The sequence below is a fragment of the Rhodococcus sp. D-46 genome (assembly GCF_011290655.1).
GTDB classification, from domain to species: Bacteria; Actinomycetota; Actinomycetes; order Mycobacteriales; family Mycobacteriaceae; genus Rhodococcus_F; species Rhodococcus_F qingshengii.
Genome location: NZ_JAANTF010000004.1, coordinates 345055 through 402581, shown reverse-complemented (window position 1 = coordinate 402581; position 57527 = coordinate 345055). Strand labels below are relative to the sequence as shown.

The 57527-nt window shown below is 61.3% G+C and carries 55 protein-coding genes, 1 tRNA gene and 1 other RNA gene (1 of these 57 running past the window's edge); 24 read left to right on the top strand and 33 right to left on the bottom strand.

Annotated features, from left to right (window positions below):
- Together G9U53_RS12615 and G9U53_RS12610 are read right to left on the bottom strand one after the other, a co-directional pair.
- Positions 1-867, bottom strand: partial view of a TauD/TfdA family dioxygenase gene (locus tag G9U53_RS12615; protein WP_054780791.1) — the 5' portion only. Its footprint begins 33 nt before the window's first position; only the first 867 of its 900 coding nucleotides appear in the window; its start codon is at positions 865-867; its stop codon lies beyond the left edge, outside the window.
- A 30-nt stretch (positions 868-897) separates the two neighbouring features.
- Entirely contained in the window at positions 898-1872 is a 975-nt protein-coding gene (locus G9U53_RS12610; protein WP_054780790.1) for a quinone oxidoreductase, read from the bottom strand.
- Positions 1873-2072: 200 nt separating this feature from the next.
- Here G9U53_RS12610 and G9U53_RS12605 point away from each other — a divergent pair, with 200 nt between their 5' ends.
- The gene (locus G9U53_RS12605) at positions 2073-3077 is read left to right on the top strand and encodes an AraC family transcriptional regulator (protein WP_007731570.1); all 1005 of its coding nucleotides are present in this window, start codon (positions 2073-2075) and stop codon (positions 3075-3077) included.
- Here the strand turns inward: G9U53_RS12605 and G9U53_RS12600 are convergent.
- Positions 3070-4116, bottom strand: a complete 1047-nt coding sequence (locus tag G9U53_RS12600; RefSeq protein WP_081557240.1) for a putative sulfate exporter family transporter — start codon at positions 4114-4116, stop codon at positions 3070-3072. The two genes, G9U53_RS12605 and G9U53_RS12600, sit on opposite strands and share 8 nt — an antisense overlap.
- Positions 4117-4217: 101 nt before the next feature.
- Here G9U53_RS12600 and G9U53_RS12595 point away from each other — a divergent pair, with 101 nt between their 5' ends.
- Positions 4218-5126, top strand: a complete 909-nt coding sequence (locus G9U53_RS12595) for a LysR family transcriptional regulator (protein WP_165638737.1) — start codon at positions 4218-4220, stop codon at positions 5124-5126.
- Positions 5127-5133: 7 nt separating this feature from the next.
- On the opposite strand, the gene G9U53_RS12590 is transcribed toward G9U53_RS12595, so the two are convergent.
- The 4 genes from G9U53_RS12590 to ffs form a co-directional block, all read right to left on the bottom strand.
- The gene (locus G9U53_RS12590; RefSeq protein ID WP_003943868.1) at positions 5134-5715 is read right to left on the bottom strand and encodes an HhH-GPD-type base excision DNA repair protein; all 582 of its coding nucleotides are present in this window, start codon (positions 5713-5715) and stop codon (positions 5134-5136) included.
- Positions 5716-5733: 18 nt separating this feature from the next.
- Positions 5734-7089, bottom strand: coding sequence for a glycosyltransferase 87 family protein (locus G9U53_RS12585; RefSeq protein WP_165638736.1), 1356 nt, complete (start codon positions 7087-7089; stop codon positions 5734-5736).
- Positions 7090-7187: 98 nt separating this feature from the next.
- Positions 7188-8480 (bottom strand): aminotransferase class I/II-fold pyridoxal phosphate-dependent enzyme, encoded by a 1293-nt coding sequence (locus tag G9U53_RS12580; RefSeq protein WP_003943985.1) that lies wholly within the window; start codon positions 8478-8480, stop codon positions 7188-7190.
- 41 nt (positions 8481-8521) lie between these two features.
- Positions 8522-8621, bottom strand: an RNA gene (gene ffs / locus G9U53_RS12575) — signal recognition particle sRNA small type.
- A 136-nt stretch (positions 8622-8757) separates the two neighbouring features.
- On the opposite strand from ffs, the gene G9U53_RS12570 reads away from it, so the two are divergent.
- From G9U53_RS12570 to G9U53_RS12555, 4 genes are all read left to right on the top strand, one after another.
- Positions 8758-8845: transfer RNA gene (locus G9U53_RS12570), tRNA-Ser, on the top strand.
- A 532-nt stretch (positions 8846-9377) separates the two neighbouring features.
- Positions 9378-10469 (top strand): Fic family protein, encoded by a 1092-nt coding sequence (locus tag G9U53_RS12565; RefSeq protein WP_242692527.1) that lies wholly within the window; start codon positions 9378-9380, stop codon positions 10467-10469.
- 26 nt (positions 10470-10495) lie between these two features.
- Positions 10496-10768, top strand: coding sequence for a hypothetical protein (locus G9U53_RS12560; protein ID WP_054800548.1), 273 nt, complete (start codon positions 10496-10498; stop codon positions 10766-10768).
- A gap of 56 nt (positions 10769-10824) precedes the next feature.
- Positions 10825-11643, top strand: coding sequence for a pentapeptide repeat-containing protein (locus G9U53_RS12555; RefSeq protein WP_064073548.1), 819 nt, complete (start codon positions 10825-10827; stop codon positions 11641-11643).
- A gap of 61 nt (positions 11644-11704) precedes the next feature.
- Here the strand turns inward: G9U53_RS12555 and G9U53_RS12550 are convergent, their stop codons facing one another.
- Positions 11705-12013: a DUF6191 domain-containing protein gene (locus tag G9U53_RS12550; protein WP_007731580.1), complete on the bottom strand. Its 309-nt coding sequence runs from the start codon at positions 12011-12013 to the stop codon at positions 11705-11707.
- A 134-nt stretch (positions 12014-12147) separates the two neighbouring features.
- Here G9U53_RS12550 and G9U53_RS12545 point away from each other — a divergent pair, with 134 nt between their 5' ends.
- A complete protein-coding gene (locus G9U53_RS12545; RefSeq protein WP_064073549.1) occupies positions 12148-12819 on the top strand; it encodes a response regulator transcription factor in 672 nt (223 codons plus the stop codon).
- 39 nt (positions 12820-12858) lie between these two features.
- On the top strand, positions 12859-13638 hold the full coding sequence (locus G9U53_RS12540) for a helix-turn-helix domain-containing protein (protein ID WP_003943809.1): 780 nt from the start codon (positions 12859-12861) through the stop codon (positions 13636-13638).
- Between the two features lie 22 nt (positions 13639-13660).
- Here the strand turns inward: G9U53_RS12540 and G9U53_RS12535 are convergent, their stop codons facing one another.
- On the bottom strand, positions 13661-14950 hold the full coding sequence (locus G9U53_RS12535; RefSeq protein ID WP_064073550.1) for an MFS transporter: 1290 nt from the start codon (positions 14948-14950) through the stop codon (positions 13661-13663).
- 26 nt (positions 14951-14976) lie between these two features.
- The gene (argE, locus tag G9U53_RS12530) at positions 14977-16164 is read right to left on the bottom strand and encodes an acetylornithine deacetylase (RefSeq protein ID WP_064073551.1); all 1188 of its coding nucleotides are present in this window, start codon (positions 16162-16164) and stop codon (positions 14977-14979) included.
- 111 nt (positions 16165-16275) lie between these two features.
- Here argE and G9U53_RS12525 point away from each other — a divergent pair, with 111 nt between their 5' ends.
- The 5 genes from G9U53_RS12525 (at position 16276) to G9U53_RS12505 (ending at position 20509) form a co-directional block, all read left to right on the top strand.
- The gene (locus G9U53_RS12525) at positions 16276-17343 is read left to right on the top strand and encodes an Lrp/AsnC family transcriptional regulator (protein WP_064073653.1); all 1068 of its coding nucleotides are present in this window, start codon (positions 16276-16278) and stop codon (positions 17341-17343) included.
- Positions 17344-17394: 51 nt separating this feature from the next.
- Entirely contained in the window at positions 17395-17955 is a 561-nt protein-coding gene (locus G9U53_RS12520) for a TIGR03086 family metal-binding protein (RefSeq protein ID WP_050656464.1), read from the top strand.
- 51 nt (positions 17956-18006) lie between these two features.
- The gene (locus G9U53_RS12515; RefSeq protein ID WP_019746515.1) at positions 18007-18615 is read left to right on the top strand and encodes a TetR/AcrR family transcriptional regulator; all 609 of its coding nucleotides are present in this window, start codon (positions 18007-18009) and stop codon (positions 18613-18615) included.
- A gap of 1 nt (position 18616) precedes the next feature.
- Positions 18617-19513 carry a tRNA glutamyl-Q(34) synthetase GluQRS gene (gluQRS, locus tag G9U53_RS12510; RefSeq protein WP_042447725.1) on the top strand — a complete coding sequence of 299 codons (897 nt, stop codon included), beginning with the start codon at positions 18617-18619 and terminating at the stop codon, positions 19511-19513.
- Between the two features lie 255 nt (positions 19514-19768).
- Positions 19769-20509, top strand: coding sequence for an EAL domain-containing protein (locus G9U53_RS12505; RefSeq protein WP_003943863.1), 741 nt, complete (start codon positions 19769-19771; stop codon positions 20507-20509).
- A gap of 28 nt (positions 20510-20537) precedes the next feature.
- Here G9U53_RS12505 and G9U53_RS12500 read toward each other — a convergent pair whose 3' ends face one another.
- Entirely contained in the window at positions 20538-21191 is a 654-nt protein-coding gene (locus G9U53_RS12500; protein ID WP_030535740.1) for a DUF4190 domain-containing protein, read from the bottom strand.
- Positions 21192-21321: 130 nt separating this feature from the next.
- Between G9U53_RS12500 and G9U53_RS34170 the strand changes: the two genes are divergently transcribed.
- The 3 genes from G9U53_RS34170 to G9U53_RS12485 all read left to right on the top strand — a co-directional run bounded on the left by G9U53_RS34170 (position 21322) and on the right by G9U53_RS12485 (position 23867).
- Positions 21322-22041 (top strand): RDD family protein, encoded by a 720-nt coding sequence (locus G9U53_RS34170; protein WP_047271549.1) that lies wholly within the window; start codon positions 21322-21324, stop codon positions 22039-22041.
- 8 nt (positions 22042-22049) lie between these two features.
- The gene (locus G9U53_RS33310; protein ID WP_207624207.1) at positions 22050-23015 is read left to right on the top strand and encodes a hypothetical protein; all 966 of its coding nucleotides are present in this window, start codon (positions 22050-22052) and stop codon (positions 23013-23015) included.
- A gap of 117 nt (positions 23016-23132) precedes the next feature.
- The gene (locus G9U53_RS12485) at positions 23133-23867 is read left to right on the top strand and encodes a queuosine precursor transporter (RefSeq protein ID WP_030535741.1); all 735 of its coding nucleotides are present in this window, start codon (positions 23133-23135) and stop codon (positions 23865-23867) included.
- Here the strand turns inward: G9U53_RS12485 and tgt are convergent.
- Positions 23858-25147: a tRNA guanosine(34) transglycosylase Tgt gene (gene tgt, locus G9U53_RS12480; protein WP_054188626.1), complete on the bottom strand. Its 1290-nt coding sequence runs from the start codon at positions 25145-25147 to the stop codon at positions 23858-23860. The genes G9U53_RS12485 and tgt overlap by 10 nt on opposite strands.
- A gap of 192 nt (positions 25148-25339) precedes the next feature.
- On the opposite strand from tgt, the gene G9U53_RS12475 reads away from it, so the two are divergent.
- The 5 genes from G9U53_RS12475 to G9U53_RS12455 all read left to right on the top strand — a co-directional run bounded on the left by G9U53_RS12475 (position 25340) and on the right by G9U53_RS12455 (position 32122).
- The gene (locus G9U53_RS12475; RefSeq protein WP_058038209.1) at positions 25340-26131 is read left to right on the top strand and encodes an enoyl-CoA hydratase-related protein; all 792 of its coding nucleotides are present in this window, start codon (positions 25340-25342) and stop codon (positions 26129-26131) included.
- 26 nt (positions 26132-26157) lie between these two features.
- Complete coding sequence (locus G9U53_RS12470) at positions 26158-27129, top strand: ABC transporter substrate-binding protein (protein WP_007731596.1); 972 nt, start codon at positions 26158-26160, stop codon at positions 27127-27129.
- A 119-nt stretch (positions 27130-27248) separates the two neighbouring features.
- Positions 27249-29585, top strand: a complete 2337-nt coding sequence (locus G9U53_RS34165; RefSeq protein WP_228232382.1) for a CoA transferase — start codon at positions 27249-27251, stop codon at positions 29583-29585.
- Positions 29586-29635: 50 nt separating this feature from the next.
- On the top strand, positions 29636-30583 hold the full coding sequence (locus tag G9U53_RS12460; protein ID WP_007731598.1) for a zinc-binding alcohol dehydrogenase family protein: 948 nt from the start codon (positions 29636-29638) through the stop codon (positions 30581-30583).
- A 15-nt stretch (positions 30584-30598) separates the two neighbouring features.
- Positions 30599-32122, top strand: coding sequence for an AMP-binding protein (locus tag G9U53_RS12455; protein WP_007731600.1), 1524 nt, complete (start codon positions 30599-30601; stop codon positions 32120-32122).
- Positions 32123-32133: 11 nt separating this feature from the next.
- Here the strand turns inward: G9U53_RS12455 and G9U53_RS12450 are convergent, their stop codons facing one another.
- The 15 genes from G9U53_RS12450 to G9U53_RS12380 all read right to left on the bottom strand — a co-directional run bounded on the left by G9U53_RS12450 (position 32134) and on the right by G9U53_RS12380 (position 45835).
- Positions 32134-33036: an IclR family transcriptional regulator gene (locus G9U53_RS12450; RefSeq protein WP_007731601.1), complete on the bottom strand. Its 903-nt coding sequence runs from the start codon at positions 33034-33036 to the stop codon at positions 32134-32136.
- Positions 33037-33203: 167 nt separating this feature from the next.
- Positions 33204-34028 (bottom strand): alpha/beta hydrolase, encoded by an 825-nt coding sequence (locus G9U53_RS12445; protein WP_058038207.1) that lies wholly within the window; start codon positions 34026-34028, stop codon positions 33204-33206.
- Entirely contained in the window at positions 34028-34348 is a 321-nt protein-coding gene (locus G9U53_RS12440) for a ferredoxin family protein (protein ID WP_007731605.1), read from the bottom strand. Before G9U53_RS12440 ends, G9U53_RS12445 begins: the two co-directional genes overlap by 1 nt.
- 3 nt (positions 34349-34351) lie before the next feature.
- On the bottom strand, positions 34352-35362 hold the full coding sequence (locus G9U53_RS12435; protein WP_050655582.1) for an NAD(P)/FAD-dependent oxidoreductase: 1011 nt from the start codon (positions 35360-35362) through the stop codon (positions 34352-34354).
- A 150-nt stretch (positions 35363-35512) separates the two neighbouring features.
- Complete coding sequence (locus tag G9U53_RS12430; RefSeq protein WP_054188628.1) at positions 35513-36298, bottom strand: class II aldolase/adducin family protein; 786 nt, start codon at positions 36296-36298, stop codon at positions 35513-35515.
- A 13-nt stretch (positions 36299-36311) separates the two neighbouring features.
- Positions 36312-37148 carry an ABC transporter permease gene (locus G9U53_RS33515; RefSeq protein ID WP_019746502.1) on the bottom strand — a complete coding sequence of 279 codons (837 nt, stop codon included), beginning with the start codon at positions 37146-37148 and terminating at the stop codon, positions 36312-36314.
- Positions 37145-38008 carry an ABC transporter ATP-binding protein gene (locus G9U53_RS12420; RefSeq protein WP_007731623.1) on the bottom strand — a complete coding sequence of 288 codons (864 nt, stop codon included), beginning with the start codon at positions 38006-38008 and terminating at the stop codon, positions 37145-37147. Before G9U53_RS12420 ends, G9U53_RS33515 begins: the two co-directional genes overlap by 4 nt.
- The gene (locus G9U53_RS12415) at positions 38005-38988 is read right to left on the bottom strand and encodes an ABC transporter substrate-binding protein (RefSeq protein WP_007731624.1); all 984 of its coding nucleotides are present in this window, start codon (positions 38986-38988) and stop codon (positions 38005-38007) included. The genes G9U53_RS12420 and G9U53_RS12415 overlap by 4 nt, the downstream gene beginning before the upstream one ends.
- Positions 38989-39192: 204 nt before the next feature.
- Positions 39193-40149, bottom strand: a complete 957-nt coding sequence (locus tag G9U53_RS12410; RefSeq protein ID WP_019746501.1) for an NAD(P)-dependent oxidoreductase — start codon at positions 40147-40149, stop codon at positions 39193-39195.
- 109 nt (positions 40150-40258) lie between these two features.
- Entirely contained in the window at positions 40259-41131 is an 873-nt protein-coding gene (locus tag G9U53_RS12405; RefSeq protein WP_019746500.1) for an alpha/beta hydrolase, read from the bottom strand.
- A gap of 30 nt (positions 41132-41161) precedes the next feature.
- Complete coding sequence (locus G9U53_RS12400) at positions 41162-42118, bottom strand: 3-(2,3-dihydroxyphenyl)propionate dioxygenase (protein ID WP_007731630.1); 957 nt, start codon at positions 42116-42118, stop codon at positions 41162-41164.
- Positions 42118-43461 carry a peptidase dimerization domain-containing protein gene (locus G9U53_RS12395; protein WP_007731632.1) on the bottom strand — a complete coding sequence of 448 codons (1344 nt, stop codon included), beginning with the start codon at positions 43459-43461 and terminating at the stop codon, positions 42118-42120. The genes G9U53_RS12400 and G9U53_RS12395 overlap by 1 nt, the downstream gene beginning before the upstream one ends.
- A 122-nt stretch (positions 43462-43583) precedes the next feature.
- Positions 43584-44873, bottom strand: a complete 1290-nt coding sequence (locus tag G9U53_RS12390; protein ID WP_007731634.1) for an aromatic ring-hydroxylating dioxygenase subunit alpha — start codon at positions 44871-44873, stop codon at positions 43584-43586.
- Positions 44874-44954: 81 nt separating this feature from the next.
- Complete coding sequence (locus tag G9U53_RS12385; protein WP_021332874.1) at positions 44955-45353, bottom strand: hypothetical protein; 399 nt, start codon at positions 45351-45353, stop codon at positions 44955-44957.
- Positions 45350-45835 (bottom strand): MaoC family dehydratase N-terminal domain-containing protein, encoded by a 486-nt coding sequence (locus G9U53_RS12380; RefSeq protein ID WP_165638735.1) that lies wholly within the window; start codon positions 45833-45835, stop codon positions 45350-45352. The genes G9U53_RS12385 and G9U53_RS12380 overlap by 4 nt, the downstream gene beginning before the upstream one ends.
- Positions 45836-45936: 101 nt before the next feature.
- Here G9U53_RS12380 and G9U53_RS12375 point away from each other — a divergent pair, with 101 nt between their 5' ends.
- Both G9U53_RS12375 and G9U53_RS12370 read left to right on the top strand, forming a co-directional pair.
- Positions 45937-46788 (top strand): alpha/beta hydrolase, encoded by an 852-nt coding sequence (locus G9U53_RS12375; protein WP_007731641.1) that lies wholly within the window; start codon positions 45937-45939, stop codon positions 46786-46788.
- A 7-nt stretch (positions 46789-46795) separates the two neighbouring features.
- Positions 46796-47977 carry a multidrug effflux MFS transporter gene (locus G9U53_RS12370; RefSeq protein ID WP_165638771.1) on the top strand — a complete coding sequence of 394 codons (1182 nt, stop codon included), beginning with the start codon at positions 46796-46798 and terminating at the stop codon, positions 47975-47977.
- A 5-nt stretch (positions 47978-47982) separates the two neighbouring features.
- Here G9U53_RS12370 and G9U53_RS12365 read toward each other — a convergent pair whose 3' ends face one another.
- The 5 genes from G9U53_RS12365 to G9U53_RS12345 all read right to left on the bottom strand — a co-directional run bounded on the left by G9U53_RS12365 (position 47983) and on the right by G9U53_RS12345 (position 55628).
- A complete protein-coding gene (locus G9U53_RS12365; protein WP_007731643.1) occupies positions 47983-48726 on the bottom strand; it encodes an IclR family transcriptional regulator in 744 nt (247 codons plus the stop codon).
- A gap of 70 nt (positions 48727-48796) precedes the next feature.
- The gene (locus tag G9U53_RS12360; RefSeq protein ID WP_165638734.1) at positions 48797-50728 is read right to left on the bottom strand and encodes an ABC transporter ATP-binding protein; all 1932 of its coding nucleotides are present in this window, start codon (positions 50726-50728) and stop codon (positions 48797-48799) included.
- Positions 50725-52458 (bottom strand): ABC transporter ATP-binding protein, encoded by a 1734-nt coding sequence (locus G9U53_RS12355; protein WP_054188631.1) that lies wholly within the window; start codon positions 52456-52458, stop codon positions 50725-50727. Before G9U53_RS12355 ends, G9U53_RS12360 begins: the two co-directional genes overlap by 4 nt.
- 114 nt (positions 52459-52572) lie before the next feature.
- Positions 52573-54927, bottom strand: a complete 2355-nt coding sequence (locus tag G9U53_RS12350) for an MMPL family transporter (protein WP_058038202.1) — start codon at positions 54925-54927, stop codon at positions 52573-52575.
- Positions 54928-54998: 71 nt separating this feature from the next.
- Entirely contained in the window at positions 54999-55628 is a 630-nt protein-coding gene (locus tag G9U53_RS12345; RefSeq protein WP_007731646.1) for a TetR/AcrR family transcriptional regulator, read from the bottom strand.
- Between the two features lie 250 nt (positions 55629-55878).
- On the opposite strand from G9U53_RS12345, the gene G9U53_RS12340 reads away from it, so the two are divergent.
- Complete coding sequence (locus G9U53_RS12340; protein WP_003943790.1) at positions 55879-56988, top strand: GGDEF domain-containing protein; 1110 nt, start codon at positions 55879-55881, stop codon at positions 56986-56988.
- Positions 56989-57000: 12 nt separating this feature from the next.
- Here the strand turns inward: G9U53_RS12340 and G9U53_RS12335 are convergent, their stop codons facing one another.
- Positions 57001-57456, bottom strand: coding sequence for an Rrf2 family transcriptional regulator (locus tag G9U53_RS12335; RefSeq protein WP_003943908.1), 456 nt, complete (start codon positions 57454-57456; stop codon positions 57001-57003).
- Between the last annotated feature and the right edge of the window lie 71 nt (positions 57457-57527).

The window sequence follows — 57527 nt, the reverse complement described above, 5'->3', positions numbered from 1 at the left end:
CTCCATCTTTCGAACTGCGGGCCAGTAGTCCTGCACCGCGTAATGCTGTGTCGAACGGTTGTCCCAGATCGCGACGCTGTTCTCGGTCCAGCGCCACCGAACCTGATACTCGGGAATCTGGGCCTGACTGGCCAGGTAGGTGAGCAGGTTTCCGGCGCCGGGGGCGTAATCGATTCCGTAGCGGACATTCTCGGGCGTGTGATAGTTCACGAGGTGCGTGGCAAACGAGTTGACGAAAAGAATCTTCTCGCCGGTCTCCGGATGTGTTCGTACCACGGGATGTTCGGCGTCGGGAAAGCGTTCCCTCAGTTGGTGGCGCTGTTCGATCGGCATCCGAGCGCCGAAGGTCGACTCGATACTGTGCCTGGCACGCAGGTCCTTGATCTGCTCCTTGACCCGCGCCGGCAGATTCTCGTAGGCGAGTGCCATGTTCACCCAAATCGTGTCGCCGCCGACAGGAGGTGTTTCCACACAACGCAATACACATCCCATGGGCGGGTTGACGCGCCAGGTGGCGTCGCAGTGATACGCATTCTCGAAGTGCTCCGGCGGGCTGTCCAGGTCTTTGTAGATGCGGACCAGGCCCGGATGGTCGGGATCACTGCCCAGAGCTGGATGATCCTCCAGTTCACCGAATCGCTGGGCAAGTTCTACGTGCTCGGCTTTGGAGAAGTTCTGGTCGCGAAAAAACAGGACCTTGTGCTCGAGTAACAATGCCTTGATTTCGGCGAAGAGTGCATCGTCTCGCGCGACCTCTCCGAGATCCACCCCGGACAACTCTGCCCCGATCGAACAGGTCAATTTCTCGACGTGGATCGTGCTGGTCGACGGGAGCAGGTTTTCTGTCAGCGTTGCAGTATTGGTCATGACAATTCCTCTGGGAAGTGCTGTTTCGGTTCAGACGGAGAAGACGGAGGAACCGATACTGCGACCGGACTCCATGTCGTGGTGCGCGCGCACCGCATCTTCGAGGGGATATCGCTGGTTGATCTCGATCTTGATTCGCCCGGACTCGACGTGTGAGAACAGTTCGCCCGCCAATTCGGCACGTTCTGCGGGATCCGCGATGTAGTCAGCAAGTGCCGGACGGGTGACGAAGAGAGATCCCTTGACTGCCAACTGCATTGCCTGAATCGGCGGAGTCGGTCCGGACGCCGTTCCGAAGCACACCAGCAGCCCGCGCCTGGCAAGGCAATCGAGTGAGATGTCGAAGGTGGACTGCCCGATGCTGTCGTACACAACCGGCACGCCGACGCCCCCGGTGATCTCCTTGACACGCGCGACGACGTCCTCGCGGGTGTAGATGACGACTTCATCGCAACCGTGAGCTCGGGCAACGCTCGCCTTCTCGTCGCTCGACACCGTTCCGATCACTTTGATTCCCAACAGTTTTGCCCACTGGGTGAAGATCAGTCCAACCCCGCCCGCCGCAGCATGTAGCAACACGGTGTCTCCCGCTTTCAACGGGTAGATGCGACGCAGAAGGTAGGCGGCAGTCAGTCCTCGCATGGTCATGGCGGCCGCGGTGTCGAAGGCGATGCCGTCGGGTAGCGCGATCAGGTCGGACGACGCCATGATCCGCTCGGTGGCGTACGCACCCAGCGGACTGCCGGTGTAGGTCACACGGTCCCCCACTGCAAAATCGACTACTCCCTCGCCGATCTCTTCGACCACACCGGCGCCCTCGACGCCCATCCCGGCAGGCAATTGCGCAGGATAGAGGCCACTTCGAAAGTAGGTGTCGGCGAAGTTCAACCCCACCGCTTCATGACGAACCCGAACCTCTCCGGCGCCTGGTCGTCCTACCTCGATCTCTTCCCAACGCATGACGGACGGTGTGCCGATCTCGTGGAACCGAATGGCGTTTGCCATCAATGCTCTCCAATTCTGTGGGCGGGCTCGACTCGATTACGGTCGAGCTGTATTCGTACGCAACAACTTCCAGAAGTCGGTGCTCGGCTTCCTGGTCGTGCCGAACTGATGTGAACAAAACTATGTGAGATCCGGCTCACATGCTTAACTTGACGAGACACACAACACAACATTTCGGGACATCGAGTAAAGGGGGCCCCATGAAGCCACTCGCCCGCTACGCGTCACTGAACCGATACGTCGACCTGTGCCGAACAGTGGACGTGGACGCTGTGGCCCTCATGAGAAGTGTCGGCCTGAGCCCGGCAAGCCTGGCGAACCCCGACCAATGGGTACCGGCCGCCTCCATCGCATCGCTCCTGGAGCGATCGGCAGCGGAGTCCGGACACGAAGACTTCGGGCTTCTACTCGCCGGCCTGCGTCGACTGTCCAATCTCGGTCCCCTCAGCTTGGTCATCAGGGAAGAACCAGACGTCAGGAGCGCACTCGACGTGTTGATGCGATACGAGCACACGTACAACGAGTCATTACGCATTCGATTGAACGAGGTCAACGGACTCGCCACCCTGCGAATCTCGCTCGAGGTCGGCGAACCGGTCGACACCAGACAGAGCGTCGAACTCGCAGTCGGCGCGACACTGCAGATCCTGCGGAGTTTCCTAGGTTCTCGATGGCAACCGGTCAGCGTGGGATTCACGCACAATGCCCCGAAAGACACGAGCACGCATCGGCGAATCCTCGGCGAGACGGTGGAATTCGATCACGAGTTCACCGGTATCGTTTTCTTCGCCGCCGACCTGGATGCGGCTAACCAACTTTCCGACGAGTTACTCCGGCCGTACGCTCGCCAGTTCCTCGACTCGCTTCCCGCCTCGGAAACCTCCGATACCCTCAGCCGCACCAAGGAATTGATCGAAGTTCTGCTTCCGACCGGCCGCTGCTCTGTCGAGCAGGTGGCACGCAGTCTCGGATTCGACCGGCGGACACTGCACCGTCATCTCGCCGAATCCGGAGATACGTTCACGGCCGTTCTCAATTCGGTTCGAAGCTCCCTCGCGGAACGATTTGTCTCCAACCCTCGCTATTCGTTGACCGAAGTGGCTGTGCACCTCGGGTTTTCGACGCAGGGTAGTTTCTCGCGCTGGTTTCGCACTCAGTTCTCGATGAGCCCGAGCGCGTGGCGGACTCAGCGCTCGATCAGCTGACCAGCACGACTCCGACGTAGGCGATCGTTGCCACCCACACAGTGGAAATCGCGGCCAGCACGAATGGCCGGGCGCCAACTCCACGAATGACGCTCAACCGCACCCCCAGCCCGAGTGCGAACATCGCGGCCGCCAACAGCGCCGTCTGCACCGTCTTCGCCAGCCCCAGAAGCTCATCCGGCAAGATGCCCGTGGAGCGCAAGCCCATGCAGCAGATGAATGCCACGACGAACAACGGAATCAGCGGGGGACGCTTGGCGGCAGTGCTGTCGACCATCCTGCGTTGCCGGATACTCAGAAACGCCATGACCGGCGCCAACATCAACACGCGCGCAAGTTTCACCACGGTCGCGACACCCAACGCGGTGGCGCCGAGAGCGCTGCCGGCAGCCACCACTTGCGCCACTTCGTGGATCGACCCACCGGCCCACATGCCTGCACCGACCTCGTTCATACCGAAAGCGTTGGCCAACAGTGGGATTGTCGGAATCATCAGAGTTCCGAAGATCACCACCAACGCAACAGCGGTGAGCAACTCTTCCTCTCGCGCATTCACCACACCGTCCGCAGCAGCCACGGCGGCAGCGCCACAGATCGAGAAGCCGCAGGCAATCAGAATTCTCTGCGACCAACCCAATCCGAGAAGTTTTCCGGCATACATGGTCCCGGCGATACCGAGGAACACAATCGCAACCACAACGGCGATCACTCCCCAGCCCAAACCGACGATGTCGGAGAACATCAATTGCAGCCCGAGCAGAGCGATACCCACCCGAAGTAGCCGTTTCGCCGAGAATGCCAGGCCAGGTTGGAATTTCGCCGGCAAAGAGACGGTATTCGCCAACACCGCACCCGCCACGATCGCAATCAGCAACGGACTCACGGCGGAGGTGAACCGACCGGCTATCAGCGCGACCGTGGCCCCCAAGGCGCACAACGCAACTCCGGGCACCAATGCAGCCACACTGGACCACCGTCGTACTTCTGACGAAGGGGCGACTGCGGGTTTCTCGGCCACGGACTTCACATCACGGTTCACTCATCCAGCGTCCTTGAGCCACCATCGCTCCGGTAGGGCGATTTCTACCATCACGGCATATCAAATCGATATGAACGTGAAGTTCGGTATAGCCTGTTTGCATGACCAGACGGTGGCCCGACCTCACCACTCTCGAGCTACTCATCGGCATCGATGATCACGGAAGTCTCAGTGCGGCAAGCCGTTCAGCAGACATTGCGCAGCCGAATGCCAGCCGCGCCGTCAAAGCACTCGAGCGGCAGCTCGGGATGCCACTCATACACCGAAGGTCGACGGGGGCGGCTTTGACTCCGCAGGGGACCGTAATCGTCCACTGGGCGCGCCGCGTCCTCGCCAACTCGAGGCAGCTTCTCGACGTCGCCGAAGGGATGCGGACCGAACGATCCGCGGAATTGACCGTGTGTGCCAGCATGACCGTCGCCGAACATCTGATTCCGGCCTGGCTCGGTATCTTTCGGTCACTACATCCTGGTGTCACCGTCCACCTTCAGGTCTACAACTCGACCCGCGTCCTCGAGGCTGTCGAGGTGGGAATGTGCGACCTCGGATTCGTCGAGTCACCGACCGTTCCGAAGAGCCTGTCCAGCGTCACCGTCGCGCGTGACTCGCTGGTCGTGGTCGTTCATCCGGATCATCCATGGGCGCGTCGACGAAAGCCGCTGACCGTCGCCGAACTGGCAGCGACGCCGCTGCTGGTGCGCGAGCCCGGATCGGGAACCAGAACGACTCTCGACCTGGCGTTACACGAATACGAGCGCGGTGCACCGTTGTTGGAACTGGGTAGTTCGGCCGCGATTCGAACCAGCGTGCTCGGTGGCGTCGGCCCGGCGGTACTGAGCACGCTGGCCGTCGAGGACCAGGTGAAGCAGGGAGAACTTCGGGTCGTAGCCGTCGAAGGCTTGGAACTCGACCGATCCCTGCGTGCAGTGTGGCGCCCGCCGCGTCAGCTCGAGGGCCCCGCAGGCGACCTGATGAAAGTAGTGCGTGCCAGCGGGTCCCGGAAGTCCTGAAAGCGGCTTACTTCTTGTCGGCCTTCGCTGCTGCCTTTGCGGCCTTCTTGAACTCGCGGACCTCGAGCAAAGACTGTTCGTCGACCACGTCTGCAATCGAGCGCCTCGAACCTTCGAGCCCGTAGTCGCCGGCCGCTTGGCGCCAACCTTTCGGCTCGACGCCGATCTGTTTTCCGAGCAACGCCAGGAAGATCCGGGCTTTCTGATCCCCGTAACCGGGTAGGGCTTTGAGCCGCTTCAGCACTTCCTTGCCGTCGGGATTTCCCGAAGTCCAGATCGCCGCGGTGTCGCCGTCGTAGTTCTCGACGATGAACTGGCACATGAGCTGGATACGCTCACCCATCGACTTGGGGAATCGGTGCACAGCCGGAGGCTCGGCACAGACGGCGATGAACTCGTCGGTGTCCATGTCGGCGATACGCCTGACGTCGATACCGCTGAGCCGATCCGCCAGCTTCTTCGGACCGAGGAAGGCCGTTTCCATCGGAACCTGTTGATCGAGAAGCATTCCGATCAACAACGCCAACGGGTCCTCGGCGAGGAGAGCATCAGCTTCGGGGTCACCGACAAGGTTCAGTTGAAGTGCCATGAGTCCGATACTGCCACGTCAGACGGCAGTTGTGACCGGCGCCGACGCATCCGGGGCCGGAATCTTCCACTTCTTCCAGCCGAACAGAACCAACGTCGAGACCGCGGCAAGCGTGAAGACCCAGAGGTAGACGCCGACGGTCGGAATCCGCAGATACTCGGGCGGCACGAACATGAACAAGCCCATTCCGATGAAGCGATCCGTACCCGGAATGACCGACGGGTCCCACCAGGTGTGAGACCAGTTCAAGACCGGGAGCAGGAAAACGAACGGCGCCACCCACGCCCAGCGCTTCTTCGACACCATCGCGTAGTGCGCGGCGAGGACGACCAGCGGAACGAACCACACCCAGTGATGGCCCCACGAGAACGGCGAGACAGTGGTCGCAGTCAACCCCGTCATGGTGAGGCCGAGCAATTTCTGGCCGTGGCGGTGAGCAATCCACGCGGCACCGAGTCCGAGGCATACCGCTAGCGCACTGAAGACTAGGACCAGGACCCGCGACGGCGTCGGAGTGTGAGTGAGCTGAGCGATCAGACCGGACACGGACTGGTTGCTCGGAGCATCCGTCGGTCCGACGCGTTCGCTGTCGACAAGAGTGCCGGTCCAGTACTTGTACGCATCGTTGTAGATCACGACGAAGCCGATCGCAACGGTCGCAGCGAACGTCACGACGGCCGTCACCAACGCACGCCATTGACGAGTGATGAAAAGGTACGCCCAGAAGAAGGCCGGAGTGAGCTTCACGCCGGCGGCGATGCCTGCCCCGATTCCTCGGAGCCGACTCTTCTCGTCCCGACCGAGGTCCCACACGATCAAGAGCAGCAGGAAGATGTTGATCTGCCCGAGCCAGAGCGTCGTACGTATCGGTTCCATGAACAGAAAGATCGTGGTGGCCAACGCACTGACGGCGTACGCCTTCACGTCGAGCCGATAACCGAGATACTTCCAGCACAACACGATCACTGCGAACAACGCAGCGATGTTCAAACCCGTCCACACGACAATCGCCTGTTTGAACGAGAGCACCGCCCACACCGTGAACAGCAAAGCCGCAAACGGGGTGTACGTGAACATCATCCCGTCCAGGACTGGCCCGTCGTACAACGGAAGGCCCTGAACCACAACGCTGCCGCCGTGGCGGTAGACGTCGAGATCGAGGAAATTTTCGAAGATCCCCCAGTACCGCGTATTCATCGGCACGGCGAAAAGAACCATCAGCACGGACGCGACTGCCAGAACACCGAGCAAAGAGAATCCGAGAACACCGACACGGAGCGTGCGTCGCGGTATGTCAGCTTCGATGACCGCCTCTGATTTCGCGGTGTGCGCCTCGAAAGAAGGCCCATCCGAAGCGTTGATCGCGCCCGTCACTACAACCTCCGGGATTTACACCCTATGTCGGGAATTGATGCTCCGAACGGTACAAGACGAGACCGAAAAGTACCGACCGGGCACGCCGCTTCGAGAACTCAGATCTCGGAGAGACGCGATTCGGTGGCTGCGAGCAGGACACACGTAGCCACGCCGTCCATGGCAACTTCGAGTTCAGCCTTGGACGGGAAGCTCGGGGCCAACCGGATGTTCCGGTCATCCGGATCCGTGCTGTACGGGAAAGCCGATCCGGCAGCGGTGAGCGCGATACCCGCGTTCTTCGCCAGTTCGATGACCCGCTTGGCCGTGCCGTCGACCACGTCGAGGCTGATGAAGTATCCGCCCTTCGGCTCGGTCCAAGACGCGACCTTCGATGCACCGAGACGATCCTCGAGGATCCGCAGTACGAGCTCGAACTTGGGCGCGAGGAACGCGCGATGCTTCTCCATGTGCGCACGAACGCCGTCGGCATTGCCGAAGAAACGCAGGTGGCGAAGCTGATTGACCTTGTCCGGTCCGATGCTCTTCTTGCCCAGGAACTTCTGGTACCAGGCAAGGTTTTCCGCAGAGCTACCGAAGAAGCTCACACCGGCGCCGGCGAAAGTGATCTTGGACGTCGACGCGAACACGAGCGGACGGTTGGGGTGTCCGGCCTCCGCTGCCATCGAGAGAATGTCGTAGGAAGGCGCAGTCTCGCCGACAAGCGGATGTACGGCGTACGCGTTGTCCCAGTACAGGCGGAAGTCGGGCGCGGCCGTCGGCATCGACGCGAGCGTACGGACAATTTCTTCGGAGTACACGGCACCGGTGGGGTTCGCGTAAACCGGAACCGCCCACATGCCCTTGATCTGCGGATCTGACGCAACAAGTTCGGCGATCTTGACGACATCCGGGCCGTCGTGGTTCATCGGCACCGCGATCATCTCGATGCCGAGGGACTCGGTGATCGCGAAGTGGCGGTCGTAGCCCGGTGCGGGGCAGAGAAACTTGATCTTCTCTTCCTGTGCCCACGGCCGGGCCGAATCCGGAGTGCCGTGGAGCAGTGAGAACACGACGTTGTCGTGCATGATCTCGAGGCTCGCGTTGTTTCCGGCGAGAAGGTTCGCAACGGGGATACCCAGCAGCTCACCGAAGATGGCGCGCAGTTCCGGCAGACCGGTGAGTCCGCCGTAGTTACGGCAGTCGGTGCCGCTTCCGTCACGGAAATCACCGTCGCCGGGCAGCGTCAACAGCTCTGCGGAAAGGTCGAGTTGTTCCGGGGAAGGCTTACCGCGGGTCAGATCGAGTGCGAGCTTCTGCGCCTGGAGCTGCGTGTACTTCGCGCTCTGGCTCTCATGCTCGGAGGTGAGTTCTTCATGGCTCATCAACCCGATCTGGGTTTGGATAGGCATCCGGAGCGGCCTTTCACCGACGAGGCGGGGTCGGGTATGTGAAAAAATAGAGGACCCCGCGCACCCGGCAGAGCCCGTTGACCCTTGCTGCCTTCCGGCCCTGGGGGAGTTCACAGGATGCGCGCCGCGCGGGATCCAATGAACAGTGTAGACGGCTTTCGCCGGCCGCTGCACACCACCTACCGGGGCCGAGATGCAAACATCGAGTTCCACCGGTTCTTCGCAGGTCAGGTACCCGTTTAACGCTTCGCGCCCGCAATTGGGTATGCTGCTCCACGGAGGATTCGCCTAGTGGCCTATGGCGCTCGCCTGGAACGCGGGTTGGGTTAACGCCCTCAGGGGTTCAAATCCCCTATCCTCCGCCAAAGGAACCCCTGTGAACTGCTGAGAAGCGGTTCACAGGGGTTCTTTTCTGTCCTCATGCAACGAGTAAAGCAACAGGGTCTCGGTTCAGCTCGATGTTCTGCGAGCTCAGACGGTCTGCCGACTCGTGGTGGTTTCGATCCCGCAGCGCGCCGAATCGGAATGCTGCTGCGTGATTTCGAGTGGCCCGCCGATGGCCCGAACCCGATTCGGGAAGCTATGGCCACATCTGCTCCTGCAGCCCGCGTTGGTCATGAAATGACACCCGCGCCGCAAGTCTTATTTATCCAGATCCCATTCTGGATAAGATAGGCATGGAAAGCAAGGCGGCAATATAGCGTGGATACGGGGAGAGACCAGATGGCGTACAGGACGTTGAAATCGATCTTTCACCAACGAGATCGTGCTGGTGCCGATGCTGAGGAGCGAGCGCGACGCGATTCTCCCGCCGCCGTCCACTGGGACCTACTGATCGGCGAACACTCGACGTTCGCACTGATGACACCCGAAGTCGCAGCGCTGATCGAACGGATCATGAGCTTCGAGCCGAAGATCCGGGCTGAGTGGAACGGGCTGCCGGCCCTCGCGCGCACCCACTACCTGCATCGCATGGTGATCGACGAGATCCAGGCAACGAACGAGATCGAACAGGTCCGCTCAACCCGGAAGGAGATCAGCGAGGCAATCGAGATGGTGTGGGCGGAGCAACCCCTCGCGAACAAGCGGTTCGCCGAGATGGTGCGGCTCTATCTCAATATCGGCAACGACCAGGCCGAGAGTCCGCAGACGCTCGACGACATCCGAGACGTCTACGACGCGGTAACTCGGGGCGAGATTCGCGACGAGGACGCCCCCGATGGGAAGCGGTTCCGGCAAGGGCCAGTATCGATCACGTCAGGAATCAAGGTCGTGCACACCGGTGTGGTACCCGAGTCAGCGATCGACGACGCGCTGACCCTCATGCTGAGACAGGGGGGCGACGACTCGATTCCACGACTGATCAGGGCAGTGGTCGCGCACTTCATCTTCGAGTACACGCACCCGTTCTACGACGGCAACGGCCGAACCGGACGCTACCTTCTCGCGCTGGACCTTCGACAGGTGTTGGCTCCGTATGCGAGCCTGGCATTGTCGGCGACCGTCGCCGACAACAAGGATCGTTACTACAAAGCATTCTCTGACGCGGAGAATCCATTGAACCGCGGAGATCTGACGCCCTACCTGATCGATATGCTGGAGATCATCGCCGAGGCGCAACATCGACTGCTGCTCGACCTCTCCGAGAGGCGGCATAAGATCGACACACTCGAGGCGCGTATCCGCGTTCTGGTGGAGGATGAGGAATTTCCGCTGAACTTGGGACTCGATCGCGAGTCGACGCCGCCGGTTGATAGCAACCACATCGGCGCAGTCCTGTTCACCCTGGGTCAGACCCACTGCTTCGAGGCGAACCGCGCCATCAAGTTGAACACCCTGGTCGAGGTGGTGGGTCGATCCAGCCAGTTCGCCCGCCCGCGACTTCAGCGCCTGGACGATGCCGGGATCATTGAGACGGTTACGAAGAGACCGCTGCGCTTCCGGCTCACGGCACGGGGGGTATCGCTCCTCGATCTGGATGGGGAGTGATTTTCGCCAGGTCGCAGATGGGCTAGGTGGCGATTGGGCGCACGATCGACGTTTCCATTCCCACTCGCGAATGGAGTGCAGAGGCCGCAACATTTGTGGTCTTCGTCGGCGCACTGGTTCTGCCGCCGGGTACCGCACGGCGATTGGTTGCAGCGAGCTGGGCCGTCCACCCGATTTTCGACCTACTTCACGAGCGTGGTCCAGAATCACGTCTGCCGGATTGGTACCCCGCAATTTGCGCGGGATACGACCTCGGAACCGCTGGACTTCTTGCTGCCGAACCACGCAATTTCGTTTGACAGACTCACAAACCCGAGGACAGACTTTCCGTCCAACCCAACCATCGGGAGTACGCGTGATTGCCGGCCAGACCAATCTGCTCGCAGATTGCAGCAGTTGCTTCGGTCTGTGCTGCGTCGCACTCCCCTTTTCCAAGTCCTCCGACTTCGCGACCAACAAGAATGCCGGCGACCCCTGCAAGAACCTGCAGCAGGATTTCCGTTGCGGCATTCACACCGGATTGCGAAAGAAGGGCTTCACCGGTTGCACCGTCTACGACTGTTTCGGTGCGGGACAGAAGGTTTCACAGCAGACCTACGACGGCGTCAGCTGGCGTGATGCCCCGGAGACCGCGTCAGACATGTTCGAAACCTTCCCTGTCATACGCCAGTTGCACGAACTGCTCTGGTATCTCGCCGAAGCCCGCTCGCTGAAGCAAACCCACTCGATACGAAAGGAACTCGACGCTGCACTCGCAGAGACGGAAAGCCTGACCAACGGCACACCTTCGCAGATTCGAGCCGTCGACGTCTCAGCACACCGAGCGGCAGTCAACACACTGCTCTTGCAGACGAGTAACCTTGTGCGCTCACCGATCTCAACCAAGAAGGGTCGAAAACTCGACCACCGCGGCGCAGACCTCATCGGCGCCAAATTTCGTGGTTCCGATCTACGTGGGGCCAACTTTCGCGGGAGTTACCTGATCGGTGCAGACCTCCGCGACTGCGAACTCGATCGAGCCGATCTGATCGGTGCAGACTTACGCGGCACCGACATTCGCGGCACAAAACTCCGCGGCAGTATCTTTCTCACTCAGTTCCAGATCAACGGGGCGATCGGCGATTCGGCTACCACACTTCCCGATTCACTGACCCGCCCCAGCCACTGGGCCTGAACCCGACTGTCAACTCCGTCGTCTGTCGGCGACTGTCAACTCCGTCGACTGTTGACGACTGTCAACTCCGTCGACGGAGAACGACCTTGTTAGCTTCCGGATCGACAGACACCCACGGCGGGTCACCGTCCGTTCCGTCCTCACGATGCATCAATGCGCTCTGACGCTGTTCGAATTCATGATGCTTGGACCCCTGAAACAGGGCAGCAACCTCTTCGAAGCCCGCGGCCGAGACCGGACGAGTCGTACGTCCCCGAGTCCACGGCAGTGCCCGGCCGCCGGTGAGCCGGTTCCAGAGAGTCTCGGCGAAAGCGAACAGGACCAGCAGCACGAGCAAGCCTGGCAGCGTCAACGCGAACAGAGTGCCCATGAAAGAAGTCTAGCGACGAACGCCCCCGGTTCCCTCGACTTCCGATCGGCCGCCCTATGTCTGGTCCCGCGGTCGATGATCTGCCAGAATGCAAGCTGTTACGACTAGTAACACCTTCGGGGGGAGGATTTCACGTGAGCTTGATACTTGCAGCTACCGACCGTTCGGAGCTTGCCCAGACACTCGGTACCGAATTAATACATTTCGGGCACCAGATACAGCTCGTCCGCACCGGGCGCCGCCTACTCGATGACCTGGACACCGACAGTTTCGATATCGCCGTGATCGATCTCCTTCTGCCGGACATCGACGGCTACGAGATCGCACGGCAGATCCGCTTGCGCAGTTCGATGCCGATCATGATGCTGGTGGATACCTACGAGGACATCGACGAAGCACCACATCGCGCTGTCTCGGACTTTGTGCTGAACCCGATCGATTCTCACGCGCTCGATCTTCGGGTCACCGCAATCCTTCGTGAAACCGCACATCCCGCCCCCGGCAAACACCAACGTCACGGTGACCTGCTCCTCGATCGACGTGCGATGACGGCGACGATGGGCGGAAAGCTGCTGGTCCTCAGCCGGACAGAATGGCGGGTGCTCCTGGAGCTGTCGACCGAGCCTGGGCGCGTGTTCTCACGTGATCACCTGATCCGAAACGTGTGGGGTTCCGACCACGAAAGGACGCGTGTAGTCGACGCAACCATTCTCAGCCTGCGGTCCAAACTCGAATCCGATCCCGCGAAACCGAAGTACATCAAAACCATCAGGGGATTCGGATACCGCTTCGGCCCGGTCGACTGAAGTCGCCTTCGTGTCGGTGCCGCTCGATAAGCTCTTGTCATGGGTTGGTACACACCACAATCGGTCGCCCCGGATCTCTCCGACATCCTGGTGTGTGGCTGGACGGCGTGCGCAGAAGGAGAACACCTCCTCGTGCCCGATGCTTGCATGGACGTGCTGTGGATACGCGGCGTCGGCATACGCGTCTGTGGCCCCGAAACCGCTGCATGGTCATTCACTCTTCCGCCCGGAACACGCTCCGTGGGTGTTCGATTCCGCCCTGGATCGGCATCGCCGATGTTGCGAACCTCGGCGTCCGAGCTTCGGGATTCTCGCGCCGATCTCAGCGATGTAACCGACGCACGCACGGAACGAATACTGTTGAACCGCTTGGAAAATTCCGAAGACCACGAACAGGTCTCCATCCTCGAAAGCGCTGTTCGGAGTTGGGTAAGTTCGAGTTTCCGTCACGATCCGGTGATCAACCACGTTCGCACCGCACTGTCCGAACATTCGTGGAATGTCAGCTCTCTCGCCGACGCGGCGGCACTGACTTCGCGCCAACTCCAACGTCGATGCAACGACGCCTTCGGATACGGCCCGGCAACGCTGCGCTCGATCCTGCGCCTCCAGCGCTTCATGGCGCTCGCTCGCAGTCGACCCGCGCTGGGACTCGCTGAATCCGCAGCGCACTGCGGATTCAGCGATCAGGCCCATTTGACTCGTGAATGCCGCCGAATCTCGTCACTGACCCCGGCAGCTCTACTCCGAACTCAAGCCCCCGACTGGCACGGGTCGGATACCGTCGTCGCGCTAGCAGAGGGAGACGCGGTCGCGTAATCCCGACCGCGCTCCCCCGCCGTCACTTCTGCCTGAAAAGCGTTCTTGCCGACCACAGCCCGCCGAGGGAGAGCACTGCGACGGTCATGTAGTAGTAGCTCGGGGCGTCGAGCGAGCCTGTTGTACTGATCAACCAGGTCAAGACCAACGGCGCGATTCCGCCGAGCAAGGTCACTCCGAGGTTGTACGACAATGACATGCCGGTAGCCCGGATCTCTGCCGGGAACAGCGAACTCATCAAGGCAGGCAAGGGACCGAAGGCAAACGCCATGATGACACCCAGGACCGAAACAACCAGGACGAGGGTCAGAGTCGACGGGTGATCGACCATCAATTTGAAGAGCGGCCAGGCCAAGACGATTGCCGCAACGGCGGCCCAGGTCATAACTCTCGCCGGTCCGACCCGGTCTGCAAGATGCCCGATCAACGGCACGGTGATCAAGGTGACCAGTCCGGCGACGATGCCGCCGAGATAGCCGGCAGAGGCGGAAACTCCGAGGTTCTTCACGGCAAACGTCGGCATGTACAAGATGAGATAGATCGAGATCGTCGCGACGCCCACTACTGCGGCACCGGTCAGCACCCGGCCGAGATGCCTGGTCAGCGTCGTCTTCAGCGGAGCCTTTTCCGGAACACTCGTCTTGAAATCGTCCGTTTCGTCAAGCTTGGCACGGATGTAGAGTCCGACCGGCCCGACGATGATGCCGAAGAAGAACGGAACGCGCCAGCCCCACGAGTAGAGCGCTTCATGCGAAAGGTGAGTGTTGAGCACGTATCCGAACAGCGATGCCAGGAAAACCGAGGCACCTTGGCTGGCAACTTGCCAGGAAGAGTAGAACGCCTTCTTGTGTGGCGCAGTCTCCACGAGGAAGGTTGTAGCAGTACCGAATTCACCGCCGGCGGAGAATCCTTGAATGAGACGCGAAACAAGGATGACGACGCCCGCCCACGGTCCGATCATCGAGGTCGTCGGCGCCACGGCCATGATGAGCGTGCCGATCATCATCAGCATCATCGTCAACGTCAAGGCGTTCTTGCGCCCGCGACGGTCGGCATAGCTTCCGAGAACCATCCCGCCAAGCGGCCGGATGACGTACGAGATCGCGAACGTCGCGAACGTCAGTATCAAACCGAGCGTGTTGTCGCCGCCGGGAAAGAAATTATGGGCGATCACCACTGCGAATGATGCGTAGACGATGACGTCGAACCATTCGAGCGCAGCGCCGAGCGAACTGCTGATCACCGCCTTGCGAGCAGCGGCCAGGCGTTCCGGGGTGACTGTTCCGGAGGTTGGCGTAGTTGCCGTGGACATGGTTTTCCTTAGGGGGTCAGGGTGGGTCAGGCGCGGGCGTGAGCGATGACGTTCCGAACGAACTGCTCGCACTGTGCCAATTGGTCAAGTGTCACGTACTCGTCAGGTGCATGCGCCTGAGTGATGCTTCCCGGCCCACACACGACAGTGGGGATACCGATACTCGCGAACATCCCGGCCTCGGTGGCGTACGCGACCTTTTCGTCCGAGGCCCGACCACCCCATTGTTCGACCAGTGCGGCCGCCGAAGCATTCGCATCCGTCTCCAGGGGAGGAACCGAGGCCGACACGTGCATCGTCACGGAGGCTGACGGGTTTTCTTCCTGCATCAGGTTTTCGATCCGATTCGCCTCGGCGGCAAAGCGTTCGAGCAAATCTGCGGCGCCAGCTGAGCTGATGCTCCTGAATTCGAAAGTGATGGAGCAATCCTCGGGGACAGTGTTCACTGCGATCCCGCCGGATACGAGATTGACCGAACACGTCGTCCAGGCCACGTCGAATGCGTCGTCGTACGGGCCGGACGCACGGAGCTCGTCGGCCGCGCTTCTGACGAATCGAATCAACTCCGCGCCGTATTCGATCGCGTTGACTCCTTGCGGAGTGAGCGACGAGTGCGCCGAAACACCATGCAGATCAACACGTATGACGTTCATCGACTTGTGTGCGCGAATGACCCGCATCTCTGACGGCTCTCCGACGACGCACACATCAGGGCACAGGTTCCGGGAAACAACCTCCTCGACCAACCCGGCCGCACCGATGCAGCCGACTTCCTCGTCGTAGGAGAATGCAAAGTGAATAGGCTTCGCCAGCGGCCGAGCAACGATGTCGGGGATCGCAGCGACGACGATCCCGATGAACGACTTCATGTCGCACGTGCCACGTCCGTACAGGCTTCCGTCGCGAACGTCGGGCGCGAAAGGGTCGCTACTCCAGTCTTGATCGTCGACCGGCACTACGTCTGTATGGCCGGAGAACATCACACCGCCGGCAGTACTTCCGTCAGGAGGAGTGAACGTTGCCAACAAGTTGAGCTTCGTTCCCTCGTCATCGGCAACAAGTACCGGCTCGACCCCATGGCGACGTAGTTCCGCCGCAATGAGATCGATCAACGGTCGATTGCTCACGGCACTCGTCGTATCGATTCCGATGAGGCGTTGCACCCACTCGAAGCTTCTCTCTGTCGGAACAGCGGGCAACGTGGTCGATGACATCTGGTTTCTCCTTTCACAGCATGAACGCGGTGGGCACTCGCCACCGCGTTCTGCCCTTCGAGCATGAATGAAGTGATCCCAGACACAGTGGAGATGCACGATACTTGCACCATGATCGAAGAAACGCAGGATTCCGCCGTACTGGACGACGTCGACCTCGCCCTGATCAATTGCCTGCAACTCGACCCGCGAGCGTCGTGGCGCACGGTTGGCGACGCGCTCAAAGTGGATCCGGTTACCGTGGCTCGCCGCTGGCAGCGGTTACAGGATTCCGGCACCGCCTGGGTCTCTGCCAGGGCAACCGGCCATGGCCGTCCGGAGTCGTGTCTGGCTTTTGTCGAAGTCGACTGCACGACTTCGAACGCGTTGACGATTGCAGAACGACTTGCCCGCTGGCCGCACGTACTGAGCGTCGAACACACAAGCGGCCCAGGCGACTTGACACTTCTCGTCGAGGTCAGAGACATGGCTTTCCTGTCGCGCTTCCTGCTTCGGTCGCTCGCGTCGGTACCCGGGATCGTCAGTTCGCGTGCACACCTCGTCACCGAGGTCTTCGCGATCGGAGACGACTGGAAATTGCAGGTACTCGATGCCGCGCAGCGAGCGACGATGACAGACCGGCCTGTGCGATACAAATACGCGCCGACGGATCAGCGCCATCACGGGAAGACGTTCGACGCGGTCGATCGCCAATTGATATTGAAGCTGGGCGAGGACGGTCGATCCTCGATTGCCGAGCTCACGGTCGGTACCGGCCTCAGCGAAAGTACGGTCAGGCGGCGACTTGCCGAATTGACGTCGCGCAACCAGATCGTGTTCCGCTGCGACGTGTCTCTACCGCTGTCCGGCTGGCCCCTCGTGACCTGGGTGTGGGGATATGTCGATCCCACGGACCGGTCGACGATTCGTGCCCTGGTGGAGCGAGTGCCGGGAACGCGGGTGTGCATGCGGATATCCGGTGGACGCGCCAACACACTGCTCGCGATCGCCGCACACTCCCTTCGCGAAACTCCCATTACCGAAGTACAACTCGCACAAGAGGCACCGGGCCTGGTGGTGCTGAACAGGTCAGTGGTGCTGCGATCGATGAAGAGGGTGGGCCGACTTCTCGACGACGAGGGCAAGAGTGCCGGGGTCGTACCGATGGACATCTGGGCGGAAGCCCCGGAGATCGAGTGAATGTCCGAAATAATCAATCACGATGCGCTGTGGCGGTGAAGGATTGTTGTCATGACTTCAACAGAGATCTCCCCCGCCCAGCGTTATCGGGATCTGGCTGCCGGATTCACGGCCCGGATCGACGCCGTACCCGCCGACCGCTGGGACGACGATTCCCCCTGCGAGGGCTGGACCGCCCGCGACGTGGTGAGACACGTGCTCGACAGCGAACGAGACATGGTCAAGGTAGTCGGCCTGGAATTGGCACCCGGTCCGTCGGTCGACGACGACCCGTCGGCAGCCTGGGCGGCCGTCCGCAATTCGATGCAGGAAATTCTGGACGATCCGGCAAAGTCCACCCTGGAATACGACGGACACTTCGGCAGGACCAACCTCGGGGCCACGGTCGAGGGGTTCTTGTGTTTCGATCTGGTCATCCACGGTTGGGACCTCGCGGCCGCAACCGGCACCGATACGACGATGCGAGACGCGGACGTGGAGTGGGTGTCGGAGATCGCCGCGGGCCTGGGCGAGTCGATCCGCATGAGCGGTGTGTGCGGCCCGGAAATACAGGTTCCGGACAACGCTGACAAAGCGACGAAACTCCTTGCCTTCCTCGGCCGGAAGGCGTGAAAAAGCACCCCTGACGTGGGCATTACTTCCATACGCATGTAATGTCGCGGTATGCCGGAACGCCGAAAATCCTCCACGAGTCCAGACCTGCTTGCGGCGGCATTGTTCGATGTCGCCGCGGAATCCGGACTGGAAAATGCCAGCGTTCGCGAGGTCGCAAAACGGGCGGGTGTCTCGATCGGCGCAGTGCAACATCATTTCTCGACCAAGGACGAGATGTTCGCATTCGCACTGCGAACACTCGTCGATCGATTGTTGACGCGACTGGCCGAATCGTCCGCCGACGCAGACCCGCATACCGCCCTGTTCCAGGCACTCTCGCAACTCCTGCCCCTCGACGAGCAACGCACGCGTGAGGCGCATGTGCTCGCCGCGTTTGCCGTGCGCGCCGCAACCAGTGAGTCACTCTCCGAAATCCGCCGGACAACCCTGTTCACAATCCGCACCGGCATCTCGACAGTTCTGATCGGCATCGGAACTCCGGAAGCGGAAACCAGAGCGGCACTTCTGCTTTCAACCGTCAATGGATTGGCACTCGACGCACTCGGAAGCCCCGCCATGTATCCGCCGCAGTACCTCGATCACGCTTTGGAAACCCAGATCCGCCTCACCCTGCACGACGCCGAGAACCCGCTCGCCTCCGTCGGGCTCGCCAGCTGACGTGGAAGGAGCAGGACGCTTCGCGCCGAGTCCGTCCGGCGATCTCCATCTGGGAAACCTCCGGACTGCCCTCCTGGCCTGGCTGTTCGCCCGCACCAGCGGGCGCGACTTCCTCATTCGGGTAGAGGATCTCGACCGTGTCCGCCCCGGCGCGATGGAACGACAACTCGACGATCTGCGCAGGCTCGGCCTCACGTGGGACGGCCCAGTCGTATTGCAGTCACACCGTCTTCCCTTGTACCACAAGGCTATCGACCAATTGCGCGAGCGTGACCTGACCTATCCCTGCTTCTGCACACGCAAGGAGATCCTGCAGGCACCGTCAGCGCCCCATGCTCCAGACGGCGCCTACCCCGGCACGTGTCGGAACCTTTCGGAGGCCGAACGCGCCGAGAAATCGGCAAGTGGCCGATCTCCCGCGCTGAGGCTACGGGCCGGCATCGACTCGTTCACCGTCCATGACGAACTGTTCGGCGAGGTGACGGGACCAGTCGACGACGTCGTCCTGCTCCGCGGAGACGGGGTGCCCGCTTACAACCTTGCCGTTGTCGTCGACGACGGTGCACAGAACATCGACCAGGTGGTTCGCGGCGACGACCTCCTGACCTCGGCTCCGCGTCAGGCATACCTTGCCCAGCTGCTCGACATCGAACCACCGTCGTACGCCCACGTTCCTCTTGCCTTGAACAGTGAAGGCAAGCGACTCGCGAAGCGCGACGGCGCAGTGACTCTGGCAGATCAACTCGAGGCCGGACGCAGTACCGAGCAGGTTCTGACGATGATCGCGTCGAGCATCGGTCTCGCCGAACCCGGCGAGGTTGTCACACCACCCCAATTGGCGGATCGATTCGACTCTCGCAAGATCCCCCGGACCCCGTGGATTTTCCCGGCGAAGTAAGTGACGTATCAATCGGTGCCTCGTCGGAACAAAACTACGATTGTCCGATATGACAAAGCCGTCCGCAATAGCTATTCGTTGGCAATTCTCGAATAGTGAAGTACGGTCGAGACTGGCGAAGGAAATTCAGGGCGAGTTGTTCCTGCAAAACCACGCCCGGGATCTGAACCTGGAATCCGACCACAGTACCCACTTGCAGCATCCACGCTGACACGCACGTGCGGCACGGGCGACTCAGGACGAAAAGGAATACGCATGGTCCGCGAGCTTCGCGAGGCACTCGACGACCATCAATTCGAGGTGTTGTATCAACCCCAGGTCAATCTGAACTCGTCAGCAATTATCAGCTATGAAGCTCTTTTGCGTTGGCGCCATCCGCTGCGAGGGTTGATCGAACCTCAAGATTTCATGCGCTCCGCCGAATCCTCTGGGCTCATCATTCCCATCGGGCTACAAGCTCTGGAAATGATTTGTGCCCAAACAGCGTCGTGGCCTGAGCACATGATGGTCGCGGTCAACTTTTCGCCTCGCCAACTCGCTACCCCGCACGCCGCTCACGAGATCCTCGGAGCGCTCGACAGTTCACAAACGCCACTGAGCAGAATAATCGTGGAAGTCACCGAACTCGGCGTCGTAGGCCGGCATGCCGCCGAGACTCTTCACGTCTTGCACAACGAGGGAATTCGAATCGCGCTGGATGATTTCGGGGCGGGCTTCGCGTCCTTCTCCGCATTGTCGGAATTGCCGCTCGACATTCTCAAGATCGACCAATCCTTGACCTGGGCTGTCAGCGCAGCGGGTCGTGCTGGAGACCGCGCCTTCATGGTCATGGAGTCCATCGCCGACATCGCTCGGAAGCTAGGGCTTGATTCGATCGCAGAGGGCGTCGAAACCGCGGAACACGCAGCCAACGTCTTGCGGGCCGGCTGCGACATGGGCCAGGGCTATTACTTCGGCAAGCCACTTCCTGCGTCGTCCGTCGTCACTCCCGTGTGAGCGCTCGCCACTTCAGCACGACGGCACTTCAGTACGACGACGATGCACTCGCTATGAGTGCGACCACGAGAATCACGGCAAAAATTGCCAAGAAGGCCGCGCCGACCGCAATTCCGGCTATCGCAAGCCCGCGCCCCTGTTGACCTGTCTGCTTGATCTGATTGAGCGCGACAATTCCCAGAATGATTCCGACGATTCCGCCGAGACTGTAGAAGCAACCACCCGCAAGCGATACAACCAGCGATGCAATTGCGAGACCATTGGTGCCGACCGGCTGCATCGGCGGTGCGTACCCACCCGCGAATTGATTCGGTTGACCGTACGGGTTCGGAGGTTGGCCGTACTGAGGCTGTCCGTATTGAGCCTGTCCGTATTGTCCGGGTTGCTGATATTGATTCTGCTGATATTGATTCTGCGGTCCGAAATTCTGCGGCGGCAGGTACGGGTTCGGTTCACCGATTCCGCCCGGCTGGGGGTTATTACCGGGCGGGTTGTACGACGGCGGTGGATAACCCGGGTACTGCTCGTTGGGAGTGGTATATCCGGGAACTTCAGGTGAAGACTGCGTTTCGGACGGGGACACGCCGTACCCCTCAGGAGGCAGGCTCGGAAATTCTCCGTACCCAGGTTTTGCCTGGTAATCGCTCGAAGAATCGTCGTTGTTGCCCCCGGAACTCGTCATACAACGCAGCCTAAACCACAGGTGACCTCCGAATCCAAGTGAGCAGATGTCATCCACATCGCTCTTTGATCCCAGTAGGGTCATATCCACTGTCACACTCGAGCGCGATATTTACGACTGAGGGGAACACATGACAACCGGTGGGTACGACCCCAACCAGAATCCAGAAGGCGGGAAGCAATTCCCACCCCAGGATCCATATGGCCAGCAGGGAACACCTCCTCCCGGAAGTTACCCCCCTCCCGCAGGCCCCCCGCAAGGCGGAAGCTACCCGCCCCCGCAGGGCGGAAACTTCCCGCCCCCTCAGGGTGGCAACTACCCGCCTCCCGGTGGATACCCGCCGCCGCCCCAGGGCGGAAACTTCCCGCCGCCTCCGCAGTTCAACGACCAAGGTGCGTACGGCGGAGGAAACCGGCTGCCTTCGGGTGCTCAGCCGGGCGATCTGTGGATTCGACTCGGTGCCCGCATCATCGACGGCATCATCGTCGGCGTCATCGCCGCGATTCTGGCTCTATTGGTCAGTGACTCCGACAGCTTGATTCTGGTCTCGGGACTGTTCTCGGGAATTCTGACCTTCGCTTACTTCATCGCAATGGAAGTAACGCAGGGTCGGACTTTGGGAAAGATGATTCTGGGCCTTTCAGTACACGGTCCGGGTGGCGCACCTCGCCCCTCCGTCCAGCAGTCTGCGATTCGCAACGCCTTCACGTTGCTCTCGATCATTCCGATCATCGGCGGAATCCTCGCGTTGGTCGCCTACATCGTCATCGCGGTCACGATCAACAACAGCCCCACCAAGCAGGGCAAGCATGACGAGCTCGCTGGTGGAACTCAGGTAGTCAAGGGTTAGGTGCGCATATGACAACCGGTGGGCACGACCCCAACCAGAATCCCGAGGACGGAAAGCAATTCCCGCCCCAGGATCCCTACGGCCAGCAGGGAACGCCTCCTCCTGGGAGCTATCCCCCGCCGGCGGGGCCTCCGCAGGGCGGAAGCTACCCGCCGCCCGGTGGATACCCCCCACCTCCTCAAGGTGGCAATTACCCGCCGCCAGGTGGATATCCGCCGCCTCCGCAGGGTGGAAGCTATCCCCCTCCCGGAGGCAACTACCCACCGCCCGGTGGATACCCGCCACCTCCCGGAGGCGGTAACTTCCCACCGCCGCCCGCCAACGACTACGGCGCAGGATTCGGTGGACCGCAGCTTTCTGTGGGTGCGGCAATTACCTACGGCTGGAACAAGTTCAAAGACAACGCATTGGTTTGGATCGGAATCTCGATCATCGCGTTCTTGATCGCCGGACTGATCCAGGGCGCTTTCAACGGCTTCGACTACACCAACACAGAGTTCAGCGCGCTGTCCATTGTGGGTGGATTGGTCACCGCTATCGTCGGCTACATCATCCAAGCCGCATTCCTTCGTGGAGCGTTGAGCGAATTGGATGGAATCAAGCCGGCTTTCGGCACCTTCTTCCAATTCACCAACATCGGCGCAGTTGTTCTCGGCGGTTTCCTGGTAGCAGTGGCAACTTACGTCGGTTTGGCTCTCTGCATCATTCCCGGCATCATCGCGGCGTTCCTGCTCTACTACACGCTGACCTTCATCGTGGACAAGAATCAGGATGCGATTTCGGGCATCAAATCGAGTTACGCGTTGACCTCGTCGAACGTCGGGACATTGGTCCTGCTGGCGCTCGCTCTGATCGGTATCAACATCATCGGCGCGCTGCTGTGTGGAATCGGTCTTCTGGTGACGGCGCCCGTCGCACTGATCGCCAGCACCTACGCATACCGCGTGCTGACCGGCGGTCATGTAGCTGCCTGATCAGTTCGTTTGCATCACCGAAGGCCCTGCGGTTCCACGTGAAACCGCAGGGCCTTCGGTGTGTTCTGCGCAACTGGACGGTCGCCAACTCGCATCCGAGCGCCTTGTGGTGCTTGGATGACGGACGTGACAGCTCAGGATCAGCAAGACGAATCGACCCACGAAACCAAATTTGCGCACGTCAGCCGGGGTTATTACCCGACGATCGTCGCGCTCTTCACCGCAACGCTGCTGATCTCGAACGTGGCGGCGACCAAGGGGGTCGCCTTCTTTGCGGATTCCGACTTCTCGCTCGGTCCCTTGCAGATTCTGCCCATCATCACCGATGGTGGATTCTTCTTGTTCCCGCTCGCCTACGTCCTCGGTGACGTGCTCAGCGAGGTCTACGGCTTCAAAGCGACCCGACGCGCGATCTACCTGGGCTTCGGCGCACTGATTCTTGCCGCTGCGTGCTTCTGGATTGCAGTGCAACTCCCGTCGGCAGAGTTCTACGAGAACCAGGCCGCCCTCGAAACCGTGGTCGGTGTCATTCCCCGGCTACTGGTCGCGGGCTTGGCCGCCTACCTCGTCGGACAGCTACTGAACTCACTGGTTCTGGTCATGATGAAAAAGCGCATGCAGGAGAAGCATCTGTGGGCGCGGCTGATCGGCTCGACCGTCGTCGGCGAATTCGCCGATACCCTCATCTTCTGTTCCATCGCGGCCGGTGTCATCGGCATCAGCACATGGGAAGACTTCATCAACTACGTGCTGGTCGGCTTCCTGTGGAAGACGCTTGTCGAGGTTCTGGTCATGCCGATCACCTACCGCGTCATCGCATACGTGAAGAAGCGCGAACCGACCTACGCCTGAGGTGCAGGCGTCTTCGCCGCGTAGAACTTTCCGAGCATGTCCGCCTTGAAGTCGTGGAAATACCCACCTTCGATGCTGGCTCGGATATCGTCGACCAACTTCACGGTGAATCGCTCGTTGTGGATGGTGCAAAGCGTCGACGCGAGCATTTCCTTCGCCTTGAAGAGGTGATGGATGTACGCGCGGGTGTAATTGGCGCACGTGTAGCAGTCGCACTCGTCGTCGATAGGCGTGAAGTCACGACGGAATCGGCTGGTGTTGATGTTGAACCTGCCGGAGCGGACGTAAATCGCAGCATTGCGAGCAACACGCGACGGGTTGACGCAGTCGAAAGTGTCCGCGCCGTTCTCGATTGCGACGAAGAAGTCGTCCGGTTCACTGATGCCGAGCATATGACGCGGCTTGTTCTCGGGTAGTTCCTCGTTACACCAACGCACGATCGTTCCGAGGTTCTGCTTCTCGAGGGCGCCGCCGATGCCGTAGCCGTCGAAGCCGTATCCGTTCTCGCCTTCGATCGACTCGAGTCCGCGGCAGGCTTGACGTCGCAGATCTTCGTACTGCGCGCCTTGGATCACGCCGAAGAGAGCCTGATAGGGCTTGTCAACGCGTTCGGCGGTGAGCTTCTCATGTTCATTGATACAGCGGATCGCCCACGCCTGCGTGCGCTCGACCGATCGCTCCTGGTAGCCGCGGGTGTTGAGCAGCGTTGTGAGCTCGTCGAACGCGAACATGATGTCGGCGCCGAGCTGATGCTGGATCTGCATCGACACCTCGGGGGTGAAGCGATGCTTACTGCCGTCGAGGTGCGATTTGAACGTCACGCCCTCGTCGTCGACTGTCGCGAGACGCTCCTTGCCCTTCGCGATGACGTCGTCGGACTGCACACCGACGGCCTCCATCGCGAGCACCTTCTTGAACCCGACACCAAGCGACATGACTTGGAAGCCACCGCTGTCGGTGAAGGTGGGCCCGTCCCAGTTCATGAACTTGCCCAGCCCGCCGGCCTCGTCGACGATGTCGGGTCCCGGCTGCAAGTACAGGTGGTACGCATTGGCGAGCAACGACTGCGCACCGAGTTCCTTCATGGACTCGGGCAGCACGGCCTTGACCGTGGCCTTGGTTCCGACAGCCACGAACGACGGCGTCGCGATATCGCCGTGCGGTGTGTGGATGGTTCCGGTTCGTCCGAGCCGGTCCTCGAGCCTGGTCCCAATGGTGAAAATCGACTCGGGACGCTTGTCGACGGAGGGCGCGGGCGGTGTCGGTACTGCAGAAGTCACGGGCTCAATCCTGTCACAGGAGCAAATATCGCCGTGATCACAGCGAAGAAAGTTCCTACGCGATCAGCATCCGACATTGGTCTACTGACCGAACCCGAGCGGTACCGCCGCGTGAGGGTCCCCACCATACTTCCCACTACGCATCCCCCGGCTCGACCGGTTTACCCCGCCAACCCGCTGACAGGAGCTCACTTGACGAGACAGACCGGCCAGACCTACAACTTCGTCACCGTCGACGTCACAGACTCGATTGCCACCGTGACTATCGACAAACCTCCAGCCAACGCATTCAACCCCAGCATGATCGCCGAGCTTCTGGAGATACTGCCGGTACTCGCGTCGGACCAGACCGTCCGCGTCATTGTCGTGACGGGCACTGGACGGTTCTTCGTCGCCGGTGCGGACATCACCGTGATGCGCGAGCTGACGGAAGAAACTCAGCGCGCGATGCGCCCGTGGGTCGACGTACAGTGGATCCTCGAGTCGGCTCCCAAACCTGTCGTCGCGAAGATCAACGGGCACGCACTCGGCGGCGGAGCAGAACTGACGTTGGCCTGCGACTTCCGCATCATGGCGCAGTCGGCGACCATCGGCTTCCCCGAGATCGGACTTGGGCTTTTTCCGGGTGCCGGTGGCAGCCAGCGACTTCCACGCCTCATCGGGGCTCACCGAGCCAAAGTGCTCATGATCGAAGGCAAGCGCCTCAGCGCCGAGCATGCACTCGATATCGGCCTGGTCGACACCGTCGTTGCGGACGCCGACCTCGATGCGCATTGCGCTGACCTCGCACGCGAACTCGCGACGAAACCCACTGCCACCATCGGAATGATCAAACGCATTGTCGACGAGGGCATGTCGTTGCCGCTCGATCAAGCGCTGGATCTCGAATTCGAGGCAGTGCTCGACCTGATCAAGACGGACGACGCTGCTGAGGGACTTCAGTCATTCCTCGACAAGCGGTCCCCCACCTTCACGGGACGCTGACAGCTCCCATTTACCGAGAGGCCATCATGCTCAACAAATTTCAGAAAAAATGGGTGGGCGCAGTCGCTTCTCTCGCCGCCCTGACGATCGCCGTCAGCGGATGCACCCGCCCCGCTACCGACAACTCCGCCGAAAGTGGTGGCCTGGTACGGATCGCGGTGGGTGTAGACCCGTCGTACGCCCCGATTTTCCTGGCCGACCACGAGGGCATGTTCGAGGCCGCCGGCCTCGACGTCCAGGTCATCCAGACGGAAGGCGGGGCGGCGGGCGCCCAGAACGTCGTAGCCGGAACTTCGGAACTCTCCGGCAATGCCGACTCGACGGCACTGTCCGTCATGGCCGCCAATCCGAGCCTGCGGGCGCTGGGCGTATTTCAGGAATCCGACCGATACTTCCAGGTTGTACTGAGGAATGGCGTCGAGCCGAAGTCGATCAAGACCATGGGCGTCTTCCCCGGCATCGGCCTCTACTTCACGAACCAGTACCTGGCCAGTCTCGGCATCGACCCCACGACGGTCACACTCGTGAGCACAAGCCCGCCCGAACAGCCTGCTTTGCTGGCGCGCGGTGACATCGACGGCTTCCTGTCCTTCGACCCCTGGGTGACGCAGAGTGTCAATACCGGCGGGCGCGTTGTTGCCACGACCGGCGACTTCGGCGCCAAGTACGCCCAATGGATCATCGCTTCGGACAACTGGTTGTCCGCGAACGAAGAAACCGCAGGCAAGGTGTTCAAGGTGATCTCGGAAGCGTCGGCAATCGTGAACTCGGATCCGGATCGGGCTGCAACCGCAATTGCCGCGTCTATCCAGATGGACCCGGCCGAGGCCGCAGACCGGGTGACCCAAATCGATTTCGGTGGACGCGGATTCACCGAGGACGACGTGGAGCGCGCAAACGAACTTGTTGCATTCTTCCGCGAGCAGGGCAAGATCTCCGCGGACATCGATCCGTCCGCTGTCCTCCTCTCGGGATGGTTCGAGCAGAACGCCGCCTGAGCGGAGAGTGAGAACGGGTCCGGTGGGCAGACCGAAATCATGTCGCCCACCGGCCCGCAGAACTACGTTCGACTCCAGTCGGTTCGGCGATATCTTTCGATTGAAACGGAGTAGTTGTGGTGCATCCCCCGGTACGGGTCGTAGAGATTTCCAGTCCGTTTGCGCGATTCGCCGGGCGCATCCTGGTCGGGCTGGGTTTCGAGGTCATTCTGGTAGAACCACCCACCGGTGACCCCAGTCGCACCGAGTCCCAGGGTGATTCGTACTTGCATTGGCATGCGGGCAAGAAGTCCGTTGTCCTCGATATCGACGACAGCAACGATCGCCTCGCTTTCGAAGCACTGCTGCGCAGTGCCGACGTCCTGCTCGACGGCAGCGCGACCGGCGCTCTACGCGACAACCGAGGATCTCTCGTTCACGTACGAGTGACACCCTTCGGCACAACCGGACCGCGAAGTGACTGGAAGGCAACAAATCTGACCGTCGCGGCACTCGGCGGGATGATGGCCCAGGTCGGCGATCCCGAGCACCCTCCACTGCTGCTCCCCGAACTCCAGGCTGAGCAGCTCGCCGGAATCAATGCCGCAATCGGCGTGCTTCTCGGACTGCGTTCGCGATCCAAGGGCCACAACCCGTTGCTGGAGATCAGCGCTCAGGAATGTGTTGCCGCCGCGCTGGAAGCGGGCACTCTTGCCTACATTCACGAGGACCGCGTACCACCGCGTCCGGGCCGGGTACATCCGCTCGTTCCGCACGGACTGTTCCAGGCCGCCGACGGTTATGTCGGTGGCGGCCTCGGCGGTAGCCCCCGCATGTGGGACGGCATGCTGGCCTGGCTGATCGACAACGATGCTCAGGACGATCTCGATCAACCGGAGTGGTCCGACGCGGTCTACCGAAAGACGCATCAGGAACACATTTTCGACGTTCTGTCCGCCTTCATCGCGAAGTGGCCGAAGGAAGAATTCGCGGTCAGCGCGCAGTCACGCAAGTTGCCGTGGGCAGCGGTCGACCGGCCCGAAGAACTGCTGCGTAACCCGCAACTCAACGACCGGGACTTCTTCACCGACGTGACCGGAGATCACGGTACCTACCGCGATCTCGGGTTCGGCTTCGCTTTCCCCGAAGGCCGGCGCATCGGAACGCTCGAGGCTGCCCGGTTGGGCCAGCATCAGGAACTCTTGAAGGCCACCTCGCCTGTGGCAGTGAACGAAACCCACGAGTTCAGCGGTGGCAGCACGCCCAGCCTCGAAGGTGTCCGCGTCCTGGATCTCACGTGGGTGTTGGCGGGCCCGTACGGCACCAGAATCCTTGCCGACCACGGTGCCGATGTCATCAAGGTCGAATCGATCGGACGCCCGGACCCGACTCGCTTTGCACCGTTCATGCATCTCTCGCGAGGACCGCACGACAATCCGAACACCAGCGGGTACTTCAACGACGTCAACCGCAACAAGCGCAGCATCACACTCGATACCCGATCCGCAGAGGGCCTTTCGGTACTGCGCGACCTGATCAGGAACTCCGACGTCGTGGTCGAGAATTTCAGCTCGTCGGTCATGGACAAGATGGGGCTCGGCTACGAACAACTCCGGGAGCTCAAACCGGACATCATCTACGTGTCGATGTCCGGGATGGGTCACACCGGTCCTCGCAAGGACTGGGTGTCGTATGCCGACATCGTTTCGGCAAGTACCGGTTTGACCGCACTGACCGGCTGGAACGCCGATGACGTTGTCGGAGTCATCTACGGCCATGGCGACATCGTCGCCGGACTGCAAGCCGGCGTCGCGATGCTGGCAGCCCTCGACTACCGCGACCGGACCGGCCGGGGACAGCACGTAGACCTGTCACAACTCGAAGCCATGGCAGCGCACATGGGTACCAGCGTTCTCCGAGCCGCCCGGTCACAGTCCCCCGATCCGATCGGCAACAGCCATCACGAACTGGCACCACACGGCGTGTACCCGTGCCTCGGCAGCGACCGGTGGTGCTCGATTGCCGTTCGCGATACCACGGAATGGAATGCATTGTGCCGCATCATCGAAGCAGAGAAATGGATCGGCAATCCTGACTTCGCGAGTGCAGAAAGCCGCCAAGCCGATCACGAACGTATCGACGACGCCATCGCCGACTGGACCAGGACTCTGTCACCCGAAACCGTCATGGAACGCTTGCAATCAGCGGGTATCGCGGCCGGCACCGTCCAGGACGGACGCGACCTGGTCGAGAGCGATCCACATCTTCGGGCACGCAGTTTCTATTCGGCACAGGAACATCCCCTCGCCGGAACATTCCTCCACGAAGGCATCCCCGTTCGCCGGAACTCCGAACCCGGCTCGATCCGACGCGCTGCGCCGGTGCTGGGCGCGGACACCGACGACGTCCTCGAGTCGGTGCTCGGATACAGCGACGAACTGATCGCCGGACTTCGCGACCAGTCGATCCTGTCCTGACCGCACTCATATTCAGTACATCCATTCACAGATCGCTACTAGGAGACACAATGCGCGCGGCCCGACTCCATCAGTTCGGCACTTCACCGGTCATCGACGACATCGACATTCCCACACGTGAATCCGGTCAGACGCTCGTGCGCATCGACGCTGCCGCGCTCGGCCATCTCGACATCACCGTCGCGAGCGGAAACTTCGGAGTCAAGCCGAACCTGCCACATATCGGTGGAACAGACGGAGCGGCGACGGTAATCGAATCCGACACCTATGAGCCTGGCACCCGCCTTCTGGTCCGAGGCGGCGGAGTCGGCCTGTTCAAGAACGGTTGCTGGGCTGAGTATCTGGTAGCGGCAGACAAGGCGTTCACACCCTTTGATCCCGCACTGTCGCCGGCCGTCGCCGCAACCTTCTTCCTGCCCAGCACAACCGGCTATGTTGCCGTCAACGACATTGCAGCCGTCGCTCCCGGCGAACGAGTTGTTGTCGCCGGAGCATCCGGCGCTGTCGGATCGATGGCAGCACAGTTCGCTCTGCTTGCCGGAGCGTCCGAGGTAATCGGTGTTGTACCGCGCGAAGATCAGGCTGCCTTGCTTCCGGAGGGTGTGCGTCCCGTCGTCGGGCAAGGCGACGAACTTGCCGGAGTGGTGGGATCCGAGCCTTCCGTCGACGCCGTGATCGACACGCTTGGCGGCGACGGCTTGCCGCACCTTCTGGCGAGTGTTGTCCCCGGTGGCCGGGCTGCCCTGATCGGATATACCTTGGGTAAGAGCCTCACCCTGGACTTGCCGAACTGGTTGCTCAGCGATGTCCGGATCCTGCCCGTCAACATGATTCGCAAGACTGCCCGGCAAGCCGAACTGGCACCTGAAATGATCCGGCTGCTCATCGAAGGCAAGATTTCCGTTGCAGTGCAGGAGTTTCCGCTGGATGACATCGCAACGGCACTGCAGTTGATGGGTGAGGGCAAGGTTGCCGGCCGGGCCGTCGTCGTACCCTGAGGGATACAGTTACCCATGCACCACGACGCACATGCCATTCCGCGCTCGCTTCCGGATTTGATCCGGAGGCGAGCTTTGGAGCGTCCGGAGCACCCGGCGCTCGTCGTCGACGGGATCACGGTCACCTACCGCGAATTGCGGGATCGTGCAGCGTCGATGGGGGCGGATCTCCGTAATCACGGTGTCGGCCGTGGGGAGCGCGTGGCGGCACTGTCCGGCAACAGGATCGAACTGGCAGACCTTGTTCTCGGATGCGCGTGGATCGGTGCGGTTGTCGTCCCACTCAATACGGCCCTCCGAGCCGACAGTGTTGCCAGCGCACTCGAACAGGCTGGTGTACAACGGATCCTGGTTTCACCCGAATACTCAGGCGCTGTAGCCGGATTCGACGGCACCGTGTGGGTCATGGGTGAACAGTGCGTCCCCACTGCCGGTTCGCATCCGGGCTGTGAGCCCGAGACCCTCGATCCGCTCGACCTGGCCGCGATACTCTTCACCTCCGGCACCACCGGTCTGCCCCGAGGCGTCCGATGCCCGCACGCGCAGTTCCTGCAGTGGGGCAAAGGCGTCGGCGCCTCACTCGGGCTCACCGGGGACGATGTGCTGTACAACTGCCTGCCGCTGTTTCACACCAATGCTCTCAATGCCTTTGTTCAGTCCCTTTGGGCCGGGTCTACTTTTTTCCTGGGACAACGCTTTTCGGTCCGCAATCATTGGCGCGAAGTTCGCGAGATCGGCGCAACTGTCGACTACCTGCTGGGTGCGATGGTGGCCATGTTGATGAACGCGGACCCATCGCCGCAAGACCGACAGCACAGCGTCCACGTGGCACTTGCCCCCGCAACGCCGGCTCATCTGATCGAACCGTTTGCCCAGAGATTCGGTGTAGAACTCGTGGACGGATTCGGAAGTACCGAAACCAATCTCGTGATCGGCACACTTCCGGGAGATCGGCGGGCCGGGTACATGGGGCGGGTGATGAGTGGCTACGACGCCGCAGTCGTCAACGACGGTACTGCTGCCGCAGACGGGGAGCCCGGCGAACTGGTGGTCCGCAGCACGATCCCCGGCGCCTGTTCACTGGGCTATCTGGGCGAGGAGATTCCGGCGACGGAGAGTTGGATACAGACCGGTGACAGGGTGATTCGGGAAGCAGACGGCTGGTTCCGATTTGTCGATCGCATCAAAGACGTGATTCGGCGCCGCGGTGAAAATATTTCCGGGGCCGAAGTGGAAACCGTTCTGGCGTTGCATCCGTCGGTCGGTCAGGTTGCCGTCTTCCCGGTACCGTCGGATCTGGCCGAGGACGACGTCATGGCAACTGTAATACTGCGCCCCGGAGTATCTTTCGACCCCATTTCGATTCTGGAGTTCTCCCAGCAACAGCTGCCGTACTTTGCACTTCCCCGGTACATCGACGTCGTGGACACGTTGCCACTCACCGAAACCGGCAAGGTACAGAAAGCAGTGCTACGTGAGAGGGGCGTCGGCCCACACACCTGGGACTGCGAGAAGAGCGTGTTCCGCGCCCGGCGATAGACCGCGCCTCGCTACTTGCCGCAACCGTTGAACGAACACATCACCGGACTGCAGATCGTGCGCAGAGCCAGCGGGTCGCTCGGCGAATGTGTGCACTTCATGGCATGAAGTTTTCGGGTGATTCCGGCGCCGGCAGTGCGCAGGGCCCCGGTGATGCGGCTGACGTTGAGGCGAGCCGTCGGCGCTGTCACAGACAACGCGCCGGCCAGAGTGCGCGGGCCGCTGAACACCGGCACTGCGACGCTCATGTACCCGAGCCGTGTCTCCTCGACCTCCACCGCGAGTTGTTCCTTACGCATCCGCTCGGTTTGCTGGCGCAGCACGCTGACGGACATCGTCGTTCGACTGGTCAAGGCGGTGAAACCCTGCTCGACTACCTCGTCGAAGACCGATTGCGGGGAGAAGGCAAGGATGATCTTGCCGGTGGCGGTGCAGTACAGCGGGAGCCGACCGGCCACCCGCGACTGCTGATTGAGCCCGCGGTGTCCGATGATCTTCTCGATGTAGAGGACGTCGATGCCGTCACGAACCGCAAAGTGAACCGTCTCCTGCGTCGCCAGCAGTAGGTCCTCCATGTACGGCAGCGCCGCGTCGCGCAGAATCCGCTGACGCGGCACCAATTGGCCCAGCTCGAACAATCGCAGGCCGAGCCGGTACTTGGTACCCGCGCGCTCGAGCAATCCCCACTCGACCAGCTCGCCGGCCAACCGGTGAACCGTCGCTTTCGCGACCCCACTGCGCCGGGTGAGCTCCGTCAGAGACAGGTCACTGTGGTCGGTGTCGAAAGCGTCCAAGATCATTCGAGCCTTGCCCAGGACCGAGGACAGTTCACCTGCAGGCTGCGATGCAGCGGTCGTTTCCGACGCGATGGGTAGTACGGATCCGAACCCGACGGATTGTTGTGGAGCGGCCATGAGTGTCCTCCTGAACGATCTGTGACAGCCTGCCGAGACCGAGTGCCACAACGACCGAGATCGGTCGGGGTCCTCGTTAGGTGCAGGTGCTTCGAGACTGACACTATGGTGACGACACGATGAGACGCACGCCACACGGTCCGCTCAGTGAACCCGTCCCGCAGAGTTTACACGGGGCGCCTACCTGCGTAATTCTCCAGAAACATGCGGACGGCGGATGCAATCTGCGGAGCGTGCTCCTCGACGAGTGCGACGGTCCCCGATTCGACGATCTCCGTTTCCACCACTGCCGCACCCGTCAGGTGTGCACGCAACGGCGCAATGTTAGGCATCGAGAAGGGATCCTTCTGCGCGCCGATCAGCAAAACCGGCGCAGTCACCGAACCGACTCTCGCCTCCATGACGTAGCGGGCGCAGGCTTTGTGCCCCTCCGCCGGATCTACCCGGTAGGCAAGCGCGTCTCGGATGAACCTGTCGAGCAGTGCGGTGCCTGGTTCGGGGTAGTAGGGGCGACGCATCTCCCACAGCCTGGTGAGATGGCTACCGTCTGCGGCCCGGTCGACGCAGTCGATCCCACCGGGTCCCGAGTGCCCCTCGCGGTAGTTGCGGTCGGTCCACGGGCACGACGAGAGCACGGCAGCGTGCACCCTCTCGGGGCGTGATGCCGCCATCTCGAGCGCCACTGCCGCACCGGTGTGGTGACCGATGACCGTGACTCGATCGACGCCCAGGGTGTCGAGCAATTCCCACGCGCCTCGCGCATAGGTCTCGATGGTCTGCGGGCCGGGTACCGGAGCACTGTTGCCGTACCCCGGCATGTCCATCGCGACAACGCGGAAGTCGTCGGCAAGGAGTGGAATGAACTCGCGGAATTCGTCCCACGACCGGGGCGCCTGATGAAGCAGGAGAATCGCCTCACCCGAACCTTGCTGCGCGTAATGCAATTGCCCGAAAGACGAATCAACGTATCCGAGTTGCAGGCCGCCAACCATCAGAACGCCGCAACCATCGGGGTATCGACGCCGACGATGTCGATCTTTGCCGAACCACCCGGATTTCCGACGGGCTCGCTACGGGTAGGCAAGACCTCGAGGAAGAAGCGCTTGTTGTCTTCCTTGAAATCCGGGTCTGCTTTCCGGTCGACGGTGATCGCCTCCACCGGGCAGGCCAATTCGCAAGCGCCGCAATCGATGCATTCGTTCGGGTTGATGTAGAGCTTGCGATCACCCTCGTAGATGCAATCCACGGGGCATTCTTCCATGCACGATCGGTCCGTGTAGTCGATGCATGCTTCACCGATGACAAATGCCATTGCCTAGCTCTCCTGTTCGGTGGAGTGTCCAGGGAAGATTTCTGCTTCCGGATCCAGCACTGCCGCAGCGTTGTTCACCGCAGTCGCGGCCTCGCCGAAACCGACGGCGATCAAGCGGACCTTGCCGGGATAGTCCGTGATGTCCCCGGCGGCATACACACGCGGAACATTCGTCTCCATCCGTGTGTTCACCGCGATGTGGCGATTGTCGATCTCGATTCCCCACTCCATCATCGGACCGAGGTCGGCCGTGAATCCCAATGCAGCGATGACGGATTGAGCGGGCAGCGTGGACGTGCTCTTGTCTTGTTTGTGGGTGATGTCGACCTCGCCGATCCACCCGTTTCCACGTACCGCCGAGACATCGGCGTTGACGAGAACCTGGACACTGCTTTCCTGCACCTTGGCGACTGTGGATTTGTGCGCGCGGAAACGATCTCGCCGGTGAACCAGGGTGACGGACTTGGCAATCGGTTCCAGGTGAACGGCCCAGTCGAACGCGCTGTCGCCGCCACCGACGATGACAACGTCTTTCCCGGTGTGCGCCGACAAATCCGGGACGAAGTAACTCAGCCCCCGATCCATGAACTCCGAACCCTTCGCCAACGGACGCGGGGTGAAGGTTCCGATGCCGCCGGTGATGACAACCGCGCCGGCCACCACGACCTGGCCCGTGCTGGTGGTGATCCGCACCCGGCCGTCGTCGTCATGCGACAGCTCACGAGCCTGCATGCCCAGAAGGTACACCGGATCGAACGGGGCAGCCTGCGCCATCAAACCCTCGATGAGGTTGCGTCCCTTGACCGAAGGGAATCCCGCGATGTCGAGGATCGCCTTCTCCGGGTACATCGCACTGACCTGTCCCCCCGGTTCCGCAAGGGCATCGATCACGGCAACCGAGAGGCCGCGGAAGCCTGCGTAGTACGCGCCGTACAGCCCGGCGGGGCCGGCACCAATGATCAGAATATCGACGCCGATCTCGTTGTCGGTCGCCGTGGAAGACGTTTTGTTCACACTCGATACGGTATTGCGCCGACGGACTCACGCAAATGAAACCGGTCCGCTCAACAGACCTCGGTAACAGTTGCGGGACAGCACGAAAAGGGCCCGCCGACCTCTCGGTCGACGGGCCCAATGCTCGCAGGAATTCAGTGCGCGAAGAATTCAGTGCGCGAATACCTCGGGTTCGTCTGCTGCGATCTTCTGGATGATGGTCGAGTACGCAAACCACCCCACCTTCTCGGTGCCGACTGCTTCGTAGGTCTGCGCCGCGATCTTCTCGTGCAGGACAACCGGATCACCGGCGGCTCGCGCCGTCAACTCCGCCTGCATCGACCGCTCCATCGACACATACCACCACACTGCGCTCTCCACGGAAGTTCCGACGGTCAGATGACCGTGGTTGGTGAGGATCACGGCCTTGTTCGATCCGAGGGCATCCGCGATGCGAATCCCCTCCTCTTCGTCCAGCGCCACCCCGTGATACTCCTCGTAGATCGAGTGATCCTCGTGAAAGGCGCACGCGTCCTGAGTGATCGGCGTTAGGCGGGTGTGCAGCGAGGAGAACGCCTTACCGTTCAAACCGTGAGCGTGAACAGCTCCGATGACGTCGGGACGAGCCTCGTGAACCTTGCTGTGGATGACAAACGCTGCTCGGTTGAGCGGTCCGTCTCCGGAAATGACCGCGCCGTCCGACGCCACATGCAGCAATTCCTCCGGCTGAACTTGGGAGAAGTGCCGCCCGAACGGCGCAGTCCAGAAAGTCTCCGGATCTTCTGGGTCTCGGGCGGTGATATGTCCCGAGATTCCCTCGTCCAAACCGAATTTCGACAAAATCCGATACCCGCCGATGACAGCGGTCTTGCGACGACGCCGCTCACTCTCGATATCGGTGAACTCGGGCGGTCCCGGAATTCCGGCCTGCTCGGCAATGCTCAGCGGGTGATTCATGCTGCGCTCCTGACTATTTGACGCCGTAACGGGCGAGGTACCGCGAGGACAGAATGCGGAGAATCCGGTCGAAGATGAAGCCCATGATGCCCAGGACGATGATGCCGACGAACGTCCAGTCGATCCGGCCGTAGTTTCGAGCCTGCCAGATCATCGAACCGATACCCTGGTCGGCGGCGACGATCTCCGCCGACACGATGGTGAGGAAGCTGTTGCCCATCGCCAGGCGAGCGCCCGTGACGATGCCGGGGATCGACGACGGCAAGACCACCGTCTTCATGATCTGAAGTTTGTTGGCACCAAGATTTGCCGCTGCCTGCAGTTTGTTCTCGCTGATCGCTACAGTCGCGGCAATCGTGCTGACCGTGACGATGAATACCGAGGTGTAGAAGATCAGAACAACCTTCGACGTCTCACCGATGCCGAACCAGACGACGGCGAGAGTGACAAACGCAATAGGCGGAATGAACCGGAAGAACTCGATGTACGGATCGAGGAGCTGTCGCACGATGGAAATGCGGCCCATCAGAATTCCGACGGGAGCACCGATCACGACACCCAGGAACCAGCCGATGAGAATTCGCTGACCCGATGCGGTGATCGACGACCACAGAACGCCGCTCTCCCACAGTTCCTGTGCCGCCGACCATACTTCGGCCGGTGATGCAATGGTGGTCGGCCCGTACCACCACGCCAGGAACGACCAGATGCCCAAACCGATTGCCGCTGAGGCTGCATACATCAGCGTCGCTTTGACAATCTTGGATCGCCGCGCCGACGAACGCTTTTTTGTCTCCGCCACCTTCGCTGTTCTCACACCGGCTGAACCACCGGTCACTACAGCCGTCACAGCTCGTCCTCCTCAATGCCTTGGTTCCGCAGCGACGCAACCACTTCTGCCCGAATGTCGTCCCGCAGCTTCTCGTAGAGCTCGATCACCTCGGGATCGTTGCGGTCTCGCGGACGAGCCGCATTGACCTCGTAGACGCTCTTGATCCGGGCCCGCGGGCCGGCCGACATCACGATCACACGGTCAGCCAACGTCAGTGCCTCGTCGATATCGTGAGTCACGAATACCACGGTGCAGCGGGTGTGCCGCCAGATACGGTCGAGTTCGGTCTGCAGAACCTGACGAGTCTGAGCGTCCAACGCACCGAACGGCTCGTCCATGAGAACCAACGACGGCTGGTTGGCAAGAACTCGTGCGATCTGAACACGTTGCCGCATACCGCCGGACAGCTGCGAGGGGAACTTCGCACCCGCGTGGGGCAAGCCGACCATCGCGAGGTACTCGGCCGCGATACTCGCCTGCTCGCTGCGGTTCGCTCCACGCATCCTGGGGCCGTAGGCCACGTTCTGGCTCACGGTCATCCATTCGAACAACGCTTCGGAGCTCTGAAACACCATGCCGGCGTGGCGGTTACTGCCGGCGACGACATCTCCGTCGCACACGATCTCGCCGGCGCTGGGTTCCACGAAGCCGGCCATGGACGACAGCAGCGTCGACTTGCCGCAGCCACTCGGACCGAGCAGACAGACGAATTCACCTGGCTGCACGTGCATGTCGATTCCGGCGACGATCTCCGCCGCGCCGAAGCTGATTCCGAGGTCGACCACGTCGATGGCAACACCGGTGTTCTTCTTGCCGGGGCCGGCTGTCCCCGCGCTATTCGTCGAGCTGGTCGTTGAACCACTTGTTGCGATACTCACTGTGCACCATCCTTGTACCAATCCAGAAGCATTGCCGATTCGAGATCCGGCTGGTCGCTGAGAACACCGATCGACTTGTAGAAATCTACGATCGACTGAGCCGACTCGACATCCGCAGCTTCGAGATTCACCACGGCGAAGTCGATCTCGTCCACCGCGGCAATAGTCTGATCCTCGCTGACGTTCACAGCCGCCTTGGTCGCGGACGCTGCCACGCCCGGATCCGACTCGACCTTGCGCGTTGCCTCGTCGAGCACCTTCGCGACGGTTCGCGCTGTCTCTTCGTTGGCCGACAACCACGGAGCCGTCGTGATCGCCCAATGATGATAGAACCAGCCGTAGTCTCCGGTTACTGCCACCACGTGGCCGGTTCCCTGATCCAGGGCGGTGGCCGGCCACGGCTCCCACAGGACAAACCCGTCGATGTCGCCGCGACTGAGCAGTGCGGGCATGTCCGTCGGGGTCGCCGAGATCATCTCGACCGAACCGGGGGCAATGGAGTTGGCAGCGAGGTACTTGTCCGTCGAAATCTGGCTGAGACCCGGGACGATGCCCATCTTCTTGATCGCAGCCGGTGAGTCGACACCGTTACGCAGCACGACCTTGATGTAGTCACCCGACGCCTCGTACGAGTACATCGCGCGCAACGACGGATTCTGACGCAACTGGGCGATCGTTGTCGTATCGGAGCTACCGGCGATCTGGACCTGCCCGGTCGAGAGTGCGTCGACGGCCTCGCCACCACGACCGAACTGGACGAGTTCGACGTCCAAACCGGCAGCGTCGAACATGCCTTCCTGATCCGCTACGAAGAACGGAGCGTAGGAAGCATCGATTCCGACTGCGATACGCAGTGGTCCACTTCCGGCAGAATCAGCTGTGCTTTGCGTCGCCGGGCGGCTGCATGCGCCGGTTGCAACGGTCAGCAGCAGCGCAGCCGAAACAAGAGCAGTCCTTCCAAACTTTGACAGCGAGGCCATCTACTCACACCTTTGTTTGTGATCTGTGCCGCAGTTGCGGGTCGTGGAGAGCAAACCTAGCTGTGTGTACCTACACCCGAGAACCAACCGGGTCCACCGTGCGGACCAGGGACAGGAACTTACCTCGGCGAAACACTGCACCTGGAGGAACGTGCGGACCGAAATACTTCGGTAACACGGCCCTCGATCACAATGTCCACCGAATCACAATGTCCACCGAATTGTCTGCGAGCGCAGCGCACTGGCGACATTCTGCGCCGTCATCGAATAGATCGACGCACGCGCTCCGGCGCTGCCGCCGGCGACGTGCGGGCTCAGGAGGGTCGAATCGAATCCACGGAGCGGGCTCGAAATCGGTAGTGGTTCAACGTCGAACACATCGAGGGCAGCGCCGCCGACATGCCTGGAACGCAAGGCACGCGCCAATGCCGCGTCGTCGACGACAGCGCCGCGCGCCACATTGACCACGATCGCTCCGGTGGGCAACTGCGCAACTCGATGGGAATTGATCAGTCCCCGAGTTGATTCCGTAAGCGGGACGGCCAGCACCAGGACATCCGCGAGAGGCAGTAACTCGTCGAGTGACACAAACGTCGCAGCCACAGTGTCACGCGGTCTCGAACGCGCGGTGACGTAGACGTCGCAACCGAAGGCGGCAAACAATTCTGCACACCGGCGGCCGATCGAACCAACACCTACGACGCCGACCCGGCGCTGCGCCAGATCGCGGCAATCGCGCGTCAGGATGGATTCCTGTGGCCATCGACCATCGGTAACCTCGTTGTGCGCCCAGAACATGGAGCGGCACAACACACCTGCCGCGAGCACTGCCCACTCCGCAACCGAGTTCGCGTTTGCACCGGGAGTATTCGCCACCGGAACTCCGGCGGCGCGCCAGGCTTCGGCATCGATGAAATTGGTTCCGGCACCAGGCTGTTGGACGAGGAGCACATTCCGGCCGAGCTCTGCTTCCTCCTTGCCCAGTGGCAGATCACCACTCCAGTCCCCCACCACGACGTCGCATGTCGGCAACTCCGCACGGAGCGCCCCCGTGGTGCGCTCAGGTAATCGAACTACCTCCGCCTCACCCCTGACGGCATCACGGATTGCGGTACCGAGTCCGTTGTCGGCGTCGGCCGTCAGCAGAAGTACTTTCTTCACGAGAACTCCTTCGCTGTAAGACGATGACTGTACCTTCGAAAACGCGGAAGCCGGCCTCCCAATCGAGAGACCGGCTCCATTACGCAGCAGCATATTTGGCAGGAACTTCTCAGATAGCTGCCTTCGCGCTGGCTGATGCCTTTGCCAAGAACTCGAGGCTCAGCGGGTTGTACTTCGCTGCCTGCTCGTGCTGCGGCCAGTGACCGCACTCCGAGTAGAGTTCGAGCTGAGCGCCCGGAATATCCTCGGCCATCTTCTTCGCTTCCGGAACATCACCGAACGGATTTTCCTGACCCCAGACCACAAGAGTCGGCGCCTTGATGAGTGCCATTCGATCCGGGCGCAGCAGGTTCCGCTGGCGAACCTCCATCTCCTGCAAGGAAAGGAGGTTGTGGATGTTGGCGACAAAGTCAGGCTGATGGTAGATCCGGTGACGAGCCTGAACCAATTCCTCGGTTGCATCGGCGGGATCATGCATGAGCAACTGCATACGTGCGCGGGTCAATTCGATGTCGTCACTCTGGACGGCCTTCGCGGTCGACGTCTTGATGCGCTCCATGACTACCGGGTTCGCGACTGTTCCGCCTGCTGCCAGCAACTGCAGCGACAGAACACGTTCGGGCTGCTCGCTGGCCAGGTAGGCAGCGACCCAACCACCGAGGCTTTCACCCACCAAGTGCACACGGTCCAGTCCGACCGCGTCGAGGTAGTTCACCAAATGCTCGACGTAGCGCGGAATCTCGTACGGGTAGTCAGGCTTGCCGGTGTAACCATGGCCGAGCATGTCGATCGCGTGAACCCGGTAAGACTCGGCGTGCGGTGCAATATTGCGTGCAAATGCCTCGAGGTGTCCGCTGGTGCCGTGCAGGAAGATCACGGCCTCGTCACCGGATCCTGCCTGCAGAGAGCGCGTGGGCACACCGCCGGCGTCGACGGTCGTCAACTCGAAATCGAGCCCGGCAAGTTCGTTCCAGATTGTCATCAGAGAAACTTCCTTTACTGAAGGTGCAGATTATGTTGTTGCGCTGTCTGTTCCAGCTGGATCGAGAATCGTGACACCCATACCGGTGAGCCACTCGGGAATCGCTTCGTAGGCAAGGCGTTCACCCGGAACGTAGTCGAGCATCGCGGCCATCATGAGCCAGGTCCGCAACTCCTGCGCACCGTTGCCCGCCTCGTCTTCGATCTGCTGCGTCGTGAACTCGGCAAGCTCACTTGCCTTGCCGCTGGCAAACAGATCAAGAATTCGGTCATCGAACTCCGGAGTGATCGCGGCATCGGCTGCGCGGATGATCTGGCGTCGCCGGACGTCGTAGTCGGACCAGTTCTCCCGGCCGTCCAGCCAGGCTTGAACCATGAAATCCTCGTCCTCACCGTGCGGATCCCGCCAGTCCGGCCAGGGCAGACGATGAGACAATCCACCGGACGCGATCACCACGACCCGGGTATCCGCCGGATACGACGCAACGGCATCCCGCAGGGCCTTCGCCACTTCCTCACATCGCTTGAACGTCGGGAGGGGCGGCGCGAATACGTTGACCACCAACGGAACTATCGGAACATCGATTCCGTCGAGAAGGTACTGAATCGCGTGAGACTGACCATGATCGATCTGCAATCGCGCCGAGTAGGCAAGATCGAACCGGCCACCTTCGATCAGCTCGTTTGCAAGGTGCCTGGCGAACTCCACGTCGACCCGTTGCGGCCCCTTGGGTGTTCCTGACTCGCCACTGGAAATGCACTCTCCGACGCCGAGAGTGAACGCCGGAATCAGATCCAGCCAGAAACCGCGAAAGTGGTTGGAGCCGAGAATCAAGACAACATCGGGTTTCGACGCCGCGATCTTCTCCCGGCTCAGATACAGCGCGTCCCGGAAGCGTTCGGCCTCCGCCTTGTGCGTCGTCTCTTCCCAATGGGTGTTCATCAAGGTGCTGTGGGAGGCACCGATACCCAGAACTATCTTCGCCATCAGTCGATTCCTACTTCCTCGAGCGAGCGGGTGACGGTGTCGAGGGCCACTCGGATCAGATACTTCGTAAATCTCTCCGCCGCAGCCAGGTCCACAGTGTTCATCCCCATCGCGAAGTCCACCTCGAACGGTGCGTCGACCACCTTGGGCATACCCACCCGAATCGTCGGGATGCCGCGGCTGCGCAGGATGTTTGCGTCGGTGGCTCCACTCGCGTCGAAGAAGTCCTGATGCGGCTCTCCTTCGGCAGCTTCCCACGCGTGGACTGCGGCGCGGCGCAACCACATTCGAGGGTCGGAACCCTCACCGGGGATGGCAAGAACCTGTTCGACGTCGATCTGCAGATCCAGCGATTGTGCGATCTCCGCAACGACGGCTTTGAGTTCGCGCTTGGCCGCGGTGGGCGTCGTCCGCGGGCTGAGCCGTAGATCAACGGTAAGGCGCACCTGCTCGGGGGTGAACGACGCTGTTCGCTCCCACCCGCCGCGGATGTTGGCAACGATCCCCTGAGGCGCAACCAAACCGTCCTGATGCGCCGCCGAGTACTTCGGGAACCATTCCTCCAACTTGGCGACCACCTCGCCGGCTGCGGTAATCGCGTTGCGGTACGGCAACCGGTGGCGCGAGCCGACGTAGGTGTGCAGACCGTGCACCGTGATCTCGAACCAGGCCAGTCCCACTTCTTCCCAGGAAACCGTCCAGCCGGGCTTGGCGATCAACGCGCAGTCCGCCCACACTCCCTGTTCCAGGAGGAACGAGCAGCCGACGCCCTGGCCGGTGTTGCGTCGGGGGTTTCCGACACCGGGGCGGGCATTGGTCGGCATACCACCGGCGCCGAATCCGAGCACCAGGTCACCGCGGAGCGGAATACCGGCTGCGGCAATTGCTTCGGCCGCCGCGACAATGCAGACGGCGTGGCCTTTGGGGTTCGACGCACCCAATCCGATCACGTAGTTCTCGTCGAACTGGGCGTGCGGCGTCAGATCCGCTCGCAGCTCATTTCCCACCCACGGCAGGTCTTCCGCCGGATCGCCGGTCGTGACGGTGTCGATCGGCGCATACAGCAACAGGTCCGGTCCGGACCCGTCACCGCGGAGCCTTCCCCACGAGTTCGCTTGCCGATCATCGAGATCCATTGTGTGGGCCTCGATGCCCGACGCTGCCAGGACCGCCGTGATGTGGCGGGCCAGCGGTGCTTCGTCACCCGTCGGACTGGGAATGTTGACCACCGAAGTGGCGAGATCCCGCAATCGCGCACGATCGACATGGGCGTAGGCTCGCTCGACCCATTCCCGGCGCTCGTCGCCTAGGCCTGCGAGAGCATCGGCCCTCGCAGTGGTCATGGATTGACCTGATGTACCTGAGTATTGCTGCGCTCGCCGGCCAGCTGCCACAGCTTGGGAACTGCCACTGCAACAGCGGCACCGATAGCGACAGCCGTCAGAATCTTGAACATGTATCTCTCCTATTCGCTGGTGCCGGTGGGAATCTGAGCGTCGGCGACAGGGGCCGAGCGGGGCGTTGGCGTCCGGCGCTCTCGGGTGGGCCTGACCGGCGCCTTGGGGGTGTGCTTGGCCGCGTCGGCGATCTTCTCGGCGTACTCTTCCTCTGCCAGATTTCGCCACGTCGTCAGCGACACGTCCGGTCGGTACAGCTTCTCCGGCGGTGCGTCGGTGACCTCGACCATCCACGCATCCTGACCCGAGAACTGACCGTGGAACAGCCAGCGGATCGCGCCGAGGTACTTGGCGTAGAAGCCCAATTTTGCTGCGCCGGAGACGAAGTTGACCATGAGGCCGACGTACTTGTGGTTGTCTTCGTCCACCGGGACGTAGAACTCGTAGTGAATGAACTTGGGGTACGCGATGCGCAGGACACCCGGCATGGACAGTGAAGCAAAACCGGGGAAGTTCTGAGCTGCGATCACAGGATTGACGTCCAGACCGGCGCCGACGTTTCCGATCTGCGAAATCTGGGTCTCGTCCGGCTTCTTCTTCCACCACCGCTTGTTCGTCCAGGTTCCCACGCCCGGGAATTCCGCCTCCCAGTACACCTCTTCCTGCACGCGGTAGATCCAGCGTCCCTCCGGAACGATGCTCGTGATGTTCCACGTCGGCATCGGCTTGAACAGACGCCACAATGCGGTGCGGTGCAGGTACTTCGCATGTCCCTCGTCGAAACCGTTCTCACATGCGAAGCGCCAGTTGCCTTCTCGGGGCTGAATCCGACCACCGACGATACCCTTGTTCTCCACCAGCTCACGCGGCAACTGGTCGTCGATGGACGGCGCCGGCTCGTTGGCGATCGGGATGTACACCCACACCAGACCGAGTCGCTCCTCGATCGCATAGGTCTGGACGTTCAGCTTGCCGCAGATCTTGGAATCCGGACCGTCGGTGATGACCGCGGCCAGCTTGCCGTCAGTGAGCCGGTACGTCCAGCCGTGGTACGGGCAGCTGACCGTTCCCGGGAACTGCTGATCGCCCTCGGACAACGGAACGCCGCGGTGCGGGCACCGATCGTGCAGGGCATATGCCTTGCCTGCGTCGCGGATGATCGCCAGCTTTTCACCACAGATGGTGAAGCTCTTGGGGTCTTTGGTGATGTGGTTCGACCACGTGACCGGGTACCAGTAACCGCGGTATCCGCTGCCGGCTGCGTTGTAACCCGGCCATGCCGTCCAATCCTGCCGACCGGCCGCTCGTGGCCGCTCGGGCAGCGCGAACGTGGCTTCCGACGCCTCGACACCAGTCATGTGAAGTCCTCTCGACACTGAACGTTTGAATGAAACAGATCTTGGGTGAGATTGCGGTCTACGCCAATGGATTCGGTTCGCTCAGCAGACCCGGACCACCACAGCGGTTCCGACGGCACACAGCACGCCATTGTCCGAATGCTCCCGCAATGCCAAAGTTAGTTGGTCACTGTCGATTTGGGACACTTCACCCGACACCTCGAGTGTGGTTCCGACGGGCGCGGGCGCACGATTCTGCCAGGAGACGGACACAACTCCTTCGTATCCACCGGCAAAGTGTGACGCGGCACGAAAGAACAGCGTGCCCTGCAACTGGGCCATGACCACCGGTGCGGACAACCCCTCCGTCTGCGCATAGGAGGCGTCGTAGTGAATACGGTGCGAATTGTGCGTCGACGCCCCGAATCGAAGGATCCGAACCGGATCGCAGACCAAGGTCACCGATTCGATCGGCGTGCCCACGACTACTGTTTCGGTCATCGGACGATGAACTTCTCGACGACCTCGGCGAATGCGCCGGACTGCGCACCCCGGTAAGTCTTGGTGACCGAGAGCAGCAGAAACTCGTCCGGAGCCCGGCCCTTGGTCGTCACGGTATCGAGTACTCGCCCTACGACGACAGCCTCACCCAGCGGGGCCGGTCGCAAGAAAGTCACACTCTGCCCGCCGGCCATCAAGCGCACGTCGATACCGTCTGTGCCCGGCACTTCGTCACGGAACATGCCGTCTGCTCGGTACTCTCGATCGGAGCCACCTTGCGGTCCTCGCAAAAGCGAAGGCAGATACATCGGATGGACGGCAAATGCCGGGTGCTCCGGGTCGAGAAACCGGGGGTCCGTCTCGGCGGTGGCAACCGCAAACGCAACCGACTCCGCCGGACGCACCGTTCCCAACTCTCGCGTTTCCCGCGTACCGATCATCGCCTCCGCGCGATCAAGCGCGTGCTCGAGTTCTGTTCTCATGCCAGCACGCTAGGCATTCGGAAGTCTCACAGCCACGAACCGGGTTCGCCTGCCGGACCGCGATACTTCCCATACCGCTCACCTCGAGGTCAGGTATAGCCATGGCTGATCAACCGAAGAGCTTGTACGCCAAAGCAGATGGCGTCACATTCCATTACTACGACCTCGGCGAGGGCGACCCCACGATTTTCCTGCACGGAGGCGGCCCCGGCTGCACTGCGTGGTCCGACTTCGGGCCGGTGGCACCGCTCTTCGCCTCGGATCGACGAGCGATTCTCGTTGATCTGCTGCAATACGGTCGGTCCGACAAGTGCACCATCGCCGGCCCAATGTGGGACTTCCACGCCGCCAAGGTGGTTGCCCTGCTCGACGAACTCGGAATCGAACGCGCAGACTTCGTCTGCAACTCGTGGGGCGGCACCATAGCGCTCAATCTTGCGGCAAAGTACCCGGAACGCGTTCGCTCCCTGGTGATCACGGGCAGCATGCCCGTCTTCTACGGTCCACTCGCGCCGCTCCCCGAGGATGGCCGTCGTGGCCGCAACGCCCGCGACGTCTACTACGGCGGCACCGGCCCCACCCTCGAAAAACTCCGCACCTTGATCACCAGTCTCGAATGGTTCGACGGATCGAAGTTGCCCGCCGAAACCCTCCAGATGCGATACGAGCAAAGTCTCGACCCCGAAGAAATGGCCCTGGCTGCCTCGGCGGACTCACCTCGTGGCGATTGGCAGGATCTCACAGCTGAACTCGGCCAGATCCAGGCGCCGACGCTCTTCGCCTGGGGCATGCACGACGCATTCCTCACCCCGGACTACCCGCTCATGCTTGCGCGGATGATTCCCCATGGCCATCTCTACATCATGGACAAGGCGTCGCATCATCTTCAGGAAGAACGACCATACGACTACTACAGTGTAGTTTCGGGTTTCCTTGACCAACAGCACAACTGAACGAACGGTGATCGCCCCGACGGGCGGTGCACGGATCCGATTGGTACTGCTTCTCGGAATTCTCACCGCCCTCGGGCCGTTCACCGTCGACATGTATCTTCCTGCGCTGCCACAGATCACGCAGGAATTCGGCACGTCGGACACGATGGTTCAGCTGACCCTGACGGGCACACTGCTGGGTCTGGCTTTCGGCCAGTTGCTCATCGGCCCACTGTCCGACATCTACGGACGTCGACGTCCCCTGCTCGTGGGCACAGTAATTCACGTCGGCGCGTCGTTGGCCTGCTTCTTTGCTCCGTCCATCGAAGTCCTCACTGCGCTGCGAACCCTTCAAGGTTTCGGCGCCGCCGCGACAGGCGTGATCGCGATGGCAATCGTTCGTGATCTATTCACCGGACACGATGCGGCAGTTGTACTTTCGCGGCTGATGTTGGTCATGGGCGTAGCGCCCATCCTGGCCCCCTCCATCGGCGGGGCACTGATGTCCGTAACACAGTGGCGCGGAGTCTTTCTCGCTCTCTTCATCCTGGGCATCGCGATGATCGCACTCGCGGCAGTATCGCTGCCGGAAACACTTCCACCCGAGAATCGGTCGGGCAAGGGCATCGGCGCCATCGCGCGAAACTACATTGCGCTCGGCAAGGATGCCCACTTCATGGTGTTGGTGCTCGTGTGCGGTCTCGGCCGCGGCGTTTTGTGGTCGTACATCGCCGCGTCGTCCTACGTGATGCAGGAACAGTTCGGACTGAGCGCCACCGCATACGGATTTGCCTTTGCCGGCGGCGCCGTCGTTCTGATCGGTTCGTCCCAGCTCAACGTCGTGCTTCTCGGCCGGTGGTCGCCGAATTCCATCACGATCTGGGCAATCTGGGGCAGTAGTGCCGTCGGCGCTGCATTTGTTGTTGTTGCCGCCACCGACTCGTGGGGATTCGTCGGGTTTGCCGTCCCCATCCTGCTGATGCTCTGCGCAACGGGTTTTGTCATGCCCAACGCACCAGCGGTTGCACTGTCCCGTCACGGAGAAGCCGCAGGCTCAGCAGCCGCGCTGATCGGATTTGCGCAGTTCGGCGCTGCCGCTGTGGTTGCGCCCATCGTCGGCCTTCTCGGCAACACCAGTCTTGCCGTGGCCATCTCCATGACCGGGGCTTCGGTTCTCGGCGTGATCGCGCTGCTCTGCGTGCGTCGATAAAACGGTTATGCCGAGCGTTCGAGAACCGATACCTTCCGGCTGATCCCTTCGGCCGCCGCGCGCAACGGTTCGGCAAAACGCTCGGTATCCATTCGATACCGCGGACTCGACACACCGATCGCGGCAACTGCTTCACCAAGTCCACCGAAGATCGGGGCAGCGATACTCGATGTTCCCAGGCGAACCTCCTCGGTCTCGACCGCCAACTGCTGCGAACGAACAGCGTCGAGTTGCCTACGTAACCCGTCTTCCGAGTTCACCGTCCGATCGGTGAACTCGACAAATCCGTTGCCTGTCACCGCTCGAAAAACGGAATCCGGTGAGTACGCGAGTATCGCTTTGCCGGTTGCCGTGGCATACATCGGCAGCCGGCCAGCCACCCGCGACGGCAGGTCCACCCCGTGATGACCGGAGATCTTGTCGATGTACAGAACATCGAGGCCGTCGCGAATCGCGAGGTGAACCGTCTCCCGGGTCGCCGCGTGAAGATCCTGCACATACGTCAAGGACACCTCGCGCAGAATACGTTGACGAGGAACCAACTGCCCCAGTTCGAAGAGCCGTAACCCCAACCTGTACTTGGTTCCGACCCGTTCCAGTAGACCAAGAGACACCAGTTCACCGGCTATTCGATGCACCGTCGCCTTCGCAACACCACTCCGATTCGCAAGTTCGGTCAGCGACAGCGCACCCGAATCCGCATCGAAGGAATCGAGTATCAGGCGCGCTTTCCCCAGCAACGAATGCATCGCCGAGCGCCTCCAGTACACAGAATGTGGTCCACCCAGCGGACCAAGTCTGCTCCAGTCTACTGAGGCATCAGTTCTCCGCGCCCACGAATTGGCTGTTGTACAGACGGAAGTACGCGCCGCGGGATTCGAGCAGAGCCTCATGGCTCCCCTGCTCCACGATCCGGCCTTCCTCCATCACCACGATCAGGTTCGCATCACGAATTGTCGAAAGACGGTGCGCGATGACAAAGCTGGTTCGGTCGTTGCGCAGAACCGCGGTGGCGCTCTGGACCAGCAGTTCGGTGCGCGTGTCCACCGAACTGGTCGCCTCGTCGAGGATCAGGATGGACGGCTGCGAGATGAAGGCGCGGGCGATAGTGATGAGCTGCTTCTCGCCCGCACTGACGTTGCTGCCTTCCTCGTCGATGACCGTGTCGTAACCCTCAGGCAGAGAGTGCACGAACTTGTCGACGTAGCTCATCTCGGCCGCACGACGAATCTCCTCGTCGGTGGCACCAGGCTTGCCGTAGGCGATGTTCTCGCGGATGGTTCCACCGAACAGCCATGCGTCCTGCAGAACCATGCCGATCCGTGAGCGCAGATCGTCTCGCGTCATGTCGGCGATGTCGATGCCGTCCAAAGTGATTCGGCCCGAATTGAGTTCGTAGAACCGCAGGATGAGGTTGACGAGGGTGGTCTTGCCTGCGCCGGTGGGTCCGACGATCGCAACCATCTGACCCGGCTCGGCAGTCAGGGACAGATCCTCGATCAGCGGCTGTTCCGGCTTGTAACTGAAGGTGACGTTCTCGAACTTGACGCGACCCTTGTCGACAGTGGGCGACTTCGCACTCTTCGGGTCCTCCGACTGCTCCTCTTGGTCGAGCAGCGCGAAGACCCGCTCGGCCGAAGCGACGCCGGACTGCAGCAGATTGGTCATCGACGCTATCTGCGTGAGCGGCTGGGTGAACTGCCGCGAGTACTGGATGAACGCTTGCACATCGCCGAGCGTCATCGTTCCGGATGCGACGCGCATGCCACCCACCACTGCGATGGCGACGTAGTTGAGGTTGCCCAGGAACATCACGGCCGGCATGACCAGACCGGAGATGAACTGCGCCTTGAAACTCGACTCGTACAGATCCTCGTTCTGCTTGCGGAAGCGCTCCTCGACCTCCTGCTGGCGACCGAACACCTTGACCAACTCGTGGCCGCTGAATGCTTCCTCGACCTGCGCGTTGATTCCGCCGGTGCTCTTCCACTGCGCCACGAAGTGCTTCTGTGAACGCTTCGCGATAAACGCCGTCACCATGATCGACAGCGGAACAGTTGCCACCGCGATCAAGGCGAGCAGAGGTGAGATCCACAGCATCATCACCAGAATGCCCAGGACGGTCATCACCGACATGACCAACTGGCTGAGCGTCTGCTGCAAGCTCTGCGCGACGTTGTCGATATCATTGGTCACGCGTGAGAGAACATCACCGCGGGCATGGGTATCGAAGTACCGCAAGGGAAGTCGGTGAATCTTCTGCTCGACGTCCTCACGCAGACGACGAACGGTTCGCTGGACCACGATGTTGAGCAGATACGCCTGCAGCCAACTGAACAGCGACGCGCAGACGAACAGCAGCAGCACGATCATCAAGACCTTGCCGACGGCGTCGAAATCGATTCCGGTTCCAGGCACAACTGCCATGCCGGACACCATGTCGGCGAGCTGACCCTGCCCCGAAGCGCGCAATCCTTCGACAGCCTGTTCCTTGGTCGTCCCCGGCTGGAGTTGCTTGCTGACGATGCCGTCGAAGATCAGGTTGGTGGCGTTTCCCAGGATCTTCGGCGCGATCGAGGAAAGTACGACGCTTGCGGTCACCAAAGCGAAGATCAGGACGACGATCGGCTTGTCGGGGCTCAAGCGACCGAGGAGACGTTTGAGCGAAGGGCCGAAGTTCATGGCCTTCTTTGTGGGATCGCCGCCGCCGGGCGGGCCGATGGGAGGCGAGGAAGTCGGTCGATTGCTCATGATGCGTCCTGTACGGCTAGCTGAGAGGCGACGATTTCGCCGTAGGTGGGACAACTGACCACGAGTTCGTCGTGCGTGCCGATCCCCACGATGGCGCCGTCGTCGAGCACGATGATCTGATCGGCTTCCACGATGGTGGAAATGCGCTGCGCGACAACGACGATGCAGGCGTCTTGCGTGACCGGCCGGAGCGCCGCACGCAGCCTCGCATCAGTAGTGAGGTCGAGTGCCGAGAAGGAATCGTCGAACAGATAGATCTGTGGCTTACGCACCAACGCTCTGGCGATGGCGAGTCTCTGACGCTGACCGCCCGATACCGTCGTACCGCCTTGTGCCACCGGTGTGTCCAGGCCTTCAGGCATGGCGCGGACGAAGTCGGCAGCTTGGGCGATCTCGAGGCACTCCCACAGCCATTCGTCGGTAGCTTCGGGGTTTCCGTAGCGGAGATTGGTGGCGACAGTGCCCGAGAACAGATACGGCTTCTGCGGGACGAGACCGATCACCGAGCAGAGCAGTTCCGTGTCGATGTCGCGGACGTCGACTCCTCCCACCGATACCGATCCGGAGGTGGAGTCGATCAAACGCGGAATCAGGTTAAGCAGAGTGGTCTTTCCCGATCCGGTGCCGCCGATGATCGCCGTCGTCTTGCCGGGTTCGGCACGGAACGTGATGTCGCGCAATACAGGTTCCTCGGCTCCGGGGAACTGGAACTGAGCGCCACGAAGTTCGACGACTCCCGGGTCCTTCAGTTCTCGGACCGGGTTCTCGGGCGGAATCACCGACGAATCCGTGTCGAGCACCTCGGAGATACGTTCGGCGCACACCGACGCACGCGGCAGCATCACCGCCATGAAGGTGGCCATCATGACGGCCATCAGGATCTGCATGATGTAGCTGAGCATCGCGGTGAGCGAGCCGATCTGCATCGAGCCCTCGTTGATCTGATGGCCACCGAACCAGATGACCGCGACGCTGGTGACATTGCTGATCAGCATCACGAGCGGGAACATCAGTGCCATGAGGCGGCCGACGCCGAGTGCAGTCTCCGTCAGCTCACGGTTGGCATCGCCGAAACGCTCTACCTCGTACGGTTCCCGTACAAACGCTCGGACGACGCGGATGCCCGTGATCTGTTCGCGAAGAACACGGTTGACGGCGTCGAGGCGGCCCTGCATGACCCTGAATCCGGGGACCATCCGGGCAATCAGGAAACCCATCGAGACTACGAGCAGCGGGACGCTGATCCCCAGGATCCAGGACAGATTCAGGTCCTGGCGCAGAGCCATGATGATGCCGCCGACGCACATGATCGGCGCCATGACGAGGATGGTGCAACTCATCACGACCATCATCTGCACTTGCTGGACGTCGTTGGTGTTGCGGGTGATCAGCGAAGGCGCACCGAAGTGCCCGACCTCTCGGGCCGAGAACGTCCCGACCTGATGCAGCACCGAAGCCCGGAGATCGCGTCCGACGCCCATGGCGACTCGCGCACCGAAGAAGACGGCACCCACCGAGCACAGGATCTGCGTGAGCGTGACCATCAGCATCATCCCGCCGGTGGAGAGGATGTAGCCGGTGTCGCCTTTCGTCACGCCGTTGTCGATGATGTCGGCGTTGAGACTCGGAAGGTAAAGGGCCGCCATAGTCGAAATAAACTGCAGGACGACAACGCCCGTGAGTTCACCCCGGTACGGCATCAGATAAGTGCGCAGCAGCCTGATCAGCATAGTGAGCGAAGGTTACCAATCCTGGCCGACATGTGCCGCTGGATATTTCGATACACAAAAACTGCTGTGCGCCTTTATTAACCGCGGGGGGTTAATAAAGGCGCACAGCAGAGATCAAGCAGATGCGGACTGAAGCTCCGCTTCCTTTTCTTCACGGAGGGCCTTGCTGAGCTTCTCGCCCTCGATGTCGACGTTCGGCAGAATCTTGTCCAGCCACTTCGGCAACCACCACGCCTTGTCGCCGAGCAGTGCCATGACGGACGGGATGATCACCATGCGCACGATGAAGGCGTCGAAGAACACCGCCGCGGCAAGCGCGAAGCCGATCGACTTGATGAACGAGTTCGGTTCCGCGATGAAGGCACCGAACACGGAGATCATGATGACCGCGGCCGCACTGACGACCCGGGCGCCATGGTTGAAGCCGATGGTCACGGCCTCCTTCGCGCTCGCGCCGTGGACGTACTCCTCACGCATACGCGTCACGAGGAACACCTGGTAGTCCATCGCGAGTCCGAACACCACACCGATCAGGAAGATCGGCATGAAACTCACGAGTGGTTGCGGGTTCGAGATGATGCCCAACCAACCGTGCTGGAAGATCGCCACCGTCGCACCGAATGTCGCGAGCACGCTGAGCAGGAAGCCGAGCGTCGCCGTCAGCGGAACCAGGATCGAACGGAACACCAAGAGCAACAAGATGAATGCAAGGCCGACGACGACGGCCAGGTAGGGCACCAATGCATCCTTCAGCGTGTCCGAGACGTCGCCTTCGAGTGCGGTCTGACCGGTGATGCCGTAGCTGACGCCGATCGAATCGTTGAGTCCGCCTTCGGCTCCACGAAGGCTGGACACCAGATCCATCGTGGCGGGGTCGGTCGGACCACTCTTCGGAGTGATCAGTACCTGCGCGGTGTCGCCGGCCTCGTTGACCCCGACGACCTGTGCGTTCTGGACGTCATCGAAGCCCGAGATGGTCGAGACGACCTCCGCAAAGGCCTCCCCGGCGGGAACGCTGGCATCCTTGGCGTCGACAACGGCGATGAGCGGTCCGTTGCGACCGTCACCGAAGCCCTCGTCGATCAGGTCGTATGCCTGACGCGCACTGGTCGCCGGGTCACCGGTGGCCTCCGACGGCAGTGCCAGGCTCAATCCCGTTGCGGGCAGAGCCAATGCGCCCAGAAGCACTACTCCACCGATCAGCGGCACCAGCGGACGACGGACGACGGCACTGATGAAGCGCAGAGCCAACTTCGGCTTGCCCGAATCTTCGTCTTCGGACTCCTCAGCGCGCTTGCTGAGGAAGGGAATCTTGCCGGCAAAAGCCTTGCGTCCGAACATACCCAGGATCGCAGGCAGCAAGGTCAAGGCGATCAGAACCGCGATCAGCACGGTAAAGGCCGCTGCCGCACCCATATCGGAGAGGAACGGGATGCCGACGACGCGCAATGCAACCAGCGCGATGATGACCGTCAAACCAGCGAATACCACTGCGGAACCGGCGGTTCCGACGGCGCGACCTGCTGCTTCGGCACGGTTGTCGGTAAGGGTGAGCTCATGCCTGAACCTGGACATGATGAACAGCGAGTAGTCGATCGCCACAGCCAGACCGATCATGATCGCCAGCGTCGGAGTCATCGAACTGAGATCCATGAATCCGGTGGCAACCGTGATTCCGAGGCTGCCGATAGCGATACCGATGATCGCGGTGAGGAGCGGAAGCCCCGCGGCCACAAGCGAACCGAACGTGATGGCCAGAACGACTGCGGCAACGGCGATACCGATCAGCTCGGTGACACCACCGGGCATCTCCGCTTCCTGAGCAGCAGAACCACTGACCTGGACGTTGAGTCCCTCGGCCCGACCGACATCGGCTGCGGAGTTGATCGAATCACGCAACGCCTGATCGAGATCGGCGAAGTCACCGCTGAACGGAACCTCGACGTACCCGACTGTGCCGTCGGCACTGAGCGGCGACAACGCACGCGCGTCGTCCACGGCCTGTGTCTCGGAAGTTCCAGCCGCAGCAGCCTTTTCCTTGAACATCGCAACCATGGAGTCGTTGCCGGTAACCGGATTGACCAACGCCTTCGCGGCCTGTTCCGGAGTGACAGTCGCCGGGTCCACCTTGGCAGAGTCGGCGACCTTGTCGATGCCACGAATACTCGCGAGCATGTCGTCCATGGCCTTGACGTTCGCCGGATCGGCCAGCGTCGTGCCTGCCGGAGCTTGCACTACGTATCGCGCGCTCAACGAATCCATAGGATTGGGCGCGTCGGGAAAACGCTCCGCCATCAGGTCTTGCGCCTGCTGCGCCGGGGTTCCCGGAATGGAGAACGAGTCCTTGGTGGGGCCGGACAGAGTCGCTGCCCCGACGCCCATCAGGACCAGGATTATCAGCCAAACGCTGAGGACCGCGCCTTTTCGCCGGTAGGCGAACTTGCCGATCCGATAAAGATAGGTGGCCACGACGGGCTCCTTGCTGTTTCGGTGCGTGTACGTGGACAGGTATTACGTGTGGGGCTCAGAGACGAGACATCTCAGGGACGCGACATCTCAGGGGCAGGCGGCGGCGCGGGCAACCCGGCACGAATCTGCCGAAAAGCGTCGTGAACCAACTCTTCCGGACTGGAAGCCTCCGACTTTCCGCCAGTCCAGACGTCGATCACCGATTTAGCGGCTCCGCCCACCGCTCCCAGGAGGAGCGTCGGGTACAGGTCCTTCTCGGCGTCGGTACCGGTGCGTTCCGCCAATGCCTGAACGACTGCACGGTTGATCCGCTGATGCATGTCTGCGGCATCCCGGTAGAGCGCGGGACTCGAATCCGACAGCAGCCAGATACTTGCCTTCTCACTCCCACTCGGACCTGAGTCGTTCACGATTTCGACCACAAGTTCTTCGAGGACGTCGAGAATTGGTTCGTCCGCGGGCCGTGACGCAAGCGCCTCGATCCACAGGTTCACCGATTCCTCGAAACTGGCGAGCACTGCCTCCTCCTTGCTGGAGAAGTAGTTGTGGAACGTCCTCGTCGACACTCCGGCCTCGGAGGCGATTGCGTCAGCGGTGACGCATTCGATCCCCAGCGCACGAGCGAGCCGTGCTGCCGCGCCGCTGAGTGCGGCACGGGTTGCTGCCTTCTTGCGGTCACGAAGGCCTTGTTCGATGATCACCCCAACACGGTACCGAACTTGCAGAGCTCTGCAACTTTGCAGAGGTCTGCAATATTGTGCGATCGAACACACGGCACGGAAACTCGAGGCGTACCTCACACTCACGCACGGCAAATGCCTGAACAGCGCGACAGAGAGAGTTGCGAGCAACTCCACCGCCTGACGCCCCCTGCCAAGTTGACGCGTGAATCAACATGGCCTGACATACTTTGCGGTGAATTAACCGTAATTTGCTCGGCGAAGGAATCTGATGGACCCGCTCCTGCACACCTGGCCGGTTTCGTCCACGGTGATGCTGTGGGGATCGAAGTCCGGACGAGGCTCCGTACTACGTCTCGTCCGTCTCACCATCGGGTTCTGCTCACTCAATTTCTCGATCGTGGCGTTCCTGTTTCTCCTCAGCGGAGAGGGCCCGGACGGACCGTTTGCGCGCAGTTGGCTCGTCGGCATTGCGACCGTCAACCTGATCCCTACGATTCTCTGGTTTGTCGGCCGAATCAGAGGTTCACGCATGCTCAAGCTCTACGGACTGTGGGCAGATCTCGGAACTGCCTCGATTCTCATCACCTTCACCAGCCATAACGCCGCCCTCTTCGGCGCGGCACTCTTTGTCGCCACCGGCGCCTACTTCACCTATTTTCTCGATTACCGCTGGTTGGCCTTCCATCTCGCCTTTGCCACGACATTTGTCATCGCCCTGACGGTGCTCGGCCTGACGAACGGCGACTACTCGACAACCAGCGTGATCGCACGCACGGACGTCGTCCTGTGTGCCGTGATCTTCATTCCGGCCACGATTCAGTTCACCTGGCGGCAATTACTCGCGCGCGCAACGGGATCCAAAGTGGATGCGCTTACCGGCCTGTTGAACCGACGAGGACTGTGGGACATGTCGGAGCGCATCTGGTCGGTCGCGTCGGCAAATCGTGCCGACATTGCTGTTGCCGTCGTCGACATCGACAAGTTCAAGGCGGTGAACGACACGTTCGGCCACGAAGTCGGTGACGCCGTCATCATCCGGACCGGAACGCGCCTGCAGGCGCATGTGAACGGTTTCGGTTACGCCGCGCGCACCGGCGGCGAGGAGTTCACCGTTGTGATGATCGGTACTCCGTACGGACTTCGCAAACGAATCGCGACGCTCCCCAAAGCCGTGGTGAACGCCTCCGACGACCCCCTGGCCACGGTCAGCGTCGGCGCAGCGACGCTACCTTTCATCCCACATCAGGAAGAGTTCGACTACAACGAGTTCTCCCGAGCAATCGTTGCGGCCGATCATCTGATGTACGACGCAAAATCCGCGGGAGGCAACACCGCGAACACTGCTCCTATGGCAGTTCCGCGTCGACGGGCACACTGAAACCGGGCTGTATCAGCGCCGATTCCACGCCTCGGGATCTGCCGTCAGTTCGTGAATGAACTCGGGCAACTCTCCACCTGCAACATCGGTGAGTGTGACATTTTCGAGCACAGCACGGAGGTTGACTCGCACTGCAATCCACACCTCCTTGAGGGGCGTTGCCGGTCCCCCGTAGTCGACGTCTTCCGGTCGCTGACCCCGAATCGAAGCCAGCGGTCCCTCGACAGCTCGTATGACGTCGGCAATCGTGATCTCGTCCGCGGACCGAGCGAGCCAGTATCCCCCGTCCGGGCCTCGACGGCTGTTGACCAAGCCGCCGCGCCGCAGGTCCGAGAGCACCGCTTCCAGGAACTTGTGGGGTATTACCTGGGATTTGGCGAGAAACTCGGCCTTGGCCGGGTCAGGACCAACTGCCGCGAGCTCGACCAGAGTCCGCACGGCGTAGTCCACCTTCGCGGTGATATGCACCGGCAATTCCTACCATCGTTCTATGAATAGTCGCAACAAACCTGCGAGTTCTTCGCCGCAAAGGGTTCCCT

What these genes read in the sequence shown, in the direction of transcription:
- G9U53_RS12405 (WP_019746500.1), bottom strand. Translation starts at nt 41,131, where the DNA reads ATGACAATCTGGAACGAACTTGCCGGGCTCGATTTCGAGTTGACGACC.
- G9U53_RS12430 (WP_054188628.1), bottom strand. Translation starts at nt 36,298, where the DNA reads ATGAATCACCCGCTGAGCATTGCCGAGCAGGCCGGAATTCCGGGACCG.
- G9U53_RS12400 (WP_007731630.1), bottom strand. Translation starts at nt 42,118, where the DNA reads ATGGCGAAGATAGTTCTGGGTATCGGTGCCTCCCACAGCACCTTGATG.
- G9U53_RS12605 (WP_007731570.1), top strand. Translation starts at nt 2,073, where the DNA reads ATGAAGCCACTCGCCCGCTACGCGTCACTGAACCGATACGTCGACCTG.
- G9U53_RS12595 (WP_165638737.1), top strand. Translation starts at nt 4,218, where the DNA reads ATGACCAGACGGTGGCCCGACCTCACCACTCTCGAGCTACTCATCGGC.
- G9U53_RS12375 (WP_007731641.1), top strand. Translation starts at nt 45,937, where the DNA reads ATGGCTGATCAACCGAAGAGCTTGTACGCCAAAGCAGATGGCGTCACA.
- G9U53_RS12485 (WP_030535741.1), top strand. Translation starts at nt 23,133, where the DNA reads ATGACGGACGTGACAGCTCAGGATCAGCAAGACGAATCGACCCACGAA.
- G9U53_RS12525 (WP_064073653.1), top strand. Translation starts at nt 16,276, where the DNA reads ATGATCGAAGAAACGCAGGATTCCGCCGTACTGGACGACGTCGACCTC.
- G9U53_RS12550 (WP_007731580.1), bottom strand. Translation starts at nt 12,013, where the DNA reads ATGGGCACTCTGTTCGCGTTGACGCTGCCAGGCTTGCTCGTGCTGCTG.
- G9U53_RS12535 (WP_064073550.1), bottom strand. Translation starts at nt 14,950, where the DNA reads ATGTCCACGGCAACTACGCCAACCTCCGGAACAGTCACCCCGGAACGC.
- G9U53_RS12385 (WP_021332874.1), bottom strand. Translation starts at nt 45,353, where the DNA reads ATGACCGAAACAGTAGTCGTGGGCACGCCGATCGAATCGGTGACCTTG.
- G9U53_RS12415 (WP_007731624.1), bottom strand. Translation starts at nt 38,988, where the DNA reads ATGGCCTCGCTGTCAAAGTTTGGAAGGACTGCTCTTGTTTCGGCTGCG.
- G9U53_RS12590 (WP_003943868.1), bottom strand. Translation starts at nt 5,715, where the DNA reads ATGGCACTTCAACTGAACCTTGTCGGTGACCCCGAAGCTGATGCTCTC.
- G9U53_RS12455 (WP_007731600.1), top strand. Translation starts at nt 30,599, where the DNA reads ATGCACCACGACGCACATGCCATTCCGCGCTCGCTTCCGGATTTGATC.
- G9U53_RS12470 (WP_007731596.1), top strand. Translation starts at nt 26,158, where the DNA reads ATGCTCAACAAATTTCAGAAAAAATGGGTGGGCGCAGTCGCTTCTCTC.
- G9U53_RS12340 (WP_003943790.1), top strand. Translation starts at nt 55,879, where the DNA reads ATGGACCCGCTCCTGCACACCTGGCCGGTTTCGTCCACGGTGATGCTG.
- G9U53_RS33310 (WP_207624207.1), top strand. Translation starts at nt 22,050, where the DNA reads ATGACAACCGGTGGGCACGACCCCAACCAGAATCCCGAGGACGGAAAG.
- G9U53_RS12610 (WP_054780790.1), bottom strand. Translation starts at nt 1,872, where the DNA reads ATGGCAAACGCCATTCGGTTCCACGAGATCGGCACACCGTCCGTCATG.
- G9U53_RS12395 (WP_007731632.1), bottom strand. Translation starts at nt 43,461, where the DNA reads ATGACCACTGCGAGGGCCGATGCTCTCGCAGGCCTAGGCGACGAGCGC.
- G9U53_RS12445 (WP_058038207.1), bottom strand. Translation starts at nt 34,028, where the DNA reads ATGGTTGGCGGCCTGCAACTCGGATACGTTGATTCGTCTTTCGGGCAA.
- argE (WP_064073551.1), bottom strand. Translation starts at nt 16,164, where the DNA reads ATGTCATCGACCACGTTGCCCGCTGTTCCGACAGAGAGAAGCTTCGAG.
- G9U53_RS34170 (WP_047271549.1), top strand. Translation starts at nt 21,322, where the DNA reads ATGACAACCGGTGGGTACGACCCCAACCAGAATCCAGAAGGCGGGAAG.
- G9U53_RS12505 (WP_003943863.1), top strand. Translation starts at nt 19,769, where the DNA reads ATGGTCCGCGAGCTTCGCGAGGCACTCGACGACCATCAATTCGAGGTG.
- G9U53_RS12580 (WP_003943985.1), bottom strand. Translation starts at nt 8,480, where the DNA reads ATGCCTATCCAAACCCAGATCGGGTTGATGAGCCATGAAGAACTCACC.
- G9U53_RS12515 (WP_019746515.1), top strand. Translation starts at nt 18,007, where the DNA reads ATGCCGGAACGCCGAAAATCCTCCACGAGTCCAGACCTGCTTGCGGCG.
- G9U53_RS12390 (WP_007731634.1), bottom strand. Translation starts at nt 44,873, where the DNA reads ATGACTGGTGTCGAGGCGTCGGAAGCCACGTTCGCGCTGCCCGAGCGG.
- G9U53_RS12520 (WP_050656464.1), top strand. Translation starts at nt 17,395, where the DNA reads ATGACTTCAACAGAGATCTCCCCCGCCCAGCGTTATCGGGATCTGGCT.
- G9U53_RS12460 (WP_007731598.1), top strand. Translation starts at nt 29,636, where the DNA reads ATGCGCGCGGCCCGACTCCATCAGTTCGGCACTTCACCGGTCATCGAC.
- G9U53_RS12450 (WP_007731601.1), bottom strand. Translation starts at nt 33,036, where the DNA reads ATGGCCGCTCCACAACAATCCGTCGGGTTCGGATCCGTACTACCCATC.
- G9U53_RS12380 (WP_165638735.1), bottom strand. Translation starts at nt 45,835, where the DNA reads ATGAGAACAGAACTCGAGCACGCGCTTGATCGCGCGGAGGCGATGATC.
- G9U53_RS12355 (WP_054188631.1), bottom strand. Translation starts at nt 52,458, where the DNA reads ATGCTGATCAGGCTGCTGCGCACTTATCTGATGCCGTACCGGGGTGAA.
- G9U53_RS12440 (WP_007731605.1), bottom strand. Translation starts at nt 34,348, where the DNA reads ATGGCATTTGTCATCGGTGAAGCATGCATCGACTACACGGACCGATCG.
- G9U53_RS12500 (WP_030535740.1), bottom strand. Translation starts at nt 21,191, where the DNA reads ATGACGAGTTCCGGGGGCAACAACGACGATTCTTCGAGCGATTACCAG.
- G9U53_RS12360 (WP_165638734.1), bottom strand. Translation starts at nt 50,728, where the DNA reads ATGAGCAATCGACCGACTTCCTCGCCTCCCATCGGCCCGCCCGGCGGC.
- G9U53_RS12565 (WP_242692527.1), top strand. Translation starts at nt 9,378, where the DNA reads ATGAGCTTCGAGCCGAAGATCCGGGCTGAGTGGAACGGGCTGCCGGCC.
- G9U53_RS12365 (WP_007731643.1), bottom strand. Translation starts at nt 48,726, where the DNA reads ATGCATTCGTTGCTGGGGAAAGCGCGCCTGATACTCGATTCCTTCGAT.
- G9U53_RS12540 (WP_003943809.1), top strand. Translation starts at nt 12,859, where the DNA reads ATGGGTTGGTACACACCACAATCGGTCGCCCCGGATCTCTCCGACATC.